48 protein-coding genes, 1 tRNA gene and 2 other RNA genes (2 of these 51 cut by a window edge) are annotated in these 57,671 nt (G+C 40.3%); all 51 read right to left on the bottom strand.

The window, feature by feature from the left end; all coding sequences use genetic code 11:
* On the bottom strand, nucleotides 1–2,023 hold the 5' portion of the coding sequence (alaS, locus tag RWZ05_RS03380; protein ID WP_314642113.1) for an alanine--tRNA ligase. Its footprint begins 593 nt before the window's first position; only the first 2,023 of its 2,616 coding nucleotides appear in the window; the start codon lies at nucleotides 2,021–2,023; the stop codon falls past the left edge of the window.
* 213 nt (nucleotides 2,024–2,236) lie between these two features.
* Entirely contained in the window at nucleotides 2,237–3,049 is an 813-nt protein-coding gene (locus tag RWZ05_RS03375; protein ID WP_314642111.1) for an NlpC/P60 family protein, read from the bottom strand.
* 83 nt (nucleotides 3,050–3,132) lie between these two features.
* The gene (locus tag RWZ05_RS03370; protein ID WP_314642109.1) at nucleotides 3,133–4,143 is read right to left on the bottom strand and encodes a glycosyltransferase family 2 protein; all 1,011 of its coding nucleotides are present in this window, start codon (nucleotides 4,141–4,143) and stop codon (nucleotides 3,133–3,135) included.
* A gap of 425 nt (nucleotides 4,144–4,568) precedes the next feature.
* On the bottom strand, nucleotides 4,569–4,946 hold the full coding sequence (locus RWZ05_RS03365) for a hydrogenase expression/formation C-terminal domain-containing protein (protein WP_314642106.1): 378 nt from the start codon (nucleotides 4,944–4,946) through the stop codon (nucleotides 4,569–4,571).
* A gap of 120 nt (nucleotides 4,947–5,066) precedes the next feature.
* A complete protein-coding gene (locus tag RWZ05_RS03360; RefSeq protein WP_314642103.1) occupies nucleotides 5,067–5,645 on the bottom strand; it encodes a HyaD/HybD family hydrogenase maturation endopeptidase in 579 nt (192 codons plus the stop codon).
* Nucleotides 5,638–6,447, bottom strand: coding sequence for a Ni/Fe-hydrogenase, b-type cytochrome subunit (cybH, locus tag RWZ05_RS03355; protein WP_314642100.1), 810 nt, complete (start codon nucleotides 6,445–6,447; stop codon nucleotides 5,638–5,640). Before cybH ends, RWZ05_RS03360 begins: the two co-directional genes overlap by 8 nt.
* A 14-nt stretch (nucleotides 6,448–6,461) precedes the next feature.
* Entirely contained in the window at nucleotides 6,462–8,363 is a 1,902-nt protein-coding gene (locus RWZ05_RS03350; protein ID WP_314642096.1) for a nickel-dependent hydrogenase large subunit, read from the bottom strand.
* Complete coding sequence (locus RWZ05_RS03345; RefSeq protein ID WP_314642095.1) at nucleotides 8,363–9,502, bottom strand: hydrogenase small subunit; 1,140 nt, start codon at nucleotides 9,500–9,502, stop codon at nucleotides 8,363–8,365. Before RWZ05_RS03345 ends, RWZ05_RS03350 begins: the two co-directional genes overlap by 1 nt.
* Before the next feature lie 271 nt (nucleotides 9,503–9,773).
* Entirely contained in the window at nucleotides 9,774–10,103 is a 330-nt protein-coding gene (locus RWZ05_RS03340; protein ID WP_314642093.1) for a thioredoxin family protein, read from the bottom strand.
* Nucleotides 10,104–10,160: 57 nt separating this feature from the next.
* An RNA gene (gene rnpB, locus RWZ05_RS03335) (RNase P RNA component class A) lies at nucleotides 10,161–10,511 on the bottom strand.
* A gap of 50 nt (nucleotides 10,512–10,561) precedes the next feature.
* On the bottom strand, nucleotides 10,562–11,665 hold the full coding sequence (locus RWZ05_RS03330; protein ID WP_314642092.1) for a Nif3-like dinuclear metal center hexameric protein: 1,104 nt from the start codon (nucleotides 11,663–11,665) through the stop codon (nucleotides 10,562–10,564).
* Nucleotides 11,666–11,680: 15 nt separating this feature from the next.
* Nucleotides 11,681–12,412, bottom strand: a complete 732-nt coding sequence (locus RWZ05_RS03325) for a class I SAM-dependent methyltransferase (RefSeq protein ID WP_314642091.1) — start codon at nucleotides 12,410–12,412, stop codon at nucleotides 11,681–11,683.
* Between the two features lie 71 nt (nucleotides 12,413–12,483).
* Nucleotides 12,484–12,558: transfer RNA gene (locus RWZ05_RS03320), tRNA-Ile, on the bottom strand.
* A 197-nt stretch (nucleotides 12,559–12,755) separates the two neighbouring features.
* Nucleotides 12,756–13,916 carry an RNA polymerase sigma factor RpoD gene (rpoD, locus tag RWZ05_RS03315; RefSeq protein ID WP_314642090.1) on the bottom strand — a complete coding sequence of 387 codons (1,161 nt, stop codon included), beginning with the start codon at nucleotides 13,914–13,916 and terminating at the stop codon, nucleotides 12,756–12,758.
* A gap of 22 nt (nucleotides 13,917–13,938) precedes the next feature.
* A complete protein-coding gene (gene dnaG / locus RWZ05_RS03310) occupies nucleotides 13,939–15,711 on the bottom strand; it encodes a DNA primase (RefSeq protein WP_314642087.1) in 1,773 nt (590 codons plus the stop codon).
* A gap of 254 nt (nucleotides 15,712–15,965) precedes the next feature.
* Entirely contained in the window at nucleotides 15,966–17,510 is a 1,545-nt protein-coding gene (gene rny, locus RWZ05_RS03305) for a ribonuclease Y (protein WP_314642085.1), read from the bottom strand.
* A gap of 175 nt (nucleotides 17,511–17,685) precedes the next feature.
* Nucleotides 17,686–18,129 carry a regulatory protein RecX gene (locus RWZ05_RS03300; RefSeq protein WP_314642082.1) on the bottom strand — a complete coding sequence of 148 codons (444 nt, stop codon included), beginning with the start codon at nucleotides 18,127–18,129 and terminating at the stop codon, nucleotides 17,686–17,688.
* A 2-nt stretch (nucleotides 18,130–18,131) separates the two neighbouring features.
* On the bottom strand, nucleotides 18,132–19,172 hold the full coding sequence (recA, locus tag RWZ05_RS03295; protein WP_314642081.1) for a recombinase RecA: 1,041 nt from the start codon (nucleotides 19,170–19,172) through the stop codon (nucleotides 18,132–18,134).
* A 4-nt stretch (nucleotides 19,173–19,176) separates the two neighbouring features.
* A complete protein-coding gene (locus RWZ05_RS03290; protein ID WP_314642078.1) occupies nucleotides 19,177–20,424 on the bottom strand; it encodes a competence/damage-inducible protein A in 1,248 nt (415 codons plus the stop codon).
* A gap of 35 nt (nucleotides 20,425–20,459) precedes the next feature.
* Nucleotides 20,460–21,806 (bottom strand): 30S ribosomal protein S12 methylthiotransferase RimO, encoded by a 1,347-nt coding sequence (rimO, locus tag RWZ05_RS03285; RefSeq protein ID WP_314642076.1) that lies wholly within the window; start codon nucleotides 21,804–21,806, stop codon nucleotides 20,460–20,462.
* Nucleotides 21,807–21,874: 68 nt separating this feature from the next.
* Complete coding sequence (locus RWZ05_RS03280) at nucleotides 21,875–22,912, bottom strand: extracellular solute-binding protein (protein ID WP_314642073.1); 1,038 nt, start codon at nucleotides 22,910–22,912, stop codon at nucleotides 21,875–21,877.
* 60 nt (nucleotides 22,913–22,972) lie between these two features.
* On the bottom strand, nucleotides 22,973–24,895 hold the full coding sequence (locus RWZ05_RS03275) for a YgiQ family radical SAM protein (RefSeq protein WP_314642072.1): 1,923 nt from the start codon (nucleotides 24,893–24,895) through the stop codon (nucleotides 22,973–22,975).
* A gap of 39 nt (nucleotides 24,896–24,934) precedes the next feature.
* A complete protein-coding gene (locus RWZ05_RS03270) occupies nucleotides 24,935–25,387 on the bottom strand; it encodes a helix-turn-helix domain-containing protein (protein ID WP_314642070.1) in 453 nt (150 codons plus the stop codon).
* Between the two features lie 42 nt (nucleotides 25,388–25,429).
* Entirely contained in the window at nucleotides 25,430–28,174 is a 2,745-nt protein-coding gene (locus tag RWZ05_RS03265; RefSeq protein WP_314642068.1) for a DNA translocase FtsK 4TM domain-containing protein, read from the bottom strand.
* A gap of 82 nt (nucleotides 28,175–28,256) precedes the next feature.
* Nucleotides 28,257–29,558 (bottom strand): replication-associated recombination protein A, encoded by a 1,302-nt coding sequence (locus RWZ05_RS03260; protein WP_314642065.1) that lies wholly within the window; start codon nucleotides 29,556–29,558, stop codon nucleotides 28,257–28,259.
* Between the two features lie 180 nt (nucleotides 29,559–29,738).
* Nucleotides 29,739–29,911: non-coding RNA, 6S RNA (gene ssrS, locus RWZ05_RS03255), on the bottom strand.
* A gap of 80 nt (nucleotides 29,912–29,991) precedes the next feature.
* The gene (gene aspS, locus RWZ05_RS03250) at nucleotides 29,992–31,794 is read right to left on the bottom strand and encodes an aspartate--tRNA ligase (RefSeq protein ID WP_314642063.1); all 1,803 of its coding nucleotides are present in this window, start codon (nucleotides 31,792–31,794) and stop codon (nucleotides 29,992–29,994) included.
* A gap of 8 nt (nucleotides 31,795–31,802) precedes the next feature.
* Complete coding sequence (gene hisS, locus RWZ05_RS03245; RefSeq protein ID WP_314642061.1) at nucleotides 31,803–33,074, bottom strand: histidine--tRNA ligase; 1,272 nt, start codon at nucleotides 33,072–33,074, stop codon at nucleotides 31,803–31,805.
* Nucleotides 33,074–34,501 carry a coproporphyrinogen dehydrogenase HemZ gene (gene hemZ, locus RWZ05_RS03240; protein ID WP_314642059.1) on the bottom strand — a complete coding sequence of 476 codons (1,428 nt, stop codon included), beginning with the start codon at nucleotides 34,499–34,501 and terminating at the stop codon, nucleotides 33,074–33,076. The genes hisS and hemZ overlap by 1 nt, the downstream gene beginning before the upstream one ends.
* Nucleotides 34,494–34,985 carry a Fur family transcriptional regulator gene (locus RWZ05_RS03235; protein ID WP_314642056.1) on the bottom strand — a complete coding sequence of 164 codons (492 nt, stop codon included), beginning with the start codon at nucleotides 34,983–34,985 and terminating at the stop codon, nucleotides 34,494–34,496. The genes hemZ and RWZ05_RS03235 overlap by 8 nt, the downstream gene beginning before the upstream one ends.
* Before the next feature lie 40 nt (nucleotides 34,986–35,025).
* The gene (locus RWZ05_RS03230) at nucleotides 35,026–35,661 is read right to left on the bottom strand and encodes an MBL fold metallo-hydrolase (protein WP_314642054.1); all 636 of its coding nucleotides are present in this window, start codon (nucleotides 35,659–35,661) and stop codon (nucleotides 35,026–35,028) included.
* Nucleotides 35,662–35,672: 11 nt separating this feature from the next.
* Nucleotides 35,673–37,901: a bifunctional (p)ppGpp synthetase/guanosine-3',5'-bis(diphosphate) 3'-pyrophosphohydrolase gene (locus tag RWZ05_RS03225; protein ID WP_314642051.1), complete on the bottom strand. Its 2,229-nt coding sequence runs from the start codon at nucleotides 37,899–37,901 to the stop codon at nucleotides 35,673–35,675.
* A gap of 11 nt (nucleotides 37,902–37,912) precedes the next feature.
* On the bottom strand, nucleotides 37,913–39,895 hold the full coding sequence (recJ, locus tag RWZ05_RS03220; RefSeq protein WP_314642048.1) for a single-stranded-DNA-specific exonuclease RecJ: 1,983 nt from the start codon (nucleotides 39,893–39,895) through the stop codon (nucleotides 37,913–37,915).
* Nucleotides 39,896–40,089: 194 nt separating this feature from the next.
* The gene (hydG, locus tag RWZ05_RS03215) at nucleotides 40,090–41,508 is read right to left on the bottom strand and encodes a [FeFe] hydrogenase H-cluster radical SAM maturase HydG (protein WP_314642045.1); all 1,419 of its coding nucleotides are present in this window, start codon (nucleotides 41,506–41,508) and stop codon (nucleotides 40,090–40,092) included.
* A gap of 325 nt (nucleotides 41,509–41,833) precedes the next feature.
* Nucleotides 41,834–42,118: a 50S ribosomal protein L27 gene (rpmA, locus tag RWZ05_RS03210; RefSeq protein WP_004696430.1), complete on the bottom strand. Its 285-nt coding sequence runs from the start codon at nucleotides 42,116–42,118 to the stop codon at nucleotides 41,834–41,836.
* 12 nt (nucleotides 42,119–42,130) lie between these two features.
* Nucleotides 42,131–42,445, bottom strand: coding sequence for a ribosomal-processing cysteine protease Prp (locus tag RWZ05_RS03205; protein WP_314642042.1), 315 nt, complete (start codon nucleotides 42,443–42,445; stop codon nucleotides 42,131–42,133).
* Between the two features lie 2 nt (nucleotides 42,446–42,447).
* A complete protein-coding gene (gene rplU / locus RWZ05_RS03200; protein ID WP_004698652.1) occupies nucleotides 42,448–42,759 on the bottom strand; it encodes a 50S ribosomal protein L21 in 312 nt (103 codons plus the stop codon).
* 202 nt (nucleotides 42,760–42,961) lie between these two features.
* Nucleotides 42,962–43,537 (bottom strand): manganese efflux pump MntP family protein, encoded by a 576-nt coding sequence (locus tag RWZ05_RS03195; RefSeq protein WP_314642040.1) that lies wholly within the window; start codon nucleotides 43,535–43,537, stop codon nucleotides 42,962–42,964.
* A 28-nt stretch (nucleotides 43,538–43,565) separates the two neighbouring features.
* Entirely contained in the window at nucleotides 43,566–44,993 is a 1,428-nt protein-coding gene (locus RWZ05_RS03190; protein WP_314642037.1) for an Rne/Rng family ribonuclease, read from the bottom strand.
* Between the two features lie 86 nt (nucleotides 44,994–45,079).
* Entirely contained in the window at nucleotides 45,080–45,775 is a 696-nt protein-coding gene (locus tag RWZ05_RS03185; protein ID WP_314642035.1) for a TIGR03936 family radical SAM-associated protein, read from the bottom strand.
* On the bottom strand, nucleotides 45,747–47,630 hold the full coding sequence (locus RWZ05_RS03180) for a TIGR03960 family B12-binding radical SAM protein (protein ID WP_314642033.1): 1,884 nt from the start codon (nucleotides 47,628–47,630) through the stop codon (nucleotides 45,747–45,749). The genes RWZ05_RS03185 and RWZ05_RS03180 overlap by 29 nt, the downstream gene beginning before the upstream one ends.
* Before the next feature lie 55 nt (nucleotides 47,631–47,685).
* Nucleotides 47,686–48,789 (bottom strand): rod shape-determining protein RodA, encoded by a 1,104-nt coding sequence (rodA, locus tag RWZ05_RS03175; protein ID WP_314642138.1) that lies wholly within the window; start codon nucleotides 48,787–48,789, stop codon nucleotides 47,686–47,688.
* A gap of 8 nt (nucleotides 48,790–48,797) precedes the next feature.
* Nucleotides 48,798–49,721: a P-loop NTPase gene (locus RWZ05_RS03170; RefSeq protein ID WP_314642032.1), complete on the bottom strand. Its 924-nt coding sequence runs from the start codon at nucleotides 49,719–49,721 to the stop codon at nucleotides 48,798–48,800.
* 1 nt (nucleotide 49,722) lies between these two features.
* Nucleotides 49,723–51,645, bottom strand: a complete 1,923-nt coding sequence (mrdA, locus tag RWZ05_RS03165; protein WP_314642031.1) for a penicillin-binding protein 2 — start codon at nucleotides 51,643–51,645, stop codon at nucleotides 49,723–49,725.
* Between the two features lie 21 nt (nucleotides 51,646–51,666).
* Nucleotides 51,667–52,158, bottom strand: coding sequence for a rod shape-determining protein MreD (gene mreD / locus RWZ05_RS03160; RefSeq protein WP_314642030.1), 492 nt, complete (start codon nucleotides 52,156–52,158; stop codon nucleotides 51,667–51,669).
* Nucleotides 52,155–53,072 carry a rod shape-determining protein MreC gene (mreC, locus tag RWZ05_RS03155; RefSeq protein WP_314642028.1) on the bottom strand — a complete coding sequence of 306 codons (918 nt, stop codon included), beginning with the start codon at nucleotides 53,070–53,072 and terminating at the stop codon, nucleotides 52,155–52,157. Before mreC ends, mreD begins: the two co-directional genes overlap by 4 nt.
* 1 nt (nucleotide 53,073) lies before the next feature.
* Nucleotides 53,074–54,111, bottom strand: coding sequence for a rod shape-determining protein (locus tag RWZ05_RS03150; protein WP_314642027.1), 1,038 nt, complete (start codon nucleotides 54,109–54,111; stop codon nucleotides 53,074–53,076).
* Between the two features lie 249 nt (nucleotides 54,112–54,360).
* Nucleotides 54,361–55,059: a DNA repair protein RadC gene (gene radC / locus RWZ05_RS03145; protein WP_314642025.1), complete on the bottom strand. Its 699-nt coding sequence runs from the start codon at nucleotides 55,057–55,059 to the stop codon at nucleotides 54,361–54,363.
* A gap of 132 nt (nucleotides 55,060–55,191) precedes the next feature.
* Nucleotides 55,192–55,758, bottom strand: a complete 567-nt coding sequence (locus tag RWZ05_RS03140) for a Maf family protein (RefSeq protein WP_314642022.1) — start codon at nucleotides 55,756–55,758, stop codon at nucleotides 55,192–55,194.
* A 54-nt stretch (nucleotides 55,759–55,812) separates the two neighbouring features.
* On the bottom strand, nucleotides 55,813–56,445 hold the full coding sequence (locus tag RWZ05_RS03135; protein ID WP_314642021.1) for a hypothetical protein: 633 nt from the start codon (nucleotides 56,443–56,445) through the stop codon (nucleotides 55,813–55,815).
* A gap of 152 nt (nucleotides 56,446–56,597) precedes the next feature.
* On the bottom strand, nucleotides 56,598–57,671 hold the 3' portion of the coding sequence (locus RWZ05_RS03130; RefSeq protein ID WP_314642020.1) for an acetate kinase. It continues 132 nt past the right edge of the window; only the last 1,074 of its 1,206 coding nucleotides appear in the window; its start codon lies off the right edge, out of view — the gene reads right to left on this strand; it ends in the stop codon at nucleotides 56,598–56,600.

Below are 57,671 nucleotides of genomic sequence, written 5' to 3'. Positions count from 1 at the left end.
TTAAGCGGAAGGAACCTATGAACGCAGTATTACCTACGTGAGAACCACCGCATAATTCAACAGAGAATCCTGGAACCTCTACAACGCGAACTACGTCACCATATTTATCACCAAAGAGTGCCATCGCACCTTTAGCTTTTGCTTCATCCATAGACATTTCAGCAATAGCTAAATCTGTAGCTTTTAAAATTTCTTCATTTACAAGAGCTTCAATCTGATCAAGTTCCTCTTGTGTTACAGGAGAAAAATGAGTGAAGTCAAAACGCAAGTAATCAGGAGTTACCAAGGAACCTGCTTGGTTAACATGCTCGCCTAAAACCTTTTTCAACGCTGCATGTAACAAGTGTGTTGCTGTATGGTTACGAGCCATAGCAGCACGACGATTTGTATCAACTTCAAGTGTTACATCATCGCCTTCAGAGATGGAACCTTCAACAACAGTACCGATATGGTATACTGTGCCTTCAGGTAAGCGTTTTGTATTATGAACCTCTACTTTACCCATTGGGCCAACGATGAAACCTGTATCACCTAATTGACCGCCCCCTTCTGCATGGAATGGAGTAGTGCGTACGATAACAGTCACTTCATCGCCATCGGCAGCTGTTTGCAAACGTTCAGAACCTTTACCAAGCATCAATACAGAAGAAGCTGTTACAGCCTCATCTTCAAGAAGCTCTTCATCTTTCAAGAATGTAATGTCTGGTGTTGCTACCTTTGCATCTTCTTTTACACGAGCTTCACGAGCGCGTTCACGTTGTTCCTTCATAGCCGCTTCAAAACCTTCATGGTCGATTGTAAAGCCGCGTTCAGAAGCGATTTCTTCTGTTAACTCCCAAGGGAAGCCATATGTATCATACAGTTTAAATACTTCAGAGCCTGGAACTACAGTTGCTTTTTCAGCAGCCAATGTGTCGATCAAGGAATTTAATAACTCAAGACCTTGCTCCAATGTTTGGTTGAAGCGTTCTTCTTCGTTTTGTACAACACGTTTAACGAAGTCTTGTTTCTCAGCAATGGATTTAATACCAGGGCCAAGAATGTCTATAACTACATCAATAAGTGGTGTCAAGAAGATACCTTCAATGCCAAGTAAACGGCCATGACGTACAGCACGACGTAAAATACGACGCAATACGTAACCGCGACCTTCATTGGATGGCAATACACCATCGGAGATCAATGCAGTGACAGCACGAGCGTGGTCAGCAATAACCTTCAAAGAAACATCAGTATTTGGATTTTCATTATATGTAACACCAGCGCGTTTTGCAGTAGCTTCGATAATTGGGAAAATCAAATCTGTTTCGAAGTTAGTTCTGCAACCTTGTAATACGGAAGCCAATCGTTCAAGACCGGCGCCGGTATCAATATTTTTATGTTGTAAAGGTTCGTAAGAACCATCTGGCATTTTGTTGAATTGAGTAAATACTAAGTTCCAGATTTCAAGATAGCGATCGCAGTCACAACCTGGCGCACAATTAGGATCATCACAACCATGTTCAGGGCCTTGGTCGAAGAAGATTTCGCTATCTGGACCACATGGGCCTTCACCAATTTCCCAGAAGTTATCTTCAAGGCGTGTAATATGACTTTCTTCTACGCCACAATCGTTATGCCAAGTATCATATGCCTCTTGGTCATCTGGATATACAGTAACATATAATCTATTTTTATCGAGTTTAATAACCTCAGTTAAGAACTCCCATGCCCAGTGGATAGCCTCTTTTTTGAAGTAATCACCAAAAGAGAAGTTACCAAGCATTTCAAAGAATGTATGGTGACGAGCTGTGCGGCCTACGTTTTCAAGGTCACCAGTACGCATACATTTTTGGCTTGTTGTAATACGATGACAAGGAGGTACCAATTTACCTGTAAAGAAAGGCTTCAATGGCGCCATACCTGCCCCGATCAATAATAGAGATGGATCGTTTTCTGGTATAAGAGAAAAACTATCTAATTTTAAATGTCCTTTGCTTTCAAAAAACTGCAAGTATGCTTGACGCAGTTCATTACCCTTCATGTGTATATTCCTCCTAAAATTATTTACTCTTCATTATATCGTAAATACAACATAAAATCTATTAAAAACATTGAAGTTATGCGGAATTCACTGACTTTCACAATAGTAAACAAAAGGATAAAATTCAATCTTTCTAAAAACGAGAAAAAGAGGTTATACAAATCAACAGAACATAATTGATTCGTATAGCCTCTTTTATAGCTAGTTATTAAATTAGCGCACAACGCGTTTTGCGCCGATGTAACGTTCACCCCAATAACCTGTATCAAGGTCAGCTACTGCAACACCACGACTGGAAGTGGCACTGATGAACTTGCCATTACCAATATAAATACCGGAGTGAGATGGACCTGGCTCGTATGTTTCAAAGAATACTAAATCCCCTGCTTTTAAGTTTGCACGAGAAACCTCAACACCTACGTTATATTGTTCATCCGCCAAACGAGGTAAGGAAATACCTTGTTTTTCGAATACATATTTAACGTAGCCAGAGCAGTCGAAACCACTTGGAGTAGTACCGCCAAATACATATGGTACACCACGGTATTTGTCTGCTTCCGCCAAGATAGCATGAATACTGCTAGGTGTTTCATTTTTCGTAATATTATTTAATTTAACCTTTTTGCCATTAATGGATTGACTAGCGATACGACGAGATGTCGCATTGCTGTTTGTAAAAGCGGATTTCGTTGCTACTGCTTTAGTCGCTGCATTTTGAGTCAATGCTGCCTTCGTAGAACGAGGAGCACCCATCAATGCGTTATACGTAGCAGGACCTACGATACCATTCACTGGAAGGCCATGATCTTGTTGGAACAGACGAACTGCCCATTTTGTTTCCTTACCATATACACCGTTTTTGTCTGTAGCATTATAACCGTGCTTAATTAGTTGTTGTTGAACCGCTGTAACACTTTTGCCTTTATCACCATATTGTAATGTTGTTGCGCCAACCATGGCTGTTGTGGCACACACAAAAGTTAATGTTAATGCCGTTATTTTAACCTTACTATATTTTGACTTCATATGCTTCCTTTCCAAAAACTTTTAAAGTAAGTTATTTATTCAAAATATACTAACCGTCTATTTATTTGCATCTACAAATACAGCTAGTCTTCTTTATTTTTGTTAGTATAAGTCTCTGATGCTATAAAGATATCTGCACTGCTCGGTCCCAATAAAGGAGCCTCTTCATGCTCTTCAAAATTTATAGCTGACTTAACCCAATACAAAGGCCGTTGCTTAACCTCTTCAAAAATACGACCCACATACTCGCCAATAATTCCCAGTCCGACGAGTTGAATCCCCCCAATGAACAAGATTGATACGCCCAAGGTAGTCCAACCATTCAAGGCTTGTCCCATAAGGTATACATACAAGAGATGTAAAATGAGCAAGAAACTCATACCACCACAGAATACACCTACATACAAAGCGGCCCGTAATGGAACTCTAGAAAATGCTGTTACCCCATCGAGAGCAAATCGAATCATTTTGCGTACACTAAATTTCGAGACACCTGCAAAACGAGGTGGCGCCACAAAATGCAACTCTGCTTGTCTGTACCCTAAAGCACCAACAATACCGCGCAAGAAACGACCATGTTCTCGGAATCGTTTCAATGTTCCTAATGCTTTACTATTCATGAGGCGGAAATCAGATCCACCTTCTACAATAGGAACATCGGCCATTTTGTTCATTAGCTTGTAATAATACTTAGACGTGAAAGATTTAGCCCAACTAGCATCCTCAGTTGAATCTCGAATGGTGCGCACCACATCGTACCCTGATTCCCATAACCGAACGAGTTCAGGAATCAATGCCGGTGGATGCTGCATATCACCGTCCATTGTAATAACTGCATCGCCATTAGCATAATCAAGACCACACGTAAGTGCTGTCTGATGCCCAAAATTACGAGCAAGCAATAACACTTTCACATGTTTGTCATTATATGCAATTTCACGTAATATCATAGCTGACGAATCACTAGATCCATCATCTACATAGATTAATTCATAATCATACGTGAGACCTGACATAACATCAGTTACAGCTTTATAGAAAGTTGCTATGTTTTCCTCTTCGTTATATACAGGTACTACAATAGAAAGTAACATAAATCCTCCAAAGTATTTTACTCACATATTTTATGTTAATTAGTAAATTAAGGCAAATCGTCAAGGTTAACAATAGGTGAAATTCTACTTATAAACCCAGTAAATATGCTATTCTTTAAGAAATCACTAAAAACATACTTCATTTAGCTTATATATAAGCACAATAAATTAATAATACATCCATTTATTTAAAATTTTACTCAATACAGCTAATTATAAAATAATTTTATTTCTCTACTAAACTAAGGAATAATGACTATTACTAATTTAATAAAGCATTAAGCAAAATAACAGATAGATTCTAGATAATAAATATCGAAAAACGACTTTAATTCATCTTACGTTCATATATTAAATAGTTATTTTATTACTTTAGCCCCACAATTATGTTTAATTCGGGGAGCCATTTCAAAGGTCCTTTTCTATTATAGTCCTGCAGCATCAATCCAGGATTGTAAATCCTCTTCTGCCATTTCCATATCTTCTTCGTACGCACCAGCTACAACAGGATATTTTGCAACCTCTACAGTATGTAAAATTGAGTCATCACGACCGTTTTTAAAAGTCCCAATCCAAATACCTGAGAATTGAGATTCATACCATTCTACAGGTTGATCAGTTTCATTAAAACTAATTGTAATATGACCGCGACCAAGGGTTTCTAATACCTCGACTTGCTCTTCCTCTGTAAGGCCTGTTTTTTCAATATAAATAGAATAGGTTTCACCATTCTCACGTAAATTCTTGAGGGCTAAACGCAATTCATTTAATACAGCACGTACATTGTTGTAATTTTCAATCATATATACTCCTATGTAAAAAATACCATATGTACAATATTAAAATTTCATTACTACTATCCTATACTGGAATTTCCTAATTTTATCTGCATCAGTAGTATCTCATGAGTAGTGTTTTACTACTTATAATTTCGGTTCTACTTGTACGCCCCATTGTCGAAGTACATTAAGAACACGGTCTTTTACCTCTGGTAAGGCCCGTTGAACAACCTCGCTTGGTTCAAAACCAAGCTCAAGGGATTCTGGCTCTACACCAATGACTATAGCATCCTCTAGAGGCTCCTCTTGAATGGCACGGATTCGTAAAATATCTTGCATACCTACTTCATGTACAGAAATATGTTCTGTAAAGTATTGTTCGAGTTCTTTATGAGGGAACTCATAAACAGTCCCCGGTGCATCACCACCATTAATGGCATCTACCAGTAGAATTTTCTTCATCCCTCTCATATAGGTGAGCAATTCCATCCCCATAGTACCACCATCAATAATGGAAATAGGGGGTGTAAAAGTATAGTTTTCTTTTAACGCTTTCACCACATGAACACCAAGGCCTTCATCGGTAAGTAATATATTCCCTACCCCAAGTAAAACAATTTCATTATTACCATCATCGTAAAGGCTATTTAAATCAATACGCGGACCCTCAGAGTCCGCGTATTGTTCCAAGCCACTGATGATTTCAGTACTTGCATTAGTCATTTTCTTTTAATTCTCTTTCTCTAGGATCATTAGGGTCACTTGGGCGATATGTAGTGAAGGATGGTTTATCGATACGTTCACCACGACGTCGTTTACCATTGAGGTCCTCAATATCGATTGGATCATGAGCATAATACTTCATACCAGAAACCATAGCAGATACTTCACCAGATTCCTCCATAACGTCTTCTCGGAATGCCATATACACATGGACAATAGTAAAGAACAAGAAGCCCCAAGCAATATAGTGATGGATAATATGAACTTTATATTCCCCACCAAACAATGTAATAACTGGTGCAAATAAAGTTCCTAAAATACCATTAGGGTCAATCATTGAATACATTGCAAAACCGGTTAAGATTTCAAAGAAGAACATTATGTACACCATCATGTACGCCGTTCTTGCTAAAGAATTACGAAGCCAATGATGTTCGTGTTTTTGAGGAATCATCAAATAGTGCAATGTAGTTTCTTTAAGCCCATACCAATACCGTTTTTGACGGAATTTAGGCAATAATCTATCCCCTCGATTCCGAATAGCACCAGCAAATCGGAAGATAAAGGAGAATGTTAAGATAACACCCGCAATGAAATGGATACGACGCATAGTTTCCATAGAAAACCAACCATTAATTGCATAAGTTGGCTCTGGATTACCTGTAATAGCGGAAAACCCTGGGTCACCAATGTATAAACCAGTCCAGAATAAAGCTGTTACACTAAGCACCATAGTCCAGTGGAAGATACGTAGCCATAAACTAAATACGACATACGCCTTTTTGTCAGTATGTATTAACATAAGTCCACCACCCTTTATTTACACAATGCATCAGTATTGATGGAAACGATTTTTTCGCCTTTTTTATTGTATAAATGGGTTGCACAGGCAAGACATGGGTCAAAGGAGTGAATTACCTTTAAAATCTCTAGTGGTTTATCTGCAACTTTTACTTTTGTATCAATCATAGCATCTTCGTACGCACCATGCTCATTAGGTGCAATCCTAGGACACGCATTCCATGTGGACGGTACGATACATTGATAGTTTGCAGAGCGACCATCTTTAATATGGATCCAGTGACCCAAGCCACCTCGCGGTGCATCTACTAGACCAACGCCTTTTGCGTCTTTATCCCATGTATTTGGTTCAAATTTAGTCATATCTGCAACAGCAGTATCACCATTTTTAATATTAGCCACTAACTTATCGAAGAAATATTGACTCATATTAGCGGCTACTTGTGCATCAAGACCACGACATGCCGTACGGCCAACCATAGTTGTCATCCAAACGTGTGCAGGTACGCCCAAGACTTGAGATACGGTATCGATTTGACGAACAATCATAGCTTCTGCCCAAGTAGGTTCTTTAATAATACCTTGTTTAACCTTAGTATACACTACGATATATTTTGCTAATGGCCCAACCTCTGCAGTTTTACCTTTGAAAGTTGGGGATTTAATCCAAGAGTATTTTTTATCTTCGTCAAGATATTCCCAGTTCTCTTTAGTACCAGATTTAGGCCCTGTAAATTTAGGATCTGTAACACCATCAATAGGATGAAGTGTTTTCGTACCATCTGGATACTCAAACCAAGCGTAATCAACCTCTTCACTGAGATATTGAGGATCCATAAAATCCTTGCCTTCTAATGGAATAAATGTAGCTTTATCTACACCTAATGCAAAGTTTTCTACTACACCGTTAGAGCGAACGATACATTTTTTATGGTAATCGCCATTGGAAATACCTGTATAAGTGTCATCAGGATAATCACCATAAGACATAACGCGTTTTTTCGCAAGACCGCCACCATCGATCATGCCTTTTTCTACATACATCTTGCCAATTGCTAAAAGATCTGGCAAATAGAAGTTATCTACTAAATCTTTAGTTAATGCAATAGATTGTTCTACTGCTGCAAGGCGTTGCGTATTAATTGGCGCATTCATGTCATCCATAGAAATAGAACATGGCATACCACCAATAATATAATGTGGATGAGGGTTTTTACCACCAAATACAACGTGAGGAATTACGATATCACGTTGACGGTCTAGAATATTCAAGTAATGTGACACAGCCATCAAATGAACCTCTGGTGGCAATAAATTATAGTCAGGATGATCCCACCATTGAGCAGAGAAAATGCCCAACTGACCAGATTCAACTATCTTCTTAACCTTTTGTTGTACCGCTGTAAAATACGCAGTAGTTGCTTTAGGAAACTCTTTAGGATATGCAGAATTTTTGGAAGCTGTTTCTGCTGGTGCCAAGCCACTTACATTATAAGTAGCCAATACATCATTTTGTAATTGTGCCGTTTTAGCAGGATCTGCATTAAGAGCTGCTACAGGGCTAACCCAATCAAGAGCATGCAAATGATAAAAATGTACGATATGATCATGTGCATCTAGACAACTATGCATAATGTTGCGGATATAGTTTGCATTTTTAGGAATCGTAATACCAATTGCATCCTCTACAGCACGTAAAGCTGCTAAAGCATGTGTCGTTGTACATACACCACAGATACGTTGTACAAAGGCCCACAAGTCACGAGGGTCACGGTTCTTTGCAACTAATTCAATACCACGCCACGCAGTACCAGAAGATAAGGCATCCTCTACCTTACCAGTCGCTTCATCAACTTTTATTTCTACCCGTAAATGACCTTCAATACGGGAAATCGGATCTACTACTACGCGTTTCATTAGTGACCTCCTCCATTATTATGCTTCGTTTCATCCCACAAACCTTGTTCTTTCAAGCGTTTTTCCTCTTTAATATCAAGATACTTGTTTCGAGCAAGAGTAGCAGCACCATGAATAATAACTGCCGCAGTTGCACCAACAGCAGCTACTGTACCGATTGTATCAACAGTTGTAATGGTATTTGCTAATGGAATGTCTGGTAAGCGTTTATAGAATACATCGTTATCCCAGAAGCCCTTTTCAGAGCAACCAATACAACCATGGCCAGATTGAATTGGATAGGATAAACCATTCCACCAACGTAAGTTACCACAAGAGTTATATGTTTGAGGTCCACGACAACCTACCTTGTACAAGCACCAACCAGATTTGGATGCATCATCGTCAAATTTCTCAACGAATAACCCAGAGTCAAAGAAGGCACGACGGTAACATGTATCGTGAATACGATTTCCATAAAATTGTTTAGGACGACCTTGTGCATCAAGAGGTGGAATTTGACCGAACAATGCATAGTGCATTACTACACCAGTCATAACCTCTGGAATCGGAGGACAGCCAGGAACTTTAATAATTGGTTTACCAGATACAACAGAAGATACAGATACTGTATTTGTTGGATTGGGTTTAGCCGCTTGGATTCCCCCCCAGGAAGCACAAGAACCATATTCGATAATCGCTGCAGCCCCTTTAGCCGCTTCTAACAAGGATTGCTTAAATGTGCGACCACCTACAATACAGAAAATACCATCTTCGTCAAGTGGCACGCCACCTTCAACAGCTAAAATATATTTACCTGCTTTTTCTTTGATGATTTTTTCTAAATGTTCCTCTAATGGTGCACCAGACGCTGCCGCCAAAGTATCATCATATTCAAGAGAAATCATATTTAAAATAACATCAGAAGTAAATGGAGAGGATGAACGGATAAAAGATTCACTACAACCAGTACATTCATGACCATGTAGCCAAATTACCGTAGGCAATTCAGTTGTTTCAGCAGCCTTAACAACGGTGTCTAACATCGTTGGTGGTAGGCCTAATATAGCGGTGAGTGCTACACAGGATTTCATAAATGTGCGTCGACTCAAACGGCGCTCTTGGAAGAGTGTCCATAGACTGTTTACACGATTCTTCACGGAATATAGCCTCCTTACAACAACTTTGCGCAATATATGTATATTACTTAATAAACTACAACAATATGATAGAAATCATTTTTATAAGCTCAATTTATCATACAATAAAGTTCAAAATCATGATAACAATCACATTCTTACTATTTTATTATAGCACTTTATAAAATTAATAACTATAGAATTTAAGCAAAAAAGCTGTATATGAGAGGTAATTTCTCTTATATACAGCTTTGTATGTATGTTTTGTAGTTTTTAAACAGTTATTAGACTATTACATAATTTCCTTGATTAGGGCCTCAAGCACATCAGCTTTTTTGTAACCTACAAGGGAATCAAGCTTTTTGCCATCACGGAAGAATACCATGGATGGAATGCCATCGATGTCTTCTTTCAATAAAATACCACGAAGATTTTTATCTTCCGCATCAACGCTAAAGAATTCTACTTGTCCTTCAAAACGTTCTGCTACCGCCTCTACCTCTGGACGCATAACAGTGCAAGGTTCACACCAAGCAGCCCAAAAATCAACAATAGCCAAACCTTTAGACCCAAGTACTTTTTCATCAAATTCTTGTACACTAGTAATTGCTGTAATTGCCATGAAATTCTCCTAACAAAGATCTACAATCTTATATACTATAAATTATATTCTAAATATGGAAGCAAGCAATCAATAAGCCGAGTTCTGTTCCGCTTGCGCGGTGACGATTATCTTTCTAGGCGTACAGTCGCCTGCACGCTCGAGCGACACAACCCGGAAGGTAGGCGGGACCACCCTTAACCCTTCCCTATTCGGTCTTGCTCCGGATGGGGTTTACCGAGCCAGCCTGTTACCAGACTGCTGGTGAGCTCTTACCTCACCTTTCCACCCTTACCACTGACGTGGCGGTTTCCTTTTCTATGGCACTTTCCCTAAGGTCACCCTCGCCAGACGTTATCTGGCATCCTGCCCTATGGAGCTCGGACTTTCCTCGAGTCCTATGGACTCGCAACCGTCTTTCATACTTGCTTCAATTCAGTTTATCATAGCTAAGCTATTTGTTGCAAGAAAATGCAACATTATAAAAAGAAGAAATCATTTTGTTCTGTGAAAGCTTGAATAGGAATAGAAAGGCCTGTTCCGATCAAATAATCTCGCAAACCATCAGCTACAATAGATTCTGTACAAAAATGCCCTGCATCAACAACAAGGAGCCCTAATTCCTTAGCCATTTGAGCCTCATGATACTTCACATCACCGGTAATATATGCATCCACATGTAAACGAGCCGCATCTTTAATAAATTCAGCACCAGCTCCGGAACATAACGCAATGGATTGAATCTCTTTAGGTGCAATGCCTGCAAAGCGAATATTTGCCAATGGTAAGGCTTCTTGTACCCATTCACGGAAGGTATCTAAATTCAATGCATTTGGCAAACGACCAACTCTACCTAAATACTGAGTAGATGCTGTAGGACCTACTAAGGACACAACTTCATAAGCCACTTCTTCATAAGGATGAGCGGATTTCATGGCCTCCACAACTTGGCTTAAATGAGTACCATCTACGATAGCATTCACTTGTACCTCAGGTGCCACCGTTAAAGTCCCCGCTTCACCGATGACAGGATGAGACTCTTCATTGCCGATAAAGCGACCTTCACCGTGAAGACTAAAGCTACAATGCTCATAGTTACCAATTTTTCCTGCCCCTGCGTTGCCCATAGCATGACGAACCGCATCAGCAGCGCTTTCAGGTACAAAGGTAGTCACCTTATACAGCGCTTCTTCACCAGTTTTAACAAAACCTTTTACGTCTATAAGCCCCAGTTGATTTGCCAACATATCATTAAGACCACCTGGTGCGATATCGAGATTTGTATGAGCACTATAAACGGCAATCTTATGCTGAATCAACTGATGAATCATACGACCTTGCACCGTATCGCAAGATAGCTGTTTTAAACCTTTAAAGATTAATGGATGGTGGCTAACAATCAAATTATAGTTATGCTCAATAGCATAGGCTACAGCTTCCTCTGTAACATCTAAGGCCGTTAATACTCCTGTAACGACTGCATTACGATCGCCTACCATAAGACCTACATTATCCCATGATTCAGCATAGGAACGCGGCGCTAATTGTTCCATCAATGAAATAACATGTTGAACTGTTGTCATATAACTCACTTCCTTCTATCTAGTTTCTAAAAGACTACAAAGAAACGCTACTTCAGCATCTAATTCCTTATATTTATCGGTATGACTTAATTTATCAGTCATACCATCTAGTGCACATTGGCGTTGGTAAATCAAATACTCAATGTATTTTTTCCAAAGAGGTGGGCGTTCCTGTTCAAGAAGAGCGCCTACAGACCACAATAAGGATTCTTCAGGCAATGCGGCATACATATCTTCTCGAATCGGCGTACCTGTATACTTTTCTACACTATCTTCACGAATCGCTAAAAATGCAGTATATAATTTGCCTGCATCTTCAACGATAATTTCAAGAACGATAACATAGCCCTTTTTCACCATATACTGACGCAATTCTTTTTGCCCATTTTGTGGTTGTAACACGTAGAACTCTAATGGCTCAGGCCCTGCGTCTACAATATCTCGCATCAAAAAACCGCCCATACCGCAGCAGATGGCACCATTTAGCTCGCCTTTCTGCGTTACCTTGAGACCATCCCCTAAACGGCAATCTACCTTAGACTCAAGCCCACGTGACTTAACATATTCTTTTGCTGACTCTAACGGCCCTTTATGCACATCCCCAGCGATGACAAATTCAGCACGACCACGATTAATGAGTTCTACCGCTAAATAGCCATGATCAGTACCGATATCTGCAATAGCATGAGCCTTTGGCACGATTGAAAACACCGCTTCCAAGCGCTCCATCATAGGTCTAGGTTCCATAATATCCTCTACTATTAGTATATAAAAATAACCGCCCTTGAATTCTCAAGGACGGTAGATATCAACATAATTGGTGGGCCCACCTGGGTTCGAACCAGGGACCGACCGGTTATGAGCCGGTTGCTCTACCCCTGAGCTATAGGCCCACAGTTAGTTTCTAGCTTATTAATTATACCGAATTGAACAGTACTAAGTCAAGGCACACTACATTTCTATGACTGTTTCATGAGCATAAAACGATGAATCATATCGTCTTCGTTGAACACACCTTTATTATAACATAAAAGGGCTGTAACACAGTGCTAGAGAGCACTGCATTGCAACCCTTACGAGACTCTTTATTTTATAAGAAGTCTTTGATTTTATCGCGTTTACCGCGGTTACGCAATTTAGTAAGCGCCTTACCTTCAATTTGGCGGATACGTTCACGAGTAACATTGAAGTGTTGACCCACTTCTTCTAATGTACGAGGTTTACCATCCTTCAAACCAAAGCGCAAGATCAATACTTGTTGCTCACGATCTGTTAAGCATGTAAATACATCTTCAATTTGCTCTTGCAACAAGATGTAACTAGCTGCATCATCTGGAGCAATTGCGTCTTGGTCTTCGATGAAGTCCCCTAAATGGGAATCTTCTTCTTCACCAATTGGAGTTTCCAAGGATACTGGCTCTTGTGCGATTTTTTGGATTTCGCGCACACGCTCTACAGTAATCCCCATGCCTTCCGCAATTTCCTCTGGCAATGGTTCGCGACCTTTATCTTGCAATAACTGACGAGAAATACGGATCAATTTATTAATCGTTTCTACCATATGTACAGGAATACGAATCGTACGAGCTTGGTCCGCAATAGCACGCGTAATCGCTTGACGAATCCACCATGTAGCATATGTGGAGAATTTGTAACCTTTTGTATAATCGAATTTATCAACCGCTTTAATCAGACCAAGATTACCTTCTTGAATCAAATCCAAGAATAACATACCACGACCTACATAGCGTTTTGCGATACTTACAACTAAGCGCAAGTTAGCATCTACCAATTTTTTCTTAGCCTTTTTGGCAAGTTGGATATCTTTATATGTAGCATCTTCTGCTGCGCCAGCTTCAATTTGCTTTGCTAAAACGATTTCTTCGTCCGCAGAAAGCAAAGGAACACGACCAATCTCTTTGAGGTACATACGCACTGGGTCATCAATATTAACACCAGAGTCTACGCTTAAGTCGATGGAGATACTCTTCTCGCTAACAACCTCTTCAGCATCTTCTTCTGGCTCGATTGGATGTTCATCTACATCTTCTGCATCGACGTCAGCTATAACCTCAATATTTAATTTACCTAAAGTAGTATAAATGTCATCTAATTGTTCTGCAGTGATTTCCGCCTGCTCATGAAGAGCATCTGAAATCTCGGATTGTGTCAACACACCGGTCTTACGGCCTTTTTCAAGAAGTTGTTCCACAATCTCCTCTATTTGACTTTTTTGTACTTTCTTAGCCACAACGCTCTCCTTCTTATAGTATTTACTTAGACCATTCTCTAATTAAATTCTGTATTTCCTGACATTTATGTAATTCGCTAATAAACGTCGAATCTCCTGCCCGTTTTAATTGATCCGCCATAATTGAATGCGCTTTATACTGTTCACGCAAAGAATGGAGCCTTATCTTGCGGATTAATCCAGGCACTTGCACCTTATATTCATCATCGCTCATAACAACCAATCTAGAGTAAATATCATACTCTGAAGGGCTTAAAATAGCTTGAATTGCAGTTTCATCTAAACTACCTTCTGTCTTAAATAAGGTGAATATCTTTTCTATTATACCGCGATATTCATTTTTTTCAAAGTCCTCTACTGGCAAATAGTTCATCATTTGTTGTAAAACTTCACCATCTGTGAAAGCTAGAGATAGTAATTTCTCCGCATCCCCCTTAGGTAAATCCTGTGTTGGCAAAGGTGCAGATGCAGTATCTACTAATTCAATTTGCCCCTTTTTCACATAATCGCGGAAGTATCTAAAGATACTACTATTATCAAGCCACAGAGGCAATGCTAATGTTTTTAATGCGTCATCTCGCTGTGTTTGACTATCTATATTTGCAATATATGGGAACACATCCGCCATAACGGCTTGTTTTCCTTCAGTATCATTTGTATCGTGCTTAATTAAAGACTCACTCAATAAATAATCAAGAGGCTTCACAGCCTTTGCGACTAAGTCTTTAAATGCCTGCCCACCATGATTACGCACGTAATCATCAGGATCTTTGCCATCTGGCATAGCAAGAACACGTACCTTAAAGTCCGTATTTTGTAATAATTCAATGGCCCTAGCAGCTGCTTGACGACCAGCACCATCCATATCATAGGCTAATACAATTTCATCTGCCTGTCTCATCAAGATATGTCCATGATCTTTTGTATACGCAGTCCCCAAAGACGCTACTACATTAGTAACACCATGATTATGGGCAGATATAACATCCATATATCCTTCTACGAGAATAGCTTGCCTCTCTTGACGAATTGTTTTGTACGCCTTATCAAAAGCAAATAATATTTTCCCCTTTTCAAAGATAGATGACTCAGGAGAGTTCAAATATTTTGGTGTACTGTTATCCATGACCCGCCCACCGAAGGCAACGACTCGTCCTTTACCATCCATTATAGGGAACATAATACGATTTCTAAAGAAATCATAGAATTGTCCCTTTTGGTTTTTACGTACCAAATTCAACTCTAATAAAATTGAATCATCAATACCGCGTTCATGGAAGGCACGATATAACTTATCCCAACCATCAGGGGCAAATCCAAGCTTGAACTGTTCTATTGTTTCCTTCGTAAGTCCCCGCTTCTTTAAATAATCGAGCCCCACCTTTCCCATAGAGGTTTGAGTGAGACAGTTATGGAAAAATGTAGCCGCTAAATCACAAGCTTCATATAGTTTTTTTCTTCTTTCATCTCGAGCTCGCTGCTCAGGTGAAAGCTTCGCCTCTGGCAATGGAATATTAGCTCGGTTAGCTAGCCGCTCTAGTACCTCTACAAAGGTTAAATGTTCTAACTCCATAAGGAATTTAATAACATTCCCCGATGCATGACAACCAAAGCAATAATAAAAACCCTTTTCAGGGGCAACGCTAAAGGATGGCGTTTTTTCATTATGGAAAGGACAGCAACCCCAATAGTTTTTACCGCGTTTCTTTAAGGCTACATGCTCGGATATAACTGATACGATATCATTAGCATCTTTGATTTGTTCAATCAATTCATTTTCAAAATATCGCCTCATAGCCAACGCCTCCTTTCCCATATATATATTAATTCGATATATAAATAAAAAATCCTCTATTTGTAAAAGATTTTAATCAGTTAAATTATTAAAATGGTGTAAAAAACCAAATACGAATCATAGGAATCCTTATCTATGAAGATAAAATACATAAGGATTCCTATACGCCGTATTAAACGATACCATTACCAATATTTTGATAACAATAGGCTGCAATGATAACATTGCAGCCTATACTTATCGCTTATTGCATATTATTTTGCGTAATCCACAACACGAGTTTCACGAATAATTACGACCTTGATTTGGCCAGGATATTCGAGTTCAGACTCGATGCGTTTTACGATATTCCGAACAAGTAATGTAGACTCAGCTTCATCAATCTTATCCGGTTTTACTACAACGCGAATCTCACGACCGGCTTGAATAGCAAAGCATTTTTCAACGCCTTCGAAGGATTCAGCGATTTCTTCCAATTTAGATAAACGTTTCAAGTAGTTTTCTAATGTTTCTCGACGTGCTCCTGGACGAGCTGCGGAGATAGCATCAGCAGCAGCTACTAATACAGCCTCAACACTTTGGAACTCTTCATCACCATGATGAGCACCAATACAGTTGATTACTGCTGCGCTTTCACGATATTTACGAGCTACATCAACACCGATTTGAACATGAGAGCCCTCAAGTTCGCGGTCCAATGCTTTACCGATATCATGAATTAAGCCACCTCGTTTAGCCAATGTTACATCGCAGCCAAGTTCAGCTGCCATTAACCCTGCTAAATGAGATACTTCGATGGAATGTTTCAATACGTTTTGGCCGTAACTAGTACGATATTTTAAACGACCTAAAATCTTAACGATTTCAGGATGTAAGCCGTGAACATCAGCTTCAAATGTCGCTTGTTCACCTGCTTCTTTAATAGTTTGGTCAACCTCTTTACGAGCCTTACCAACCATTTCTTCAATACGAGCTGGATGGATACGACCATCTACAATCAATTTTTCCAATGCAATACGAGCCACTTCACGACGAATTGGATCGAAGCCGGAAAGAATAACTGCTTCTGGTGTATCATCGATAATCAAGTCAATACCTGTTAATGTTTCAAGTGCGCGAATATTACGCCCTTCACGACCGATAATACGACCTTTCATTTCATCATTAGGCAATGCCACTACGGATACGGTAGTTTCCGCTACATGGTCAGCTGCGCAACGTTGGATTGCAGAGGAGATAATTTCTTTCGCTTTTTTCTCCGCTTCATCCTTAGCTTGCTGTTCCATTTCCTTAACCATAATAGCCGTTTCATGACGGATTTCTTGTTCTACATTCGTTAACAAGATATTTTTCGCTTCTTCGAAAGTCATACCAGAAATGCGTTCCAATTCTGCCATTTGTTTTTCATACAAAGCTTCTACCTTTTCACGGCTTTGGGCTAATTCAGCTTCTTTGCGATGTAAAGCTTCCTCTTTGTGCTCAATATTGTCTAATTTTTTATCCAAAGATTCTTCTTTTTGAAGAATACGGCGTTCCATACGTTGAAGTTCAGAACGACGATCTTTATTTTCTCGTTCCACATCGGAACGGAGCTTATGAATTTCTTCTTTCGCTTCTAATAAAGCTTCTTTCTTTTTAGACTCAGCTGTGCGCTCACCGTTAGCGATGATGCGTGCAGCCTCTTGCTCAGCTTGATTCAGTTTTCCTTCAGCAATATTTTTTCTTAAAAAATAGCCTACCCCTAGTCCAATCAGTACCATTACCACTGCAATTAGACTATACTCTAAAATCTGTCTCACCTCCTCTTAAATTCTCAAAATCGAGCTTTCATGCTCCTTTTTATGCCCTTCATGCATTAAATTATCAATTAGCCATATCATCATATAAATAAATAAGGCTATTATTAATTTTAGACTTGAACGCCCTTTCTGTCAAGATTTTACAAGCTTAGCAAGGTCTTTCAAAAAGCATTATTTATTCATAAAAATCATTACATACGACTTGAATTGTTCTTGTTGAAAATCCTCTATATTTGAGAAAATTAAATACTTTTACACGAGGAGTGCGGTCCTCATTGAGAATGGAACCAAATTTTTTCTCCACTACTCGATAAGCCGCTTTTACTTCATCATAAGAAGAAATTTCTGAAGGGATATTAAGCCCTCGAAGCTTCATCTTTTGTTTAATCATGTAAGAGCCATATTTCTGTTCTTTCATCAAGTATGCTAGGACTTGTTCAGATAAGCGCTCATCATTAATGTAATCATACTCTCTAAGGCGTTCAAGGACCCTCTCAATGATTGGGTCCTCGAATTGTTTACGTCTCATTTTTTGTATTAGTTCATAGGAACTAAGAAATCGTTGAGCTAGGAAGCGATACGCTTGATCCATAGCAGCTTGCATCGTTTCGTCACTCATGATTATACTTCTTCAGTTACTTCTTCACCGATTACGTCAATTTCTTCTGTACCTACAGCCAATGTATCGCGAATAATACGATCGATTTCATCCGCTACTTGTGGATTATCAAGCAAGTACTGTTTAGCAGCTTCTTTACCTTGGCCCATACGCTCCCCATTGTAGGAATACCATGCACCAGATTTATTGATGATTTCCATATTTGTACCGATATCAATAAGTGTACCAGCTTTGGAGATACCTTCGCCGTACATCAAATCAAATTCAGCGGTTTTGAACGGAGGTGCTACTTTGTTTTTAACAACTTTTACTTTAGTGCGAGCACCAACGTTTTCGTTATTAGCTTTAATTAATTCACCTTTACGAACATCGAGGCGTACGGAAGAATAGAATTTCAACGCACGACCACCAGTTGTCGTTTCAGGGTTACCAAACATGACGCCTACTTTTTCACGCAATTGGTTGATAAAGATAACAACCGTTTTAGATTTACTGATGATACCAGTCAATTTACGCAATGCTTTACTCATCAAACGAGCTTGTAAACCTACGTGAGCATCGCCCATTTCACCATCGATTTCAGCTTTAGGAACTAAAGCTGCAACGGAGTCAACTACGACGATATCTACAGCACCACTGCGAACAAGAGCTTCCGTAATTTCAAGAGCTTGTTCACCATTGTCTGGTTGAGAAATCAATAAGTTATTGATATCTACACCCAAGTTACGAGCATATACTGGGTCCATCGCATGCTCCGCATCAATAAATGCCGCAATGCCGCCTTGTTTTTGTGCTTCTGCTACAGCATGAAGTGCTACTGTTGTTTTACCAGAGGATTCTGGACCGTAGATTTCAATAACACGACCGCGAGGGAACCCACCTACACCAACAGCGATATCGATAGCAAGAGAACCGGAGGAGATAACCTCTACGTTCATGCGATCAGCTGCTTCACCAAGACGCATAATTGCGCCTTTACCAAAGTCTTTTTCAATTTGTTTTAACGCGTTATCCAACGCTGCTTGTCTGCCATCTACAGCCATTATTTTATTTCCCCTTTTCTCTTATATAAGTATACACATAATATAGTGCTAGCTCTGCTGCACTTTGTCTAATATCATCTCGATTACCAATTAGATTTGCTTTATGAGCTACGGTGCCATGTGGCCCAGTAACACCAAACCACACAAGACCAACTGGCTTTTCAGGACTACCACCGCCAGGACCGGCTATGCCCGTCGTAGACACGGCATAGGTCGTTTGTCCAATAGATTTTGCCCCTTCCGCCATAGCCCTAGCGACTTGCTCACTTACGGCACTATACGTATCGAGCATATCTTGAGGTACACCTAGTACACGATGTTTTATGTCGTTGCTATATGAAATAACGCCACCCATGTAGTACTCACTGCTACCACTCACATTAGTTAGCAATTTACCAACCAAACCAGAAGTACAAGATTCAGCAGTACTAATCGTACTATGCTCCTCGAGCAGAGTATGACCTAGTGTTTTCTCCATAGACACAGTTAAATCACGGCCTACACGAGAGCCTAATCGTTCTCGAATGATAGCATCCCAAGGATTGAGAAGTGCTTGTGCCGCCTCTAAGGTATCAGCCTTAGCGGTGATACGAACCTCGATATAGCCCTTTTTAATGAGCAACGCAATAGTCGGATTCGATTGATTCTTAATGAGATCCATCAAGGTATTTTCTAAGTCGATTTCACGGATATCATATACGCCATATCGATAGGATGTGACAACACCTTGCGAGCCGAAGCGTTTATTTAAATAAGGTACTACACTCTCTTGGAACATCCCCTTCATTTCTCCAGGAGGTCCAGGTAAAAGTATATATGTAGTATCCCCATCTTCTATGACAACACCTGGTGCTACGCCTACAGGATTTTTAAGAACCTTTGCGCCTTCCGGCAATTCTGCTTCTCGAAGACTTGCATCGGGTACAGTTCGTTTTACACTTTCAAAGAAACGTTTAACCTCATCCATTGCCTCTTGATTAAATACAATAGGTCGTCCAATAGAATCGGCCAATACATTACGCGTAATATCACCTTGCGTTGGACCTAGCCCACCAGTACTAATCACAATATCAGCCCGTGTGCTAGCAAGCCGAAAAACCTCCGCCATTCGTTTAGGATTATCACCAACTACGGATTGATGAGCAATCGTATAGCCTAATTTATTTAACTCTTGTGCTAGCCAAGATACATTCGTATTAACTGTATCGCCTAGCAATAATTCTGAGCCTGTAGAAATAAGTTCTACAATCATCAGATCACCTCCACACTCGAATATATCGAAGTGTATTATTCTACAACGGTAGCTACAACATCGTATGCAAAACCTTGTTCTACTTGTACCTTGAGAATGTCACCAGGTTTAATATCTTCGCCGCAGTCTTCGATGTACATATTGCCGTCTACATCAGGAGCTTGAGATTTCAAACGCCCTTTTGCAAGCAATGTATTATTATCGCCGTCTTCGATTTCTTCGACCATCGCAAAATCAATGGTACCTTCTAAGTCGCGATTATTCTCTTCAGATATAGCAGCTTGGATGGACATAAGAACATGGTAACGTTCTTCTTTAATCGCTTCTGGGACTTGGTCTTCACGAGCACCTGCAGGTGTCCCTTCCTCTTGAGAGTAGGTAAACACGCCCATATTATCGAATTTAATTTCTTTTACAAAGTCGCAAAGTTCCTCAAATTGCTCATCTGTTTCACCAGGGAAACCAACGATAATAGATGTACGCAATGTAATATGTGTAGGCGCATTTCTGATTTTCTTAAGCAAACACTCAATATCACTACGATCATCGCGGCGATTCATTTGCTTCAAGATATCGTTATTAACATGTTGCAACGGAATATCTACATATTTACAAAGTTTTGGCTCATTAACGATAATATCTAACAATTCATCAGAGAAGAATGTTGGATATAAGTAGAGCATACGAATCCATTCAATGCCTTCTACAGTAGTTAATTCTTTTAACAAGGTAGTCAACAATGGTTTACCATCGTTGAGGTCAATACCATAGCTAGTCGTATCTTGAGCGATAAGAACGACTTCTTTAACACCAGATGCTGCTAAACGTTCTACTTCTGCTTTAATAGACTCGATTGTACGACTACGGAAGGCACCACGCACCTTTGGAATAATACAGAAAGTACAACCATTATTACAGCCTTCCGCAATTTTTACGTATGCACTGTAACGAGGTGTAGTTTGAATACGAGGCATCCGCTCATCATAAATGTTCGTAATATTCTCCATAATACAGCTACGATTGCCATGCTCAATAGCATCAACAGCTACCATAATTTGGTCCCATGCACCAGTACCGATTAATGCATCAATTTCAGGAATTTCTTGGAATAATTCATCCTGATATTGTTGGCTAAGGCAACCTGCTACAATAAGCCCCTTGCAAAGGCCATCTTCCTTATATTGAGCAACTTCAAGGATGGTATTAATAGACTCAGCCTTGGCTTTCTCAATAAAAGTGCAGGTATTAACAACGATAAGATCTGCTTCGCTTAGGTTTTCAGTAATGGTATAGCCATTATCTTTCAACAAGCCTAACATTACTTCAGTATCTACTAAATTTTTAGCACAACCTAGGCTAACATACCCTAATTTTTTACCCATTCTATATCCTTTCTTCACTCGATTCTGTCTCTATCTCTTTTCCCATTTCTAGGATCTATTCAACGGACTTAGTCTTTACGGAATCGCACTTGACTAACCCAGTGATTTAACAATACCTTTTTACCTTCCGTAGTATAGCCACCATTTACAGGCCATAGCACTAAGCCTTGTCCCATAGAGTCCTTCGGCTCATCCATTTCAGGATTGGTGAATAGATAGGTAAAATTATTTTCTACCATATATTTCGCCGTTTTTGTAGATAACAACCAATTAATAAATTCAACACTATCCGATTTATGCTTTGAGTTTTTTAACACCGCAGCACCGGTCACATAGTAAGATGTGCCATCTTTAGGGTATATGAACTTAATTGGATACCCATGACGATTATACTGAGCTGCATCAGATAAGTTACCAATCCCAATGTTTATCTCCCCTAATGCAGTTAAGCGTACAGGAGTAGACAGGAATTTAGCATGTTGTACTATGTGTGGTTTCAAGCTATACAAATATTCAAGAGCTTCTGGTTCGCCTTTGTACTCCACCATATTGTATAGTAAATTTGCCGCATTCTGAGATGCTACAAAGTCTGTCATTACAATAGACCAATCGCCTTGTTTTCCCAAGGTTTCCCAAGTAGTAATATACTTACCAACACCATTGTAGAAGGTATCATTCTGAACAAATACAATAGGATCGTACCAAAGGCCAACCCAGTAACCATTAGGATCCTTAAAGGTATCTCGCACTTCATCAATTCGTTCATTAACGATTGGTGCATATTTACCAGTATTAGCACCTACAACGAGATTATCTTCAGAGGTGAGCACTAAATCACCAGATGTGTCAGCCACATTTGACGCTGACCGTTGTGCCATTTGCTCCTCTGTAAGAGGCATAATCGTAACCTTTACGTTTTGTTCCTGTTCATAACGATCAGCTAACATTGTAGTTAAATTATTTGGCAAGTCGGTATAGACTGTAATTTCACCACGAAGTGGTTCTTTAGCCTGTTCTAATTGTTCATGATGGTAAAAGTTCATGCCGTAGGTTAACATTCCTACCACAAAAAGGGCTAAAATGCCCGGAGCAATCCATCGTTTCATATATGCCTCCTATAAGACATAACGTATCCCCACCGAGACTAGTAAAGCTAATCCCTATAATTAACGACCACCACGGCTTTTATTAGGCGAATGACCTTTAGTCATACCTCTACGAGATGGCTTTCCCTTACTAAAACTAGATCGACTAGTACGAGCTCCCTTAGTTTGAGTAGTACGATTACTATTGCGACCAATTGGGCGTGGTGGAATTAAACATTCTGGGCCAAAACCAATTAAGTCACGTCGATTAGCCTCTATGAGGGCCTCTTTAACAAGGTCATAGTTTTCAATATTTTTAAACTGCATCAAAGCGCGTTGCTTTGCTTTTTCTCTACCCTTTTTAGCTACATATACAGGCTTTCCATCTAATGGATTAATGCCTGTATAGTACATACAAGTAGACAGACTCCCCGGTGTAGGAATAAAGTCTTGTACTTGTTCAGGGTACATATGGTGATCACGCAAAAATTCCGCTAATTCGATAGCATCCTCCAAGGCACAGCCTGGATGAGAGCTCATAAAGTATGGTACTAAGTATTGTTTTTTACCAAGTTTTTTATTGGCCTCTTCAAACCAAGATTTAAAGGTGAGGAACTCTTCCTTCCCCGCCTTGCCCATCATGTTGGTTACACGTTTAGACACATGTTCTGGCGCTACTTTCAACTGACCACTGACGTGAAACTCACAAAGCTCTCGCACAAAGTCTTTATTGTTATCTGCTAGCACATAATCATAGCGTAAGCCAGAACGAACAAATACTTTTTTTACCCCTTTTAACTTGCGCAACTTACGAAGTAAAGTAATGTAATCATCATGATTTGTATTCAAGTTCTCACAAGGCTCAGGGGCCGCACAAGTACGACCTTTGCAAGCACCGTATACAGCTTGTTTATCACAAGCTAAATGACGGAAATTCGCTGTAGGTCCACCTACATCGTGAATATACCCCTTAAAGTTATCCATATTAATCATCGTCTGTGCTTCGTCAATCAACGACTCATGGCTACGATTTTGGATGATACGACCTTGGTGGTTTGTAATAGCACAGAAAGAACAACTGCCAAAACAACCACGTTGACTAACAAGGCTGAATTGTACTTCACTCAATGCGGGTACGCCACCTTTATCATCGTATTTAGGATGCCACTTGCGAGTATATGGCAAGTTATATACGCCATCCATTTCCTCCTGTGTCAAAGGCAAAGCAGGCGTATTTTGGATGACATATCTATCCCCATGTTTTTGTACTACTATGCGGCCATAGAATGGATCTTGTTCATCATATTGGATGCGAAACGCATCAGCAAAGTCCATTTTATTGGTCTTAATCGCTTCATAAGATGGACACTCCACATAATCAATGGTAGGAATGTCTTTAGCCATGTAGCAAATGCCACGTATAGATGGTAAGGATTCTTTAAATCTTCCTTGGTCTAACGCATCAGCTAGTTCGACGATTTGAAGTTCACCCATACCATATACAAGTACATCCGCCTTAGAATCAACTAAGATAGAGCGACGCACTGTATCTGACCAATAATCATAATGACCAAAACGACGCAAGGACGCCTCTATGCCCCCAATAATGAGAGGCACATCACTGTAAGCCTCCTTCATGCGATTCGCATAGACCAAGGTAGCACGATCTGGACGATGACCAGCTTCACCGCCTGGAGAATAATCATCTTGTCGACGAATTTTCTTTGCCGCCGTAAATTTATTGAGCATTGAGTCTAAATTCCCTGCCGTAACAAGGGATGCTAGACGTGGTTTACCTAATTTTTTGAAAGCCTCTACATCATTCCAATCTGGTTGATCTATAATGCCTACACGATAACCTTTGGATTCTAGGTATCTGCCGATGACTGCAGGCGCAAAGGACGGATGGTCCACATAGGCGTCCCCACTGATAAGAACGAAATCTAATTCGGCCCAACCACGTTCCTTCATATCCGAAGGTTCTGTTACTAAAAATCTATCCATTGATTGTGTAAATGCCTTTCTATCATTCCTAATCAACTATTAGAAAAGGAATAACCACAGTAAAAATAATGCCATACAGAATAAAATAATGCCCAAAATAATACGTTCTTGAACGATAGAACGTTGACGTTTTCGTTGCCTTGTTTCTAAGGACATACGTTTCTTAGAAGTTTGATATTCAACGAACTCACTTTGTACCAAAGTAGGTGTAGCTTGAGCTTTCTGTCTCGTCACAGAGCGTAAAGAAAAAGTATCAATATCTCCTACTTGGCTTTGATAGGCTTTCACCAAACGGTCTCCATCGAGATCCAAGTAATTGCCATAATTACGAATAAAACCTTTTACGTAGACCTGTCCAGGAATGATGTCATAGTTGCCATCTTCGATAGCCTCTAAATAGGTTGTTTTAATATGTAGCACCTGCTCCACATCTTTAAAGGTTAAATTACGTCTTACCCGTTCACGTCGTAATTCTTCGCCTAATTCAGCCATTTTCGTTCCTTTCTAAATCTACGTACTGTAATAATCATTCAATTATTGCTCATCAGTGGAATCAGAGAAATATCTAGCTTTCGCTTGTTCAGGGCTCATCAAAATTTCTCGAGCCTTACTGCCCATGCTAGGACCAACGATTTTAAGATCTTCCATAGTATCCACAAGGCGTGCTGCACGGGTATAACCGATGCGGAAACGACGCTGTAACATGGATACAGAGGCTTGACCAGATTCCATAACAAGATTTACTGCACGTTCTAACAATTCGTCACGATACACATCATTGTCCTCAGCTGACTCTTTTTCAGCTTCCTTTTCCGCCTCTTGTGTTACTGTATTATCATACTCTGGCTCTCGTTGAGCTTTCACAAATTCTACAAGTTTTTCTACCTCATCATCAGAGATAAATGCACCTTGTACACGAATTGGTTTATTCGCCCCAATTGGAGCAAATAACATATCACCTTTACCAAGCAATTTTTCGGCCCCCGCCATATCAAGGATAGTACGGGAGTCAATTTGAGAACCTACAGCAAAGGAAATACGACTCGGTACATTGGCTTTAATAGAACCAGTAATAACATTAACAGACGGACGTTGTGTGGCAAGTACCATGTGGATACCTGCAGCACGAGCCATTTGAGCCAAACGACTAATGGATTCTTCTATGTCATCTGGAGCTGTCATCATAAGGTCAGCCAACTCGTCGATAATCAGTACAATCAACGGCATAGCCGCCTTAGGATGTGCTTCATTATAGCTCTTAATATCCCGTTTACCAGATGCTGCAAAGGCTTTATAGCGCGCCTCCATTTCTCGAACGGCCCAACGTAATACAGCTGCTGCTTTTTTCATATCTGTCACAACTGGTGCCATCAAATGAGGAATACCGTTATAAATAGACAGTTCAACCATCTTGGGGTCAATTAATAAAAGCTTAACCTCTTCTGGTTTACGACTAAAGAGAATACTGGAAATCAAAGTATTTACACATACAGATTTACCAGAACCAGTCGTACCTGCTACGAGCAAGTGAGGCATCTTCGCAAGGTCTGTAATCACAGGTTTCCCTGCAATATCCTTACCAAGACCTACAGGAATACCACCTCTAGCATCCTTAAAGTCACTACAATCAAGGACATCGCGCAAATGAACGGCTTCAGTGGTCTTATTAGGTACCTCGATACCAATAGCAGATTTGCCTGGGATTGGAGCCTCCATACGAATATGTTGCGCGGCTAAGTTAAGAGCAATATCATCCGTTAAGTTAACGATACGACTTACTTTTACACCGGGAGCAGGCTCAATTTCATAACGCGTAACGGTTGGACCTTGTGTAGCATTAACAACCTTTGCCGTAATACCGAAGTTGCTCAACACAGTTTCAAGCATCATCGCATTGTGAGCTACCTCTTCACCATTATTTTGGCTCCCCTTCCCTTTCGCCAAAAGATCAAGGCTTGGGAAATGGTACGGCTTATCATAAGTGCGATGGATTTGACCATCTTTAGATACCGCTACTTGAGCCGTATCCTCTGTGGTACTAATAATAGATGGTACTTGTAAGCCCATGCCAGCCATTCCAGCGCCGGCACTTACAGAACTGGCAGCAGCACCCGTGCCTGGCACGGCAGACGCAATAGCTCCGTGATTGGTCTCCAATGGTCCAATAGTTGTATTTTGATAGGAAAATTCAGGTTCTTCCTCTTCAGTATTTCTTACTGTTTCAGACTCATCAGTATAGCCTTCGTCTGGTGTATATGTATAATCCTCATCTGGAACATATACATAATCATCACCAGTAGATCGATGCGTATCAGAAAATTGATCAAAATCATCAGCTTCAAAAGTCTTAGCATCACCAGATACTTTAGAAATATTAGCCAATTGCTCAGCTGCACGGTTACGTGCTTCTAATTCAGCTAATTCCTTCCAAGATGTAGGCGCTTTTGGCGGTTCTATAGTTGCAACTGTATCTACCATAGGTTCCACATCTACAAAGGTGTCAGTTTCAAAACTATCTCTATCGGTAGAAATACCACGCTTTTCAAGTGTATCTAATGCTTGAGCAGTAGTATCTTCGAACCGTGTATCTTTTTCCCTATTATAAGCTTTACGTTGTTCCGCTGCTTCTTTACGTTGTTCATTCCAGTCTTCAAAGACCTCTTTCGCAACGGCCACCTTCTCAGCAGCTACTTCTTTTGCTACATTTAAACCTACTTGAGTTTTATCTGCTGCCTTTTGTAATCCACTGCGCAAGGATAATCGAGTAATAAGAAGACCCAAGGCTAACAACAAGAACACATTGAGAATAATTGCACCTAAATTACCTAATAAAGTGCGCATAAATGTTGCAATAGCCCCACCTACAACACCACCTTGATTAGCCAATTGTGTAGTAATGAGTTCCTGCCCCTCAGGAACACGCCACAACGGAACAAGAGCTAACAAGAATAGGAAAAACAAGGTCATTACAACGCCGCGTTTTGTAAAGGAAATAAATGTTCCCTTATATAGTAATCTCCAACCTACCCAGAAAACGCATAAGCAAGGAATAATGCCTCCTATACCGAAGCCATAACGAAATACACCTGTCAAAATTTGACCTACAAGACCAAGCTCAAAGCCAAAGAAACCGAGTAAAGATATCACTGCAAAGGCAATGACAATAAGGCCTTTAACTTCGCTGCGCAAAGAAAAGCCTTGAGACTTTGGTTGTTGTTTTGTACTTGTTCGCTTACGGCGTGTGTTGCGTTTTTTGGTGGAAGTCTTTTCTTCTGCCATAAATCTATACAAACCCCTTACTTATATAACATTACAGTAAATTAACTTATCATTATATTATAGCATATATCGAAGTATTTAGTTAACTCTTACGTCGTTCTTCCCAGTCTTGAAGCAACTGTTCCTCTTTCCCCCTTTTTATACCATTGTAATATGTGGCATCTACAAGAGGTGTCGGTAAATATTGTTGTTTTACATAGCCATTTGGATAGTTATGAGCATATTTATAGGCTTTCCCGTGACCTAATTTGCTCGCCCCACTATAATGACTATCCTTCAGATGATCTGGCACCTGCCCACAATCCTTGTGACGCACGTCGGCAATAGCCGCATCAATTGCCATATAGGCAGAATTACTTTTTGGAGCTAACGCCACATAACATGCCGCCTCGGACAATATAATACGCGCCTCTGGGAAACCGACCATATGGGCGGCTTGAGCCGCAGCGTTTGCCAAAATCAATGCTTGTGGATCGGCAAGACCTACATCCTCAGCGGCACAAATCACGATACGACGAGCGATAAAATTCGGGTCCTCCCCTGCTTCAATCATACGTGCCAAGTAATGCACTGTCGCTTGTACATCAGAGCCGCGCATACTTTTAATAAACGCAGAAATCGTATCATAGTGGCTATCACCTTTTTTATCGTATGTATAAATACGACGACCTACAACCTTTTCAAGGACCTCAATAGATATAGTACCTTCGTCAGGAACCATAGCTGCAGCTTGCTCGAGAATATTGAGTGCCATACGACCGTCACCATTGACGAAGATGCCTATATCCTCTAGTACTTCGTCGGTTACTTGTAAACGACGTTTACCAAGACCTACCTCTTCATCGGTAATAGCACGACGCAGAATTTGACCGATAGCCTTTGGTGTCAACGCCTCTAATGTGATAAGTCTCAACCGAGATAAAAGTGGTCTATTTACCTCAAAAAATGGATTTTCTGTAGTTGCACCGATAAGGATGATTGTGCCGTCCTCAACACAAGGTAAAAGAACGTCTTGTTGGCTTTTATTAAAGCGATGAATTTCATCGAGGAAAAGAATAGTTCGTTGTTGCAAAGAACGAACTCGCTTACGCGCATCTTCAATGATGGTGCGCAATTCACCAATGCCTGCATTGGTGGCATTTAAATTAACAAAATGACTATTACTAACCTTCGCAATAATACCTGCTAACGTTGTTTTCCCCGTTCCACAAGGCCCGTAAAAGAGCATTGATGGAATAGTATCCTTCTCTACCATAGCACGCAAGAAGGTTCCCTTCCCTACGGCCTTTTCTTGACCATATAAATGGTCTAATTTTGTTGGACGCATCCGCACAGGAAGCGGCTCATATGTATTTGTAGGCGCTAAATCAAATAAACTATCCATTCCATCACCTCAATTCGCAATATTTAAACTATTAATGCTTTTATTTCAAAAATCATATATGTTAGATCATCAAACTGTATGTCTCTTAGGTATGATTTTTTATAACAAGTATCATAAATTGATATATTTATCGTATTTCCATATATAGTATATGATATTATATGCTATTTTTACACGCAAAAAAGCCCCACCATGCCGTAATGTACCGCGTTTTGATCCTGCTTAGGGCAGGTGGGTGTCCTCCTCATCCTGCAGTTGTCCCGTAAGGGCGTAACGTTCAGACGAGAGTTCGGACTCCCGAAGTAAATGTGTTGGCTCAAAACTGCGATATCACACGCACATGGCAGGGATATCTTATACATAAATAGTATCAGAAAGATTAGCAATTAACAAGACTTGACATTTCAATTTTAATCAATTCTTGCTTATGTTTTTACACTAAAGATTGCTCTTCTTCTTCAATATCTGGTTTAATATGCAATTCTTTTAATTGTTTAGGTTCTACTTCAGATGGAGCTTGACTCATAACATCAGAAGCAGATTGTGTTTTAGGGAATGCGATTACATCACGGATAGATTGACGTTTTGCCATTAACATAACAAGACGATCTAAGCCGAATGCACAACCTGCATGAGGAGGCGCACCATATTGGAATGCATCGAGCATGAAGCCGAATTTAGATTTTGCTTCTTCTTCAGATAAACCAATTGCTTTGAATACTTTCTCTTGTACATCAGATTGGTAAATACGCAAGGAACCGCCACCGATTTCTACGCCATTCAATACCATATCATAAGCAATCGCTTTTACACTACCAGGATCACTTTCTAATTTATCAAGATCTTCATGGCGTGGCATTGTGAACGGATGGTGCATTGCAACATAACGTTTTTCGTCTTCGTTATATTCGAACATAGGGAAATCAGTTACCCATGTGAATGCCAATTTATCAGGATCAATCATATTCATGCGGCGTGCCATTTCAAGACGCAATTCGCCTAATGCACGTGCTACAGTGGCAGGTTTATCTGCAATCATCAATACAAGGTCGCCACCTTTAGCGCCCATTTTTTCACCGATATTGCGAATTGTATCTTCACCTAAGAACTTCATGATTTGAGACTTGATGGAACCATCTTCGTTGAAGCAAGCCCATGCAAGGCCTTTTGCACCATAACGGTTTACATATTCAACGAGGTCATCAAGTTCACGGCGAGGAATGCCAGCGTCGCCAGGTACTACGATACCTTTAACTACGCCACCATTGTCAATTACAGAGCGGAATACTTTGAATTCTGTATCTTTTACAAGATCAGTTACATCAGTAAACGCCATATCGAAGCGAAGATCTGGTTTATCAGAACCATATTTATCCATTGCTTCGTCCCATGTAATGCGAGGCATAGGCAATGTAATGTCTTTGCCCATTGCTGTTTTGAATACATGAGCAATCATTTCTTCTAGCATGGAGTAGATGTCCTCTTCGTCTACGAAGGACATTTCCAAGTCGAGCTGAGTAAACTCAGGTTGACGGTCTGCACGCAAGTCTTCATCGCGGAAGCAACGAACGATTTGGAAATACTTTTCATAACCAGCAACCATCAAGATTTGTTTGAAGATTTGTGGAGATTGAGGCAATGCGTAGAATGTACCAGCATTTACACGGGAAGGAACTAGATAGTCACGAGCACCTTCAGGTGTAGATTTAGTAAGCATTGGAGTTTCAATTTCCAAGAAATCGCGGCTATCGAAGAAGTCGCGCATAGCTTTTGTTACTTTGTGACGTAAAATCAAGTTGCGTTGCATTTCTGGACGACGCAAGTCAAGGTAACGGTATTTCAAACGAATGTTTTCATCTACATCGATATCATCTTGGATATAGAATGGAGGCGTTTTAGCGGAGTTCAATACGCGCAACTCTTCACAGAACATTTCGTATGCACCTGTAGGAAGGTTTGGATTAATGGCAGATTCATCACGTTTTGTGATAGTACCACGCACGCAAAGAACATATTCATTACGAACATCCTCTGCTTTGTGGAAAGATTCTACGTTATGATCTGGGGATGCTACTACTTGTACTACGCCAGAACGATCGCGTAAATCCAAGAAAATCAAACCACCATGGTCACGACGGCGTTCAACCCAACCACATAATACGACCTCTTTACCTACCTCTTGTTCAGAGATGGTGCCACAACCGTGCGTACGGTGTAAGCCTTGCATTGTTTCCATTCTTATTGTCATCCTTTCACCAAAGAAGTTATACGTTTAGACACTGCATCGAGAGATACAGCCTCTTGTTCACTAGTATCCATGAATCGGATAATGGCTTCTCCACGAGCCAATTCATCATCACCCAATATGATAACATATTTTGCATTAATTTTGTTAGCATATTTTAATTGTGCCTTCATACTCTTGCCCTGTCCGTCCATTTCAACGGTTACATACGCATCATGTAATGCTTGACAGATTTTGAAAGCCTCTACCTTAGCCGCATCACCAAGGGCTACTACGAACACAGATGGTTCTACAGTTGGTTCAGGCAATAAGTTTTGTTTTTCAAGGGCTAATAATAAACGCTCCATGCCCATAGCAAAGCCAATCGCTGGCGTATGAGGGCCATCGAGTTCCTCTACGAGACCATCGTAACGACCACCACCGGCTACGGCACTTTGTGCGCCTAATGGAGTATATTGTACTTCGAAAGCTGTTTTAGTGTAATAATCAAGACCACGTACAAGACGAGGGTTCAATGTATATTGCACATTAGCAGCCGTTAAATATGTCTTCAATTCTTCAAAGTGATCATGACACTCTTCACATAAATGTTCGTGAATTTCAGGAGCACCTACGGACAAAGATTTGCAGGTTTCATTTTTACAGTCCAAGATACGCAAAGGATTTTTATATAAACGTTCTTGGCAATCACTGCATAATTGTTCTTTTTTAGGTTCAAAGAATTCAATTAATTTTTCGCGGTATACAGGGCGACATGTCGGGCAACCTACAGAGTTCACCTCTACATTGAGATCTTTAAGGCCAAAATCTTTCAACAATTGCACTACCATACAAATAACTTCACTGTCCACCACAGGAGACTGGGATCCCAATACCTCTGCACCAAATTGGTGGAATTGACGGTATCGGCCTGCTTGTGGTTTATCATGTCGGAACATAGGCCCCATATAATACCATTTTGTAAGACCTTCTTTACCATATACTTTGTTTTCTAAGTATGCGCGCACAGCAGATGCTGTATTTTCTGGGCGCAATGTAAAGCTAGATCCACCATCATCACCTGTGGTAAAAGTGTACATCTCTTTTTGTACTACATCTGTAGTTTCACCAATGCCGCGCAAAAATAATTTAGTATCTTCAAAGGCAGGTGTGCGAATTTCATTAAACCCGTATACTTTGCAAATCTCGTGCATACGTTGTTCAATATAGTGCCAATTTATCATTTGTTCTGGCAAAAAGTCTTGTGTACCTCTTGGTTTTCTAATAGCCATTACACAACCTCCCAAAATTTTTCACAAATTCTATGTCGTTTCTCTAATAGTGCATCTATCGTTGCGTGGTAAACATCTACATCCTTTGGCATATGCTGCTTAAGTTGACGATATTCAGGGGCGCGCATCCACTTAGATGAACTACCAGGACCCATGGATAGAATACTTTGACGTTCCTCCATAATCTGAATATTGTATTCGCATGCTTTGCCCGGCAAGGTATAACCAATATTTTCTAACTGCCCTCTCATATATTGTTGGCGATATAGATAATATGGCACATAACCAGCCGCTTCAAGACGCTCTTTACTATATTGTACCATTTCTGCTACGAGATGTTCCTCTGGAACATCATCTTGCATATTTAAATCGTACAACAGGCTACCACGTTTTAATGCTAACGTATGAATTGTAACATTTTCCGGCAAATTTTGACATACATAATCCATATTCTCTACCATATTTTGCATCGTTTGATGTGGTAAACCGGCAATAAAATCCATATTTACTGCAAATGGTGTATGAACTTTTACATATTGTAATAGTTCATCAATATCACGCGCACTATGTCCACGCCCTATACGACGCAAAATATCATCTTGCATAGTCTGAGGATTAATGCTGATACGATTTACACCTAACGCAAGCATAGATTGTATCTTTTCAGAATTTACAGAATCTGGTCGTCCCGCTTCTACAGTAAACTCATGTCCTTCTGGAACCAGAACAGATAACTGTTTTAGGACTTGGTGAAAGTCTTCATCACCCAACACCGTTGGGGTGCCACCGCCCATATAGAGAGTGTCAACCTTCAATCCATATGTATCAATGATAGATTTCACATCCTCTACATCTCGGCCTAGCGCTGATAAAAACTGGCTTTTACCATTGTAATCCTGATAGAGTCCATACGGAAAGGAGCAGTAAACACAGCGGGTGTCACAAAAAGGAATGCCACAATAGAGACTCACCTTTTTATCGTCTGTATCAGCTAAAAATGGTTGTTGATACTCACCGATAGCGCCTAGGGTAGCAAGTTTTTCTATAGACACAGAAAACTCGTCCCTAATGTGACGAGTTGCTGCGTGGACAGAGCCATATGTATCTATATATTTATGTAGTAGCTTCGTAGGGCGTACACCTACCATAGTTCCCCATGGCGCATCAGCGGGCAAACCTTGATATTCGCGCAAGTACCGTAACAAGGCTTGACCAATTTGTCGACGCCCCATAGATGAAATATCACCTTCAAAGGTTTGTACAATCTCACCAATGGTAAGGGTCAAGCGATATGAGCCGTCTATCTCTATAGCCTCTAGAATAACTTCTGGATTAACCTTATCAGAGAATAAACCTGCAGCACCACAATTATGAGCTACTACGGAGCCCAGTGGTAATGGCCCCGTATATAGATATCCATTAAGCATGGTGATGAGCCATACGCTCTAATTTTTCAAGCTCTGCTTCAGTCATATGGCTTTGGCAATCACTGCAATAACCATATACTTTTAATTGATGGTCAATAGTGCGGAAGTTCAATTTTTTAGCGATAATAGATTCTAGAGTTTCTAGCATATCATCTTCAAACTCGGATACTTTACCACATTTTACACAAATCAAATGATGATGGAAATGAGCAAACTCTTCGTCATTCAATTCGTAACGATTACGTCCATCACCGAAATCAAGACGTTTCAACAAATCTAGCTCTGTGAAGAGATCAAGTGTTCTGTAAATCGTAGCCAAGCCGATATCAGGAGCTACTTCTTTAACAAGCACGTACACGTCTTCAGCACTCAAATGGTTTTCGTCAGCATCGATAAAGGCTTGTAAAATTGTTTGACGTTGTGTAGTCAATTTATATTTTTTGTCTTTAATACGTTCTTTTAATTTTTCTAATGTTGTATTCATGATAACTATCCCCTTTACTTCTTGCAAAATTATATAAAACCTACGCTCCAACGAATGGATTGTATTGTTTTTCATAACCTATATTTGTTTCTGGTCCATGACCAGGGTAAACCATTGTATTATCTGGCAATTTATAGAGTTGAGATTTAATGGATTCCATTAATGTCTCATATGATCCATTTGGAAAATCTGTACGGCCCACGGAATCTCTAAAGAGAGTATCCCCCACAAACACAAGACTTTCCATATAATAACATACCCCACCTGGTGTATGACCTGGTGTTTCAAGTACTTCAAGGTCAATAGCGCCACATATAATATGGTCACCTTGCTTAACCTCAATAAGATCAGCATTCACCTTAATCGGTGTAGGATTACTATAGGCACTAAGGTTAAGCTCAGGATCAGATAAATACGGGATATCGCCCTTTTGAATATATACAGGCACATGGTATGTATCTACAATCTCTTGAACACCACCAATATGATCTCCGTGACCATGAGTTAGCAAAATAGCCTTTGGCTTCAAGTTATGTTTCTTTAGCGCATCTAATACTTCCGATGTGGCAGGGTCGATGATAAAAGCTTCACCTACTACTTTATCACCTATGACATAGCAATTGGTTCCTAGTGGACCTAAAGGCATGCGCATAAGCACTAATTGTTGTTCGCTCATTAAGCCCCTCCTTAACTTCGTTGTACCGTATATACTTCACGGATACGACGCAATTTAGTCATTACAAAATCTAATTGTGAAATGTCACGAATATCAACAGTAACATTGATACTTACATTTTTAGTATCCTCTTGAACCTTGGCATTGATGTTAGTAATGGTAATTTTCAATTCTGAAAGTACAGCCATAACCTCCATGAGCAAACCATTTCGATCGTATGCTTGAATATCAATGCCTACGTGGAAGGATTCGCCAGAGGAACCATCCCAAGAGACCTCAATCATGCGTTCTAAATCTTCAGGCGTATGGCCTAGGCTCGTACAATCGGAACGATGGACAGATACACCACGACCACGCGTAATATACCCAATGATATCATCACCAGGAACAGGATTACAGCATTTCGCCATCCGCACCATAACACCAGCCTCGCCTTTTACGAGGACGCCAGTACCATTTTTAGTTTTCTTTTGGCCTTGAGATTTTAATTTTTCAATAATTTGTTCAGTACTGCGTTTAGACTCTTCTGCTTCTTTAGATTTTTTATAGAGTTCAATTAAACGCAAGAGAACTGTACTTACAGGAATACCGCCATAGCCACAAGCCGCAAACATTTCCTCTTCAGTACCGGCTTTCAGTTGTTTAGTTACTTGTTGGAGTCGATTATCTGCAATCAACTCTTTCCACGTGTAATTTAATCGTTTCGCTTCTTTTTCAAGAGCCTCTAAGCCTTTTTCAATATTTTCAGCTTTATTTTCGCGCTTGAACCAGTTGCGTATTTTACTCTTACTTTCAGAGGACCCTACAATGTTAAGCCAATCAAGGCTTGGTTTACTCGTTTTAGATGTAATAATATCGACGATATCACCATTTTGCAAGGTGTAATCGAGAGGTACAATTTTGCCGTTTACCTTAGCACCTACACAGCGATGACCTACATCGGTATGAACACGATAGGCAAAGTCTAATGGCACCGAGCCAATAGGCAATTTAACAACGTCCCCCTTCGGTGTAAATACGAATACTTCACCAGAGAATACGTCTAATTTCAAAGCATTAACAAGCTCTGTTGGATTACTTGTATCTTGCCATTCTAGAACTTGGCGCAACCAAGCAACCTTTTGGTCGAACTCTTTATCGCCGTTTTTGTTACCTTCTTTATACCGCCAGTGAGCGGCAACACCATATTCGGATACACGGTGCATTTCCCATGTACGAATTTGGATTTCTACCGGTTGTCCCATGGTACCGATAACAGTAGTATGCAAGGATTGATACATATTGGATTTCGGCATGGAAATATAATCTTTAAATCGATATGGCAATGGTTTCCACAAGCTATGCGCAATACCGAGTACCGCATAACAATCAGGGATACTATCAACAATTACGCGAACCGCAAGCAAATCATAGATTTGTGACAAATCGCGATTGTCCTTTTTCATCTTCTTGTAAATACTGTAGAAGTGTTTAGGACGGCCTTTGATATCTGCCTTGATATGGGCTTCGCCTAAAGCCTTAGTGAGTTGACTCATTGTATCATTAACGATATCTTCACGGACTTGGCGTTTTTGCTTCATTTGATCTACAAGATCATAATATTTTTCTGGTTCTAAATAGCGGAAGGATAAATCCTCTAACTCCCATTTCACATTGAAAATACCAAGGCGATGCGCAAGGGGAGCAAAGATTTCGAGCGTTTCCTTAGCAATGCGTTTTTGTTTATCACTGCGCATATGCTTTAAGGTACGCATATTATGTAAACGGTCACCTAATTTAATAACAACGACGCGCACGTCCTTTGCCATCGCTAAAATCATCTTACGATAATTTTCCATTTGGCGATCTTCTTTTGTTTCATATTGGAATTGGTTTAATTTTGTTACACCATCAACGAGGAATGCTACCTCAGAGCCAAACATTTCCTCCAAGTCTTCCTTCGAATAGGATGTATCTTCAACCACATCATGCATAAGCGCTGCCATGAGCGTAATATGGTCGATTTGTAAGTGTGCCAAAATATCAGCTACAGCTAGTGGATGCATGATATACGGTTCACCAGAAGCTCTAAACTGACCTTCGTGAGCCTTGTCAGCTAGCTCAAAAGCCTTTAATACTTGGTTACACTCATCATCTGTTAAATACGTATGGATATACTCCATAAATTCAGCTAAGGCTTTCTCTTTATCAAAAGTGCCTTGTTCAACCAAAGCTTTGCCTTCTTCATTTACAGTTGTCATGGTGTCACCTCCTATACACTATAAGTAAGGAATGTTACGGATGTGACAAGATCTAATTTTCCTTCAATTGCATTCCATCTAAGCATTAATTGACCATCATCACTTGTATATTCTTCAACAATGCCCAATTCTTTAAAGACATCAATAGATGCAAGAGCACTGCGATTATTTTGATCTGCCGGCTTGCGGCGCAATATATCTTGTTCAACATTGTAAACCGATTGACTGCGACCACGCATGGATTGTTTTACAATGACATACATCTGCCGAAGTCCTTCAGTTGTCAGTTTAATCGGCTCTTCAGTCAACGGTTCGATTGCTTGAATCATGAGTTGTGGAGAAACCATACCTTGCCATTCATTCTTTTGCAAGGAGAAGGCTACTTTCACAACAGAACCGACAAATATAGATTTAAATAAATCTGGACGATTCCAAGCGATAGCATCCAATGTTCCATTCGAGGTAGCAAAAATCACCTTACAATGATTTTTTAACTGCCCCATGAGCATAATATCTTGTACCGTAGCTTCCATTACGGCAAAAACTGGTGTGCTATTAGCCATCCCATAGGGTTCAAGGGCTGATACGCGGTCAATAATATCAACATCGATATCATCAACAGGTAGTTCCGCATCAATGGCCACTACAGGAATATATTCGTCAGCAGTAACAGTCTTTTTACAATACTCAGTTAAACGCTCTCGCAATTCATCAATGCGATTGGCGTCAATGCTAAAGCCTGCTGCTGCAGAGTGACCACCAAACTGTAGCAAAAGGTCTTCACAAGACTTCAACGCATCATATATATTAAAACCGTCGATACTACGGCAAGAACCTTTGCCAACTCCATCATGAATGCTGATAACTAAGGTTGGTTTATAAAATTCCTCCACGAGACGAGATGCAACGATACCAATAACACCAGGATGCCACTCTTCACCAGCCACAACGGTTACATAGTCAGCCTTATGGCCTTGATTTGCTACATCAATACGAGCCAATTCGTGAATATTTCTTTCCAGTTCTTGTCGCTCACGATTGGTTTCGTTCAATTCCTCAGCAATTGTCTCTGCTATATCTGCATCATCGGTCACCAAAAGTTCAACAGCACGCGTAGCATGCGTTACGCGCCCCGCTGCGTTAAGGCGAGGGGCTAAGGTGAAACCAATATGTCCAGATGTTATAGTTCGCTCATGTAGGCCCGCTACATCGATGAGTTTTTTAATGCCTAAATTAGGATGGCTATTCATCTTCTCCAGGCCTGCTTTTACGATGATCCGGTTCTCACCAACCAAAGGCACTACATCTGCCACAGTACCTAAAGCAACGATATCTAAATCATCTAAATACCACTCACCGTGTTTTGTTAACCACAATGCTTGGCATAATTTAAAAGCCACACCGACGCCAGATAAGTTTTTATCCTTATATGGACAATCCTTTTGTTTGTGATTAATAACAGCCTTAGCCCGTGGAATCATATCCGGTGCCGTATGATGATCTGTAATAATCATATCGATACGGTCTCGTACAGCCTCTACAATATCGTAAGAACTAATACCGCAGTCTACAGTAATTATTAAAGCTGTTCCCCGTTCTATAAGGTGCTCTAAAGCCTCTAAATTGAGGCCATACCCTTCACTTTGACGTTCTGGTATGTAATAAGTAACATCGGCACCTAATTTCTTTAAAAATCGATAGAGTACAGATGTTGCAGTAATACCATCCACATCATAATCGCCATAAATGACGATTGGTTTGTGACTTTCAATTGTCTCCTGAACTAGCGAAACAGCCACGTCCATATCCTTTAAAGTGAATGGGTCTAACAAATCTGACAAAGTACCTTGTAAAAACTGACGACCTTCGTCAACATCAATGTGACGATTCACCATTAATTTAGCCACAATAGGGTTCACACCAAGTTCACGGATTAAGATATTTTCTTTCTCTCGGTCACCTTCACAAAGGCGCCAACGTTTCTTCTTAATCATCATATCCCTCAGTAGTTTATAATCAATATCATTCTAGAATTCAACGTATTATCATTATCATTTTTATTTATTATACCTCAAAAAGCGAATAAAATAAACTATTTTATATATTTTATTCTCATTTAAACTTTGCTATTTTCTCAACAAAAAAGAACCTCCCATTATCAATAGGAGGTTCTATATCAGTGAACTACTTAGAACCGGAAGTCTCGTTCGCCGTCTTTCATCTGTGCAATATAAGCTTTAGCTTTGTCTTTAACTAAATCATTTTTAATATTTTCTAACTGTTGTTCGATAACCTTCGCACCATGAGCTTTAGTCTTCTCATCACCGTAGTCCATGATGTATTCGTTTAATGTCATCAACGCATTTGGTTGGCAACAGTTGTGAATTTGACCGGATTTAGCAAGGGCCATGAAACGGTCCCCTGTTCTACCTGCACGATAACATGCAGTACAGAAGCTCGGTACATAACCAAGATTTAATAACCAATCTACGATTTCATCTAATGTACGCGTATCACTACGATCAAATTGAGCAGAATTATCTTCTGGTTTCTCTTCTTCTTTGTAACCACCTACGCTAGTACGAGATCCACCGCTGATTTGGGAGATACCAAGAGCCAATCCGCGTTCACGCATTTCTTGAGTTTCACGTGTGGACATAATCATACCAGTATACGGTGTGGATACACGAATGAGAGCAACGATTTTTTCAAATACATCGTCAGGTACTGCATTACTGAAATCATCTACATCGATATCATCAGCTGGACAAATACGAGGTACAGAAATAGTATGTGGACCTACGCCAAATACTGCTTCTAAATGCTCTGCATGCATCAACAAACCTACAAAATCATATTTATAATGTTCTAAGCCGTAAAGAACACCGATACCGACATCATCAATACCACCTTGCATAGCGCGGTCCATCGCCTCTGTATGGTAGGCGTAGTCGCTCTTAGGGCCTGTTGGATGTAATGCTTCATAGTTTTCTTTATTGTACGTTTCTTGGAAGAGTGTATACGTACCAATACCAGCTTCATGTAATTTCTTGTAATCCTCAACGGAACAAGCCGCAATATTTACGTTGACACGACGGATTTCACCATTTTTATTTTTGATACTATAAATAGTCTTAATGGATTCCAAAATATACTCAAGAGGATTATTAAGAGGATCTTCACCAGACTCAATTACGATACGCTTATGACCCATCGCTTCTAAGGCAATAACCTCTTCTCGAATTTGTTCTTGCGTCAGTTTTTTACGTTTAATATCGCGATTTTTAGAGTGGTACGGGCAGTACACACAGCCATTGATACAATAGTTAGATAAATATAATGGTGCAAATAATACGATACGATCACCGTATATGGCTTTCTTGATTTCTTTTGCTAAAGCAAAAAGCTTTTCCTTATATTCAGGTAACGGACATTCTAAGAGAACTGCTGCCTCTCTGTGGTTTAACCCCTTAAATGTAGCTGCTTTTGCTAAAATAGCATCTAACAACTCCCGATTTTCCTTATTTTCCTCTGCATAAGCAAGAGTATCAAGGATTTCCTGATGGGAAATAAACTCCTCCGCCTTTGGAGATTTTACATCATACATAGTACTTACCTCAAATCTTTCTAGTGGCAATGCCACCCCTCTTTAGGTTTATGAAAGTATATGACAACCAGTATTCTGGTATTTCACTGATACTGTACTTAGTATACCACTATTCCTACTAAAAAACATAGGAATTTAATACACAATAAAAGGTTGCCTCCTCCTACGAGGAAGCAACCTTTATTTCATGGGAATCTCTAATCTATATCGATTATCTATATCGAATATGACTAAAATGTATATGTCTTATTTATTCAATTACGATCACCTATAAACAACAAAATCCCTAGTGGAAAACCACTAGGGATTAATAGTCTTTGTAAAATTAAGCTTCTACAGGGTATACGCTAACTTTACGGTTATAACGACCAGCACGTTCGAATGCTACTTTACCAGGCACAAGTGCGAATAAAGTGTCATCTTTACCGATACCTACGTTAGTACCAGGGTGGAAGTGAGTGCCACGTTGACGAACGATGATGTTACCGCTCTTTACGATGGAACCATCATGGCATTTAACACCAAGACGTTTAGATTCACTGTCACGACCGTTACGAGTACTGGACACACCTTTTTTATGTGCGAACAATTGCAAATCAAAAGTAAACATTAAGTTCACCTCCTATATTTCGTGTATTTGGACAAACTCTGGATATTGACGGCTAATTTCCTTTAAACCAAGGATCATAGTCCCCAGAATATCCTGTCCACTCTGGTTAATCGTCCCAGAGAGAACTATATCACATCGACCTTCGCTATTCGTATATTCCCCTTCTTGCTGAGCAATTTGGGTAAGTCCTAACATTGCCGTTGCCGATAAAGCAGACACTGCAGCACATACGATATCGAAGCCATGCTCATCATATCCTGCATGTCCGGACATATGACAACCAATTACTTGACCATCACTATTCCGCTGGATTCCAATGGAAACCATAATTAAGCTTGGATAGATTCAATACGAACTTTTGTGAACGGTTGACGATGGCCTTGACGACGACGGTAGTTGGATTTAGCTTTGTATTTGAATACTAAGATTTTTTTACCTTTACCATGCTCAAGAACTGTACCTGTAACTTTTGCACCGTTTACAAGAGGAGCGCCAACTTTAACGTCGCCGTCATTCACTACAGTCAAAACTTCTTCGAATGTAACGGACTCGTTAGCAGCTGCTTCCAATTTTTCGATAGTAATTACATCGCCTTCAGCAACGCGATATTGTTTACCACCAGTTTTAATAATTGCGTACATGAGAACACCTCCTTGTTATCGAACTCGCTGAATTCGGTATCCCGACCCGAACTTCGGTCGGGCGTTTAAACCTGCTTCACGCGGATTGCAAAGTTCAGTAAACCGAACTAATACTGATATAGTATATCCTATTTACCTATCTATGTCAAACAAAATTCAACATAAATAGCTCAGTTTCTGATACTTTTATATATACAAACCTCTAAAATTCTCCGATAATTCCGAGATGTTGTAAAAGTATTTTAGTACCGATAAGAATGAGTACACCGCCGCCGAGAATATCTGCATATTTTCCAACAAACCGGCCCATAAATTTACCTAAGTATACACCAATTAAAGAAATACCGAAGGTAATGACACCGATCATAGTAGATGCTTCCCACACATTGATGGGCATGAAGGCAAAGGTAAGACCTACAGCCATTGCATCCAGGCTAGTGGCTACGGAGAGCATCATCATTTCCCAAACGCCTAAAAACTGCTTATCATCGTCTTCATCAGTTTCATCGCTAAGGCCATCTTTAATCATAGCAATTCCTAAATAGCCGAGAAGGCCAAAGATAATCCAATGATCCCATTCAGATATGACATCAATAAACTGACGCCCAATAAGCCAACCAATAACGGGCATAAGGAACTGAAACAATCCAAACAAGAATGCTAAGGTCACCTTTCGGCCATTTTCACCTACCGGCATGGATAAACCTTTACCGATAGATACGCCAAAGGCATCCATAGCAAGCCCTATACTAATTAATACAATTTCAAATACTGACACAATATTCCTCTATAAACAAACTACTGACTTATTCTGCTACCGCCATTAAGGAATAACCTTCTCGGCTAATTTGTGGATTTACTACAATCGAAATTTTCCGACCAATGGACTCGCCTAGGTCCTCAAGAACGGCCTTCGTTAAATATTGAGCTACCTCTGGATGGACTTCAATCTCAAGATTAGATTTAATACGCCCTGATTTAAATAATTCACGGATACGCCGAACAATCTGCATGTATACAGTTCTACCCGACAACATATACCCCGTCCCTCCACATTGAGGACAGGTATCGAACATCAAGGTCTGCAAGCCTTGACGGGCACGCTTGCGCGTCATTTCCACGAGACCAAGTGAACTAATACCACATACCACAGTTTTCATCTTGTCTAATTTGGCTTGCGCACTTAACACGTTCAACAATTCTTGTTGATGCGACTTATCCTTCATATCAATAAAATCGACAACGATAATGCCGCCTATGTCTCGCAATCGCAATTGACGACAAATTTCTTTTGCCGCCTCTTTATTAACGGTGAAAGCTAAATCTTCTAGCTTATTGGATTTACCCGTATAATGAGCAGAGTTTACATCGAATACGGTAAGAGCCTCTGTATGATCAATGCGGATAGAGCCACCAGAAGGAAGATTGATATCACGAGAGATAAGATTTTCTAATTGAGGTTCAATATGATTGGCTTTAAAAATAGGTGTGCTGTCACGATGGCGTATCACTTTAATTTGCTGTGATGTAGGGCCATGACCTAAGAGGTCCATCAAACGTGATTCGCCCATATCGGAATCGACGATGATTTCCTCTACATTGCGATGCGCATAGTCACGTACAAGACGGAACCAGAAGTCCGCATCACTATAGAGGTCAGTGCCGCTCTTAGCCACCTTAAAGCGCTTTAACACATGTTGCCACGTGCGCCACAAGTAGTCCATATCTCTTCCAATTTCATCAGCGCTAGCCTTAGCTGCTGCAGTACGGATAATAAAACCGCAACCTTCTTGCACATATGGTGCCGCTAACTCTTGCAACTTTGCTCGTAACAATTCATCGGTAATCTTTTTAGAGATGCGCATACCTTCAGAATATGGCAAAAGTACCATAAAACGACCGGCCAGGCTCACATCAGCAGTCACGCGAGCCCCTTTGCCGAGCATCTCCTCTTTTACGACTTGAACAAGAACTTGTTGCCCCACAGATAAACGTGGTAAGATTTTCTGTTCTTTCCCTTGTTGAAGGTTCAAATACGCATTTTGAGAGCCCCCAATATCAATAAAAGCCGCTTGCATGCCGTTCAGTACGTTCTTAACAGTACCCTTGTACATATGATTTGCCATATGAGACTCATCAGTACGTTCTAAAACAAAGTCTACTAACTGCCCTTCTTCATCGATAACAGCCATGCGAATTTCTTCGCGCATAACATTGACCAAAATTTTATGCATCCTATCCCTCCTTTCGCTCAATTACAATATATAGGTCTTTTAAATCACTAAAGATTATATAACCGCTTAAGATTTATAAAAAAGTATTAATAATTAATTTCCAACGGAGTGTAACGGCCTTCTTCATTTTCTACCATAATGTCTTTACGGTGAATTTCATAGCCCGTCGTAATAGGCCAGTTATATTGATCTTTACCAAGATTCCACACTTCGCTAGGTTTAATTGTACCTTGCGGATAGATGCCGATACCCATAGTAAGGGTTACCATGCCATCCTTAACAGATGCCACAATAGGTTCTTTTACAAATTCTTTCACATCGATGGTACGAGTCTTCTTAGGAGTTACCTTTTCATAAGAAATTTCCGGCGCTTCATTGAACAGTTTTAACAATGCATCCCAATCAGCATTTTCATCCGTTACAGGACCTGTAACTTCGTAAATAGCAAAGTTACAGATAGCCATCATCTTTTTCACCTTTTCAGGCATTTCTTTGCCACCTAGCACTTCAAGACCTGGAGGTGCTACGCGGTTTAAACGGTCCATAATGGACTCTAAAGAATCATCTTCTAATACATCCATATCGATATATTCAGCCGCTGCCGTTACACCTAAAGCAAGTGCGGAGGAGAAGCTAATCTTCATATGTGGATTAAAGCCTTCGGAATAGGCCATTTTAATTTCTGCACGGCGAATCATACGCTCTACAGCTTGTGCATAATCAAGGTGCGACAAGAATCTCAATTCTTCGCCTTTATTTAAGGCCAAACGTAACTTTTTCAACTCTGCCACCCTCCTTATAGTCAATAATAGCTGTATCAAGCTCTGGACATACATTACAGCCCTTACATGGAGCTCGACGGCAATCGCCTGTAAGATTTGCTTCTACCGCTTGTTCCCACTCGCGTTTTAGGAATGCTTTACTTACCGTACAATCTAGGTGATCCCAAGGTAATGGCTCATCAAAGTCACGTGTACGGCGAGCATAATAGGCTGGATCCAAACCACAGTCAGCGAAGGCTTTCAACCAAGTTTCATAATTGAAGAACTCAGTCCATCCATCGAATTTACAACCCGCTTCCCAGGCTTTTACGAGAACTTTAGATAATCTACGGTCCCCACGAGCAAAGGCAGCCTCCATGTAGCCAGTATAGCCATCATGGTAATGATAGGAAATATTGCGGTTATTAATGAGAGACTTTAAGTAACGTTGTTTACGATGAATTTCCTCTACATCTTCTTGACCATACCATTGGTATGGAGAATGTGTTTTTGGTACGAAGAAGGATACGCTGACAGTTACAGAACCATTGCGTTTACCTGTAATATCTCGATGCAAATCGAGCACCTTATATGCCAAATCAGCAATACCCGCTAAATCTTCATCAGTTTCAGTAGGAAGGCCCATCATAAAGTACAGCTTAACTGTATTCCACCCTGATTTAAAAGCATTTGTACATGCCGCCAACAAGTCTTCTTCGCTAACGCCTTTGTTGATAACATCGCGCATGCGTTGTGTACCTGCTTCAGGTGCAAAGGTAAGACCACTCTTACGTACTTGTTGTACCTTTTTCGCAATATCGATGGAGAAGCTATCGATACGCAAGGATGGCAAGCTTACGCTCACTTGTTTGTCTTTGAACTCTTCCATGAGCATGTCTACTAGCTCAGGCAATTTAGAATAGTCCGCAGAGCTTAAGCTCATCAAAGAGATTTCATTATAACCAGTGTTAGCAATCGTATCCTTAGCGATTTGAAGCAAACGCTCTGGCGTCTTTTCACGAACAGGACGGTATAACATACCTGCCTGACAGAAACGACAGCCCCGTGTACAGCCTCGGAAGAGTTCTAGTACAGCGCGGTCATGCACGATATCCAAGAATGGTACTACAGGTTTTGTAGGGTAGAACACATTTTCTACATCTTCTACGATGCGTTTTGCCACAGCCGCTGGCACCTCTTCAAAGCGAGGTGTAATAGATTTAAAATCACCTTGTTCTGTGTATTCTACATCGTATAACGCTGGACAATAGGTACCAGGAATTTGAGCTACTTTACGTAAGAAACCTTCCTTACCACCTGGGAATCCTTTTGCTTTTTCAGCCTTATAAAGATCAACAAATTCGTCGCCCCACTCTTCAGATTCACCAAGGGATACGATATCAAAGAAGTCTGCAATAGGCTCTACATTAAACGCACATGGCCCACCACATACTAATAACGGAAAATCCATATCACGGTCCTTAGAATACATTGGAATACCTGCTAAATCGAGCATATTTAGAATATTTGTAAAGCTCATTTCGTATTGAAGTGTAAACGCTAACACATCAAAGTCTTTAATAGGCGTACGCGTCTCCAAGGAGAATAGAGGAATATTGCGCTTGCGCATTTCTTCTTCCATATCATGCCATGGTGCAAATACGCGCTCTGCCGCCGCATCTTCACGACGGTTTATTAAACCATATAAAATTTTGATGCCCAAGTGACTCATTGCCACTTCGTACACATCGGGAAAAGCTAATGCCATCGTTACATCAACAGTACTGTGATCTTTTACGATACTGTTATATTCACCGCCTGTATAACGAGCGGGTTTTTGGACATGTTGTAACCATGACGTATCTAATTGAACCATACATCCTCCGTCTTTTTTGAAAGACTTCTTTCACAATCAATCCTATAAAAGGACATTAAAATATATATTTTGTGCGCTGCATAGCAATATTTAATAAAATACCAATACTCAGCATATTAGTCGTTAATGCACTAACACCATAACTTAGGAATGGTAATGGAATACCCGTTACAGGCATGATACCAATGGTCATACCCACATTTACGAGAACCTCAAAGGCAAACATCGTGCCAATCCCCGTCGCTAATAACATACCAAAGTTATCATTGCACGTATATGCCACTTGAATGCTACGATAAATCAACATAAACAACAAGAGCAATACTACAATACATCCAACAAAGCCAAATTCTTCACCGATTACAGAGAAAATAAAGTCCGTATGATTTTCTGGTAAAAAATTCAACTGACTTTGGGTACCATTAAAGATACCTTTACCAAAAATCATACCTGAACCGATGGCAATCTTAGATTGGATAATATGATACCCAGATCCAAAAGGATCAATATCTGGATTTAAGAATACGAGAATACGTTGTTTTTGATATTCTTTCAGTACAAACCAGCCTAATGGCATCAAAAGAAAAGCCGTACCAGCAATAATTTTGATCAATCGCATTTTAATGCCAGAAATAAAGAGCATCCCTACAAAGATTGCAATATACACGAGGGACGTCCCCAAGTCAGGCTGCAAGAATACGAGCCCAATGGGAATACCAACGTATAGTACTGGAAAGAGTAGAGATTTAAAGGTGTCTAACTTACCAATGCGAGGCTCTAGCATTTTTGCCATACAAATAATCATCAATAGTTTAGAAAACTCTGATGGTTGAATTGTAATAGGCCCCAATTGAATCCAACGTTGTGCCCCTAGTGCAGAGGTACCAACCGCCATAACGGCTATTAGCATGAGCAAGGTAATACCATAAATGATATTCCCCCACTCTTTAAGGCGATGGTAATCAACAAATTGCATGCCTATAACAACAGCTATATTGACTAAGAAGAATACTAGTTGTTTTACTACTAAACTACCAAATCCGATGGCCTCTTGATTCACATGGGTAGCACTACCAATAGCGATAAGGCCAATTCCAACGAGTAATAGAGTACATATGATGATAGTCCAATCACTATCTGTCCATATTTTCCGCCACATCATATCACCTAATTCAACTTGCGGCGGCGCCACAAGCTTTGCTTCCCTTGTATCAACAATCGTTGCGTAGTCCAACCACCACGATTGATGTAATGAACATTACTAGAATCGTCAAAGATTGACTCACCTGTAGTAGCAAGACTAGGTGTACTTGTTTGCTCCTTAATAGCTTTCTTTTTAGCTACATAAGCATCAAATTGCTTTTGTACATCGTAATCTTCCCAACAATTGCCAGTCACAACATAATCTACAAGAGGTGCTAATACTGATTTCAGATTCGTAGAAACAAGTTCTAATAACTGACCTTCTTGGGTATACGTTAATACATCATCATCGTAAGGAATCATAGCCCCTACATATTCAGCGCGCAATATCTCTAACATATCATATAAATTGATGTCCTCACCTTCCATAGGCACTGCATTAAATGCTATAACATAGTCACGAATGTTATGTTCCTGACAGACTTGAATCATGCGAGCTCCATTACGCAATGACACCCACAAAGGATGTGTCACAACAACACAGCGACTTACTAAGTCTAAAATAGACTCTATCCCCTTGCCGATACCTGCAGGTGCATCGATTAAAATATAATCATATACATCGCAGAGACGACGTACTAACTTTTTGTATTTCTTGCGACCTATATCTTCCCAGCGAACACTTTGACTAGCCGGTAAAAAATCTAAGTTTTCAGCGATCGATACGATTGCATCATCTGTATATTCTTTATCTTTACTCGCATCATGTGCATCATAGATTATTTCATCAGCCACACCTAATACAAGATCTAAATCGCGCAATCCAAAGTCTCCATCACAGAGCAATACGTGATGCCCTGCATGGCTTAAGGCTGCACCCAAACATGCGGTAATAGTCGTTTTACCTACACCACCCTTGCCAGATACAACACCAATGATTTCGCCCATACTAATCCTTTCTTGGTTGCCCACTTGTTACTGCATTCTGCGGTTTTTGCCCATTAGACGCATTTCCTACATTAGCAGTATCTTTATTACTTTTAGTATTTGTATCATTCGTCTTTTTATTCAACGGTACATTGAAATATGCCGCTAAAATATCTCGTACGATTGGACCTGCAGATCCCGCACCAAAACTACCTTGTTCAACAAGGGCAACCACCACTATTTGTGGTTTATCATACGGTGCATAGGCTACGAACCAGCCATGATCTCGACCATGAGCATTTTCTGCCGTACCGGTTTTACCTGCTACATGAATTGGGAACCCTTTAAATAACTCCCCTGCTGTACCGCCTTCATTCGTAACATCTCGCAAGCCTTCGCGAACGATATCCATAATATTCTTTGGTACTGGTAAAACACCGAGTTTATCAGGACCAAAGATTTCTTTTGGGGTACCATCCTTATTATCGATACGGCTTACCACATATGGTCGATATTTAATACCACCATTGGCAACTTCACTGAGCATAACCGCCATTTGTAATGGCGTAACCAACGTGAAAGACTGACCGATAGCCGCATCAAAGGTTTCTCCTAAATACCAATCCTCATCAAAGACTTTGCGTTTATACGCAGGGCTTGCCATATTACCAGCAGCCTCACCAGCCAAATTGATACCCGTTTTTTCACCGATACCAAAATAGCCCGCATATTTTACAAGCTCGTCTATGCCAACGCGATTACCCATTTCATAAAAGTAAACGTTATCAGACTTGGCAAGGGCTTGATTAAAGTTAAGCCAACCTAATGCTTCACCTTCTGCATTACGCTTATCAATAAGCCAATGTTTACCGCTATCAAAGATCATTTCTTCAGGCGTAACCTTTTTAAGGTCTAACGCAGCCGTACCAGTAATAATCTTAAACGGAGAACCTGGTGGATACTCACCAGAAATAACCTTATTATCAAAGGGATGATTCTTATCGTTATTAAGCTGATTCCACTGAGCTGTTGTAATACCTTTAGCAAACCAGTTTGGGTTGAACTCAGGAGCACTAACCATAGCTAAAATGGCGCCCGTATTAGGGTCCATTGCCACTACAGCAGCCCCCTGAGCAGGAATACCTTGGGCTCGCAGTTGATCGAGCTGATTTTTAACAGCTTCTTCTGCAGCCTTTTGTAAATTCAAATCGATAGTTAGATGTATATTAGCGCCTGGAACCGTATGTTTCCGGTCCACCTCTGCCACAGGGCGACCCGTAGCATCTACCTCTAACTGCTTCCCACCATCAGTACCGCGCAAGATAGAATCATATAATTTCTCAAGACCAGAACGCCCTAGAATAGTACCACCGCTCACAAGAGTATTCGGGTCCTTTTGTTTTAGCTCTTCTAATTCCTCTTCGCTCACTTCCCCTACATAGCCAAAGAGCTGAGATGCCATCGTCTCATATGGATAATAACGAAGTGGCTCCACGTCAATCGTTACGCCTGGCAATTCATGACGGTGTTCCTCAATAGTCGTTACTACATCCATTGAAATATCATTGGCAATACGAATTGGCTCATAACCGTACTTGTGGTCATTCACCTTTTTCGTAATATCTTCAGGCTTCATGTTCAATAAGGCTGCTAATTTAGCGACTTCACCATCATCCAAAGCCTTTCCTGTTGGCATGATAGATATTGTATAGGCAGGTCGAGAGCCTACTAAGATTTGACCATTGCGATCATACATAATCCCACGAGCAGCAGTCATTGGCACCATGCGCAATCGGTTCCCTTCCGCCTTAGCTTGATAATAACCACCAGCCAAGATCTGAAGCATAAACAAACGCAATGCCAATACTATGAATATGGCCGCTACAATGTAAAAGAGTACATCAAAGCGACTCGTTTTTTTCCGTTTATAGAGGCCTTCTAGCACCCTTTCACCTCCTAACCAAACTTACCAAATATAGTCTTGCTGTTTCTCTTTACGCCACAACAAGCCATGAACAATAGCGCCCAATATGCCATTCCAAAATACGACAGGTAAGACCATATGCAGTAGATATACCCCTAGGTGTAAGTCGCCACCACTAGCTAATATCATAAAGCTACGAATCACGCCATCTAATAATGTGCAGATAGCCACTATGGCGCTTGACCAATACCAACGTTCTTCATAAATGCGATGTTGTACCGCAGATAAGAGATATACCACGATTACATAGGGGAATAAATGGATCCCAAAGAAGTTAGATATCAATACATCGTGAACGATACCACCTACAACGGCGGCTATAATGCCCATACGGCGCCCTTTAAAAAGCGTTACCATAACAATAATGGTTAAAATCAAGTTTGGTAACCAATTTGTATGGAATATAGCAGGCAACAGTTGAGCCTGAATAAAGTAAATTAAAAATCCACAAAGGACTAAAGCTAGACGCATCATTGTTTAACGGCCCCCTTTACCCCTTCTACTTGATCTCGTTGCGTTTGAGGCACAAGTTTAGGCTCAAGATCGGGCTTTTGCGGTGCACTAAGAGAGGAGGACGTAAGTACGAATACCTCTTCAATGCGATGGAAGTCAACACTTGGTGTAACTACCGCATTTTTTACAAAGCCTTCTGTATCGTTTTCAATAGATTGCACATTGCCTACTGGTAAACCTTTCGGATAAATACCGCCATAACCAGAGGTAATCAATTTATCTCCTACCAAGACGTCACCATCACGAGCGATATTTACCATGGACGGTGTGCGCGGTGTATTGCCATTACCTTTTACGACACCAGACAAGCGAGATTCAGGACGCTGTACGAGAACACCTACCGCACTACGAGGGTCAAGAATTGTTTGCACGCGAGCAGAGTGTGGATATACGTCAGTAATAAAACCAACTACACCACTTGGTACAACGACAGCCATATTTACAGCCATGCCTTCTTCACTACCTTTATCGATGGTGAAAGTATTTGTCCACGTACCATAATCCTTAGTAATAACCCCAGCCAAAGTCATGGAAAACTCTGGGTGATTGCTCTTGTAGTTCAAAAGTTGACGTAGGCGAATATTTTCTGCCACTACTTCGTCATAGTTAACAACCTTTTGCTCTAATGCAGCTTTACGAGACGCTTCTGCTTCGCTTTCACGCGTAGCAGAAATAGCATTATTCAGCACCGTAAAGCTTGTTTGTACACCGTCTAATAGACGGGCAGAGCCATAGGCGAAAGGAGTCGTAATCCCTTCAAGGGTAACTGTAACAAAAGGAATACTCGTTCGTTGTTTCCAAGCAAAACCGAGCACTGCCAATAGGATACAGCTAATGACAACGACGATAATTAATTTTTTATCTGACTGTATCATATTAGTCTCGGCCCTTTCTATTCTTAGAATTTACAATAAAACGCGATAAGCTCACTAAATCGGAAGATGCCCCGTTAAGGCCCACAACAACCTTTGTCTCAGGCGCTTCTGGAACGTGAACAGGCACACCTAACTCAGTACCGATACGATCGGCCAAACCAGCTAGTCTAGCAGTACCACCTGTTAACCAAATGCCATGCTGCATAATGTCCGCTACAATCTCAGGCTCAGCAGAACGAATCATTTGCTTAACTTCATCAAGTAAGCCAATAATACAATCGTTGATCACTTGATATACCTCAGATTGATGGATTACACATCGTCTACCTAAGCCATTCAGCATATCGCGGCCTTGGAAGGCATACTCCGCATCCTCTAATGGAGCAATGGCAGTACCTACTGTATGTTTAATATCTAATATAGTTTCATCTGATACGATAACACCAAAGCACTCTCGTACGTAACGCAAAAGCGCATTATTAATATCAGAACCACCAAAGCGTATAGTTTTACTATCTACAATGCCGCCTAAGGAAACAATCCCCATATCAACAGTACCACCGCCGATATCAATAATCATAGAGCCGCGAGCTTCAAAGATAGGAACGTCGCAACCAATGCCTGCTGCCACTGGTCTTTCAATAAGGAATACCTCTCGAGCACCAGCTTGAATAACAGCATCCATCATGGCCCTTTGTTCAACATCAGTCATGCCACAAGGAACACCTACAAGAACTCGAGCACGACGCAATGCATTAGAAACCTTATTTAAAAAATAGTTAAGCATAGTATGCATAACGCGATAGTCGACGATAAAGCCGTCTTTTAAAGGCGTCAAAGGACGCCACATATCTGGCATGCGCAATACAAGGCGTGCTGCTTCATCCCCAACGGCAACTACCTTTTCTTGTTTAGTATCTGTTGCTATAATCGATGGTTCGCTTATAACGGTTCCTCGCGTCCCACCCATGAGGCGCGTTTGTATGGAACCAATATCTATACTTACATCTCTTCCTAGAGTAGGTAAAATGGAACTCATAGTAATTTCTCCTTCATTACATCATCATTCCATTTTACCATAGATAATGCGACTTTTTCCATTGATATAGAGGGTTTTCCCTATTGTAAAAGCACTGATAATGCATACGTCATGTACTCATAAGTCATACATAAAAAGTGTAAAAAGCACTCAACAAAATGAGTGCTTTTTTGTTAATATATGAGCCTAAAAATTTATGATTTTCTAATATTTCATTTCGCTAGCTAAGTTTGTCTATCTCACTGATCGCTAGCTAAGTTTGCCTATCTCACTGAGGCTAGTAAATTCATTGTCCCCTATAACGATATGATCAAGTACAGGAATCCCCATAAATTGACCAGCACTGACAAATAACTTGGTAAGGCGTATATCTTCATCACTAGGCCGACTATCTCCTGACGGATGGTTATGAATCAAGATAATAGCCGCCGCATTACAGGCTATAGCCTTTTTAAAGACCGCCCGTTGCTCTACGAGACTCGATACTAAGCCACCATTAGAAATATGTTCTAACTGAATAAGCTTATTTCGAGAGGTCAACATAGCAGCCCATACATGTTCAACATCTTCGTGACGCAGTCGTTCCATTACGTATTGGGCTATAACAAAAGGCTGTGAAAAATCTTCGTATGTTTCCTTAATTTTTAGTTCCCCTAGTCTTCTTCCCATCTCAAGAGCTGCACATAGAGTCACCGCTTTATCCGTGCCAATGCCTTTAATTTTCACGAGATTTTCAACGGTCATTCGATTGAGACCATATACACCATCGTCAAAGGATTGCACAATATTACTAGCCAGTGATATGGCGGACTGCCCTTTTACGCCAGTTCGCAATAAAATAGCTAGTAACTCCTCCATTGCCATATGAGATGGTCCGAGCCTAAGAAACTTCTCTCGCGGCCGTTGAAAGGGTAACATGTCTTTTACACTTACTGTTGGTACTTCCATAGAATCTCTCCATTCAAATAGATAACCCCATCTATCAATCAAGTAACCAACACATCTACTCTCTTTATATATTTCTAGCACAGCACAGCACAGCACAGCCAATTATAACATTATAGCTATAATAGGATAGAGTTATTTAGCTCCTAAGGCTTTGCATAGTTCGTCGTATACCTGTTCAACTGGCAATCCTACTACATTGGTATAAGAGCCTTCTATTTTCTCTACCCAAAGTGCTCCTTTACCTTGAATTCCATAGGCGCCCGCTTTATCCATAGGCTCCCCACTAGCAATGTAAGATTCAATTTCAAAAGGTGCTAATTCTTTGAAATACACCTTTGTTTCATTGTGAAATACTACTTCGTCCCCTTTAATGAGAAGTGCTACGCCAGTTACTACGGAATGAACTCTTCCCGACAAACGTTCTAGCATTTGCCGTGCATCAGCTTCATCGTGAGGTTTACCTAACACTTCGTTATCTAAGACCACAATAGTATCTGCACCTAGTACAATGCCACCTTCAGGAACGCCTACAGCACAACGAGCTTTACCTAGAGCTTGCGCTTTTACCATCTCAATAGGGCTATCGTAACCTTCATTAGGTTCTTCGTAACTACTTGGTACTACGGTATGATCAATACCAACTTGTGTTAATAATTCAGTTCTGCGTGGTGATTGGCTCGCCAAATACAATCCAGCCATATGCACTCCTTCTATGTAATACAAACTCTCTTTACCGTAATAATGCATCCATGATTATTTAATTTCGTCAGAAGTATCTTTGTACTCCTCCGCGGAAGACGTTAATTTTTTATAATATTCTTGTACATCTTCACCGTGTTTTACCGCATCAGCACGAACTGCTGCATAAAAGACGATATCTGCTTGTGGCACACGAATACGGCCTGGAACTTTTTCTTCTAAAATTTCAAAGAATCTATCTTCTGCTTTCAACAATAAGCGACCATTCTTAACCTTATTGCCGTCTACGATGGCATACACCAAAGACCAGATTGGACGTGGATCAGAGGTGGAGCATTTTCTATATTTGTAGCGATATTTAATATTCGATAATAGCTCGCGCTCAAACTTAAATACCCCATCGATCATGTCATAATCTACTTCAAAATGACGTCTTCTAAAGAAAGAAGATTCTTCAATGACAAGTTTTGTATCTGTCAAAATATATGTATATCGACTAACCGCTTGTTTAACAATAACAATGATAGCCATAATTTCAATGAAATACTCAGCTAATAATACCGTTTGTAATTGAATACTACGATACGTTGTGTACGCTACGGCACAAAGTAACAACAGTACAAAAAATGTAACTAATAACTCTGCACTTTTAGCACGCTGGGATTTCTCTTCATATAATACCGTCATGCTTTACCCCTTTTAAATAAATCCCTACTTAATAACTATACATCCTATTATAAGATATTCTATACATAAAAACTACAAAAACCCCGCCCATATCAAAGATATAGACGGGGTTTAATGACTCTATTAGTCACTTAGTTCAGATATGAACTATATTATTTTTTCAAAGCTGCTGTAATACGTTGAGTATCGCGAGCAATCATGATTTCTTCGTTTGTAGGGATTACGAAGATTTTAACTTTAGAGCCTTCAGCACTGATTTCTTGTTCTTTACCACGAATATTATTGCGTTCGGAATCAATACGAGTGCCTAAGTATTCTAAGCCGTTGCAGATTGCGTCACGGTTACCAATACCGTTTTCACCGATACCAGCTGTGAATACGATAGCATCAACACCGCCCATAACGGCTGCGAACGCACCAATTACACGGCGAACTTTGTAATGGAACATGTTCAATGCTAATTGAGCGCGTTTGTTACCATTAGCTGCTGCTTCCTCGATAACACGGAAGTCATTAGACACGCCGGAAATACCAAGTACACCGGATTTTTTATTCATGATAGTGTCTACTTCTTCGTAGTTCATACCAGTTTTATTCATCAAGAATGGAACGATAGCTGGGTCAATATCACCAGTACGAGTACCCATGATCAAGCCAGACAATGGAGTGAAGCCCATTGTTGTATCGATGGAGCGACCACCTTTAATAGCAGCAACAGAAGAACCGTTACCTAAGTGACATGTGATGATGCGAAGATCAGACATATGTTTACCCATCAATTCAGCACAACGTTGTGCAACATATTTATGGGATGTACCATGGAAGCCATAACGACGGATACCATAATCTTCATAGTATTCGTAAGGAAGCGCATACATATAAGCTTCTTTAGGCATTGTTTGGTGGAATGCAGTATCGAATACACCAACTTGTGGAACGTTAGGCATGATAGCTTGGCAAGCTTCGATACCTTGAATGTTTGGTGGGTTATGCAATGGAGCCAATGCACAGCATTCTTCTAATGCTTCCATAACAGCTGGAGTGATCAATACGGAGTCAGCAAATTTTTCACCGCCATGTACTACACGGTGACCAACAGCGTCGATTTCGTCCATAGAATTAATTACACCATATTCAGCATCAACTAAAATATCAAGCAAAATGCGAAGAGCTTCTTTATGGTTCAAAATTGGTTCAACGCGTTCTAATTTTTCCGCGTTAGGACG

It is taken from the genome of uncultured Veillonella sp., assembly GCF_963543145.1.
Lineage (GTDB): Bacteria > Bacillota > Negativicutes > Veillonellales > Veillonellaceae > Veillonella.
This window is presented reverse-complemented; position numbering and strand designations above follow the sequence as displayed.

Coding starts and splice junctions, on each gene's coding strand:
- RWZ05_RS03205 (WP_314642042.1), bottom strand. CDS start 42,445: ATGGTTTCCATTGGAATCCAGCGGAATAGTGATGGTCAAGTAATTGGT.
- RWZ05_RS03370 (WP_314642109.1), bottom strand. CDS start 4,143: ATGTTACTTTCTATTGTAGTACCTGTATATAACGAAGAGGAAAACATA.
- hemZ (WP_314642059.1), bottom strand. CDS start 34,501: ATGCTTAATGGATATCTATATACGGGGCCATTACCACTGGGCTCCGTA.
- RWZ05_RS03235 (WP_314642056.1), bottom strand. CDS start 34,985: ATGAATACAACATTAGAAAAATTAAAAGAACGTATTAAAGACAAAAAA.
- RWZ05_RS03265 (WP_314642068.1), bottom strand. CDS start 28,174: ATGGCAGAAGAAAAGACTTCCACCAAAAAACGCAACACACGCCGTAAG.
- RWZ05_RS03135 (WP_314642021.1), bottom strand. CDS start 56,445: ATGACGGTATTATATGAAGAGAAATCCCAGCGTGCTAAAAGTGCAGAG.
- recJ (WP_314642048.1), bottom strand. CDS start 39,895: ATGATTAAGAAGAAACGTTGGCGCCTTTGTGAAGGTGACCGAGAGAAA.
- aspS (WP_314642063.1), bottom strand. CDS start 31,794: ATGGAAACAATGCAAGGCTTACACCGTACGCACGGTTGTGGCACCATC.
- RWZ05_RS03360 (WP_314642103.1), bottom strand. CDS start 5,645: ATGACTAATGCAAGTACTGAAATCATCAGTGGCTTGGAACAATACGCG.
- RWZ05_RS03170 (WP_314642032.1), bottom strand. CDS start 49,721: ATGGGCGAAATCATTGGTGTTGTATCTGGCAAGGGTGGTGTAGGTAAA.
- RWZ05_RS03375 (WP_314642111.1), bottom strand. CDS start 3,049: ATGAAGTCAAAATATAGTAAGGTTAAAATAACGGCATTAACATTAACT.
- RWZ05_RS03340 (WP_314642093.1), bottom strand. CDS start 10,103: ATGGCAATTACAGCAATTACTAGTGTACAAGAATTTGATGAAAAAGTA.
- RWZ05_RS03300 (WP_314642082.1), bottom strand. CDS start 18,129: ATGAGTGACGAAACGATGCAAGCTGCTATGGATCAAGCGTATCGCTTC.
- mreC (WP_314642028.1), bottom strand. CDS start 53,072: ATGATACAGTCAGATAAAAAATTAATTATCGTCGTTGTCATTAGCTGT.
- RWZ05_RS03140 (WP_314642022.1), bottom strand. CDS start 55,758: ATGGCTGGATTGTATTTGGCGAGCCAATCACCACGCAGAACTGAATTA.
- RWZ05_RS03190 (WP_314642037.1), bottom strand. CDS start 44,993: ATGCATAAAATTTTGGTCAATGTTATGCGCGAAGAAATTCGCATGGCT.
- radC (WP_314642025.1), bottom strand. CDS start 55,059: ATGGAAGTACCAACAGTAAGTGTAAAAGACATGTTACCCTTTCAACGG.
- RWZ05_RS03330 (WP_314642092.1), bottom strand. CDS start 11,665: ATGACAACAGTTCAACATGTTATTTCATTGATGGAACAATTAGCGCCG.
- RWZ05_RS03275 (WP_314642072.1), bottom strand. CDS start 24,895: ATGGATAGATTTTTAGTAACAGAACCTTCGGATATGAAGGAACGTGGT.
- RWZ05_RS03350 (WP_314642096.1), bottom strand. CDS start 8,363: ATGAAACGCGTAGTAGTAGATCCGATTTCCCGTATTGAAGGTCATTTA.
- dnaG (WP_314642087.1), bottom strand. CDS start 15,711: ATGAGGCGATATTTTGAAAATGAATTGATTGAACAAATCAAAGATGCT.
- rodA (WP_314642138.1), bottom strand. CDS start 48,789: ATGTGGCGGAAAATATGGACAGATAGTGATTGGACTATCATCATATGT.
- RWZ05_RS03365 (WP_314642106.1), bottom strand. CDS start 4,946: ATGATTGAAAATTACAACAATGTACGTGCTGTATTAAATGAATTGCGT.
- RWZ05_RS03280 (WP_314642073.1), bottom strand. CDS start 22,912: ATGAAACGATGGATTGCTCCGGGCATTTTAGCCCTTTTTGTGGTAGGA.
- hydG (WP_314642045.1), bottom strand. CDS start 41,508: ATGTATGATGTAAAATCTCCAAAGGCGGAGGAGTTTATTTCCCATCAG.
- RWZ05_RS03225 (WP_314642051.1), bottom strand. CDS start 37,901: ATGACAACTGTAAATGAAGAAGGCAAAGCTTTGGTTGAACAAGGCACT.
- RWZ05_RS03150 (WP_314642027.1), bottom strand. CDS start 54,111: ATGAGTTCCATTTTACCTACTCTAGGAAGAGATGTAAGTATAGATATT.
- RWZ05_RS03230 (WP_314642054.1), bottom strand. CDS start 35,661: ATGAGCGAACAACAATTAGTGCTTATGCGCATGCCTTTAGGTCCACTA.
- rimO (WP_314642076.1), bottom strand. CDS start 21,806: ATGGGTAAAAAATTAGGGTATGTTAGCCTAGGTTGTGCTAAAAATTTA.
- rplU (WP_004698652.1), bottom strand. CDS start 42,759: ATGTACGCAATTATTAAAACTGGTGGTAAACAATATCGCGTTGCTGAA.
- cybH (WP_314642100.1), bottom strand. CDS start 6,447: ATGTTAATACATACTGACAAAAAGGCGTATGTCGTATTTAGTTTATGG.
- mreD (WP_314642030.1), bottom strand. CDS start 52,158: ATGATGCGTCTAGCTTTAGTCCTTTGTGGATTTTTAATTTACTTTATT.
- RWZ05_RS03325 (WP_314642091.1), bottom strand. CDS start 12,412: ATGGAACCTAGACCTATGATGGAGCGCTTGGAAGCGGTGTTTTCAATC.
- RWZ05_RS03270 (WP_314642070.1), bottom strand. CDS start 25,387: ATGGCTGAATTAGGCGAAGAATTACGACGTGAACGGGTAAGACGTAAT.
- hisS (WP_314642061.1), bottom strand. CDS start 33,074: ATGGCTATTAGAAAACCAAGAGGTACACAAGACTTTTTGCCAGAACAA.
- RWZ05_RS03260 (WP_314642065.1), bottom strand. CDS start 29,558: ATGGATAGTTTATTTGATTTAGCGCCTACAAATACATATGAGCCGCTT.
- recA (WP_314642081.1), bottom strand. CDS start 19,172: ATGGCTGTAGATGGCAGACAAGCAGCGTTGGATAACGCGTTAAAACAA.
- rpmA (WP_004696430.1), bottom strand. CDS start 42,118: ATGTTTACTTTTGATTTGCAATTGTTCGCACATAAAAAAGGTGTGTCC.
- RWZ05_RS03180 (WP_314642033.1), bottom strand. CDS start 47,630: ATGGTTCAATTAGATACGTCATGGTTACAACATGTCCAAAAACCCGCT.
- RWZ05_RS03290 (WP_314642078.1), bottom strand. CDS start 20,424: ATGATTGTAGAACTTATTTCTACAGGCTCAGAATTATTGCTAGGCGAT.